The sequence below is a fragment of the Cutibacterium nasicola genome (genome assembly GCF_052654715.2).
In genome coordinates, this window is record NZ_CP199745.2 from 2467879 (window position 1) to 2524869 (window position 56991).

Annotated in this window: 48 protein-coding genes, 3 tRNA genes and 3 pseudogenes (1 of these 54 only partly in view); 29 read left to right on the top strand and 25 right to left on the bottom strand. The window is 63.6% G+C overall.

The window, feature by feature from the left end; all coding sequences use genetic code 11:
- Positions 1-212 precede the first annotated feature (212 nt).
- Entirely contained in the window at positions 213-2471 is a 2259-nt protein-coding gene (locus ACUCCZ_RS11500) for a heavy metal translocating P-type ATPase (RefSeq protein ID WP_435917552.1), read from the top strand.
- 290 nt (positions 2472-2761) lie between these two features.
- Positions 2762-3955 (top strand): septal ring lytic transglycosylase RlpA family protein, encoded by a 1194-nt coding sequence (locus ACUCCZ_RS11505; protein WP_435917551.1) that lies wholly within the window; start codon positions 2762-2764, stop codon positions 3953-3955.
- A 95-nt stretch (positions 3956-4050) separates the two neighbouring features.
- Here the strand turns inward: ACUCCZ_RS11505 and ACUCCZ_RS11510 are convergent, their stop codons facing one another.
- Genes ACUCCZ_RS11510 through ACUCCZ_RS11520 form a run of 3 tightly spaced genes read right to left on the bottom strand, consistent with a single transcriptional unit; the run spans position 4051 to position 6180 of the window.
- On the bottom strand, positions 4051-4533 hold the full coding sequence (locus ACUCCZ_RS11510) for a GyrI-like domain-containing protein (protein WP_435917703.1): 483 nt from the start codon (positions 4531-4533) through the stop codon (positions 4051-4053).
- Complete coding sequence (locus ACUCCZ_RS11515) at positions 4533-5369, bottom strand: lysophospholipid acyltransferase family protein (protein WP_435917550.1); 837 nt, start codon at positions 5367-5369, stop codon at positions 4533-4535. Before ACUCCZ_RS11515 ends, ACUCCZ_RS11510 begins: the two co-directional genes overlap by 1 nt.
- Position 5370: 1 nt before the next feature.
- Positions 5371-6180, bottom strand: coding sequence for an SDR family NAD(P)-dependent oxidoreductase (locus ACUCCZ_RS11520; RefSeq protein ID WP_435917548.1), 810 nt, complete (start codon positions 6178-6180; stop codon positions 5371-5373).
- A gap of 121 nt (positions 6181-6301) precedes the next feature.
- On the opposite strand from ACUCCZ_RS11520, the gene ACUCCZ_RS11525 reads away from it, so the two are divergent.
- The 3 genes from ACUCCZ_RS11525 (at position 6302) to ACUCCZ_RS11535 (ending at position 9884) form a co-directional block, all read left to right on the top strand.
- Positions 6302-7099 carry a deoxyribonuclease IV gene (locus tag ACUCCZ_RS11525; RefSeq protein ID WP_435917546.1) on the top strand — a complete coding sequence of 266 codons (798 nt, stop codon included), beginning with the start codon at positions 6302-6304 and terminating at the stop codon, positions 7097-7099.
- Between the two features lie 72 nt (positions 7100-7171).
- Positions 7172-9106, top strand: coding sequence for an AMP-dependent synthetase/ligase (locus ACUCCZ_RS11530; protein ID WP_435917545.1), 1935 nt, complete (start codon positions 7172-7174; stop codon positions 9104-9106).
- Positions 9107-9500: 394 nt separating this feature from the next.
- Positions 9501-9884, top strand: a complete 384-nt coding sequence (locus ACUCCZ_RS11535; RefSeq protein ID WP_435917544.1) for a rhodanese-like domain-containing protein — start codon at positions 9501-9503, stop codon at positions 9882-9884.
- Positions 9885-10020: 136 nt separating this feature from the next.
- Here ACUCCZ_RS11535 and ACUCCZ_RS11540 read toward each other — a convergent pair whose 3' ends face one another.
- A complete protein-coding gene (locus ACUCCZ_RS11540; protein ID WP_435917702.1) occupies positions 10021-10221 on the bottom strand; it encodes a hypothetical protein in 201 nt (66 codons plus the stop codon).
- Between the two features lie 3066 nt (positions 10222-13287).
- A pseudogene (locus ACUCCZ_RS11545) lies at positions 13288-15456 on the bottom strand (S8 family serine peptidase); the annotation flags it as partial.
- Between the two features lie 395 nt (positions 15457-15851).
- On the opposite strand from ACUCCZ_RS11545, the gene rpsF reads away from it, so the two are divergent.
- The 7 genes and pseudogenes from rpsF to ACUCCZ_RS11580 all read left to right on the top strand — a co-directional run bounded on the left by rpsF (position 15852) and on the right by ACUCCZ_RS11580 (position 20236).
- Complete coding sequence (gene rpsF, locus ACUCCZ_RS11550; RefSeq protein WP_435917543.1) at positions 15852-16142, top strand: 30S ribosomal protein S6; 291 nt, start codon at positions 15852-15854, stop codon at positions 16140-16142.
- A 115-nt stretch (positions 16143-16257) separates the two neighbouring features.
- Complete coding sequence (locus tag ACUCCZ_RS11555; RefSeq protein WP_435917542.1) at positions 16258-16812, top strand: single-stranded DNA-binding protein; 555 nt, start codon at positions 16258-16260, stop codon at positions 16810-16812.
- A gap of 145 nt (positions 16813-16957) precedes the next feature.
- A complete protein-coding gene (rpsR, locus tag ACUCCZ_RS11560; RefSeq protein ID WP_004809778.1) occupies positions 16958-17197 on the top strand; it encodes a 30S ribosomal protein S18 in 240 nt (79 codons plus the stop codon).
- A 14-nt stretch (positions 17198-17211) separates the two neighbouring features.
- The gene (gene rplI / locus ACUCCZ_RS11565; protein ID WP_435917541.1) at positions 17212-17661 is read left to right on the top strand and encodes a 50S ribosomal protein L9; all 450 of its coding nucleotides are present in this window, start codon (positions 17212-17214) and stop codon (positions 17659-17661) included.
- A gap of 441 nt (positions 17662-18102) precedes the next feature.
- Positions 18103-18828: a hypothetical protein gene (locus tag ACUCCZ_RS11570; RefSeq protein ID WP_435917540.1), complete on the top strand. Its 726-nt coding sequence runs from the start codon at positions 18103-18105 to the stop codon at positions 18826-18828.
- 119 nt (positions 18829-18947) lie between these two features.
- Positions 18948-19042, top strand: a pseudogene (locus ACUCCZ_RS11575) (ferritin); the annotation flags it as partial.
- A gap of 339 nt (positions 19043-19381) precedes the next feature.
- Positions 19382-20236 carry an undecaprenyl-diphosphate phosphatase gene (locus ACUCCZ_RS11580; RefSeq protein WP_435917539.1) on the top strand — a complete coding sequence of 285 codons (855 nt, stop codon included), beginning with the start codon at positions 19382-19384 and terminating at the stop codon, positions 20234-20236.
- 88 nt (positions 20237-20324) lie between these two features.
- On the opposite strand, the gene ACUCCZ_RS11585 is transcribed toward ACUCCZ_RS11580, so the two are convergent.
- The 6 genes and pseudogenes from ACUCCZ_RS11585 to ACUCCZ_RS11610 all read right to left on the bottom strand — a co-directional run bounded on the left by ACUCCZ_RS11585 (position 20325) and on the right by ACUCCZ_RS11610 (position 25065).
- Positions 20325-20741 carry a siderophore-interacting protein gene (locus ACUCCZ_RS11585; RefSeq protein WP_435917701.1) on the bottom strand — a complete coding sequence of 139 codons (417 nt, stop codon included), beginning with the start codon at positions 20739-20741 and terminating at the stop codon, positions 20325-20327.
- Positions 20742-20807: 66 nt separating this feature from the next.
- Positions 20808-21017, bottom strand: a pseudogene (locus ACUCCZ_RS11590) (siderophore-interacting protein); the annotation flags it as partial.
- Between the two features lie 401 nt (positions 21018-21418).
- Positions 21419-22369, bottom strand: coding sequence for a metal ABC transporter permease (locus tag ACUCCZ_RS11595; RefSeq protein WP_435917538.1), 951 nt, complete (start codon positions 22367-22369; stop codon positions 21419-21421).
- Position 22370: 1 nt separating this feature from the next.
- On the bottom strand, positions 22371-23312 hold the full coding sequence (locus ACUCCZ_RS11600; RefSeq protein WP_435917537.1) for a metal ABC transporter permease: 942 nt from the start codon (positions 23310-23312) through the stop codon (positions 22371-22373).
- Positions 23309-24058: a metal ABC transporter ATP-binding protein gene (locus tag ACUCCZ_RS11605; protein ID WP_435917536.1), complete on the bottom strand. Its 750-nt coding sequence runs from the start codon at positions 24056-24058 to the stop codon at positions 23309-23311. Before ACUCCZ_RS11605 ends, ACUCCZ_RS11600 begins: the two co-directional genes overlap by 4 nt.
- 56 nt (positions 24059-24114) lie before the next feature.
- Positions 24115-25065: a metal ABC transporter substrate-binding protein gene (locus ACUCCZ_RS11610; protein WP_435917535.1), complete on the bottom strand. Its 951-nt coding sequence runs from the start codon at positions 25063-25065 to the stop codon at positions 24115-24117.
- A gap of 192 nt (positions 25066-25257) precedes the next feature.
- On the opposite strand from ACUCCZ_RS11610, the gene aat reads away from it, so the two are divergent.
- The 4 genes from aat to ACUCCZ_RS11630 are packed head-to-tail and all read left to right on the top strand — an operon-like array spanning position 25258 to position 29605.
- Entirely contained in the window at positions 25258-25989 is a 732-nt protein-coding gene (aat, locus tag ACUCCZ_RS11615) for a leucyl/phenylalanyl-tRNA--protein transferase (RefSeq protein ID WP_435917534.1), read from the top strand.
- Between the two features lie 44 nt (positions 25990-26033).
- Positions 26034-26963 (top strand): prephenate dehydratase, encoded by a 930-nt coding sequence (gene pheA / locus ACUCCZ_RS11620; RefSeq protein WP_435917533.1) that lies wholly within the window; start codon positions 26034-26036, stop codon positions 26961-26963.
- 45 nt (positions 26964-27008) lie between these two features.
- Positions 27009-28283: a serine--tRNA ligase gene (gene serS, locus ACUCCZ_RS11625; protein ID WP_435917532.1), complete on the top strand. Its 1275-nt coding sequence runs from the start codon at positions 27009-27011 to the stop codon at positions 28281-28283.
- Complete coding sequence (locus tag ACUCCZ_RS11630) at positions 28280-29605, top strand: DUF4921 family protein (protein WP_435917531.1); 1326 nt, start codon at positions 28280-28282, stop codon at positions 29603-29605. The genes serS and ACUCCZ_RS11630 overlap by 4 nt, the downstream gene beginning before the upstream one ends.
- A gap of 45 nt (positions 29606-29650) precedes the next feature.
- Here the strand turns inward: ACUCCZ_RS11630 and ACUCCZ_RS11635 are convergent, their stop codons facing one another.
- Both ACUCCZ_RS11635 and ACUCCZ_RS11640 read right to left on the bottom strand, forming a co-directional pair.
- Positions 29651-30406: an HAD family hydrolase gene (locus ACUCCZ_RS11635; protein ID WP_435917700.1), complete on the bottom strand. Its 756-nt coding sequence runs from the start codon at positions 30404-30406 to the stop codon at positions 29651-29653.
- 72 nt (positions 30407-30478) lie between these two features.
- Positions 30479-31045, bottom strand: a complete 567-nt coding sequence (locus tag ACUCCZ_RS11640; protein WP_435917530.1) for a WhiB family transcriptional regulator — start codon at positions 31043-31045, stop codon at positions 30479-30481.
- A 358-nt stretch (positions 31046-31403) separates the two neighbouring features.
- On the opposite strand from ACUCCZ_RS11640, the gene ACUCCZ_RS11645 reads away from it, so the two are divergent.
- Positions 31404-33551, top strand: a complete 2148-nt coding sequence (locus ACUCCZ_RS11645) for a cation:proton antiporter (RefSeq protein WP_435917529.1) — start codon at positions 31404-31406, stop codon at positions 33549-33551.
- Positions 33552-33834: 283 nt separating this feature from the next.
- Here the strand turns inward: ACUCCZ_RS11645 and ACUCCZ_RS11650 are convergent, their stop codons facing one another.
- The 4 genes from ACUCCZ_RS11650 to ACUCCZ_RS11665 all read right to left on the bottom strand — a co-directional run bounded on the left by ACUCCZ_RS11650 (position 33835) and on the right by ACUCCZ_RS11665 (position 38561).
- Positions 33835-35049: an MFS transporter gene (locus ACUCCZ_RS11650; RefSeq protein WP_435917528.1), complete on the bottom strand. Its 1215-nt coding sequence runs from the start codon at positions 35047-35049 to the stop codon at positions 33835-33837.
- Positions 35050-35147: 98 nt separating this feature from the next.
- A complete protein-coding gene (locus ACUCCZ_RS11655; RefSeq protein WP_435917527.1) occupies positions 35148-35639 on the bottom strand; it encodes a DUF4282 domain-containing protein in 492 nt (163 codons plus the stop codon).
- A gap of 130 nt (positions 35640-35769) precedes the next feature.
- Complete coding sequence (argG, locus tag ACUCCZ_RS11660) at positions 35770-37197, bottom strand: argininosuccinate synthase (protein ID WP_435917526.1); 1428 nt, start codon at positions 37195-37197, stop codon at positions 35770-35772.
- A gap of 362 nt (positions 37198-37559) precedes the next feature.
- Positions 37560-38561: an NAD(P)H-quinone oxidoreductase gene (locus ACUCCZ_RS11665; protein WP_435917525.1), complete on the bottom strand. Its 1002-nt coding sequence runs from the start codon at positions 38559-38561 to the stop codon at positions 37560-37562.
- 141 nt (positions 38562-38702) lie between these two features.
- Here ACUCCZ_RS11665 and ACUCCZ_RS11670 point away from each other — a divergent pair, with 141 nt between their 5' ends.
- The 4 genes from ACUCCZ_RS11670 to ACUCCZ_RS11685 all read left to right on the top strand — a co-directional run bounded on the left by ACUCCZ_RS11670 (position 38703) and on the right by ACUCCZ_RS11685 (position 41166).
- Positions 38703-39356 (top strand): hypothetical protein, encoded by a 654-nt coding sequence (locus tag ACUCCZ_RS11670; protein WP_435917524.1) that lies wholly within the window; start codon positions 38703-38705, stop codon positions 39354-39356.
- A 398-nt stretch (positions 39357-39754) separates the two neighbouring features.
- Positions 39755-40222: a hypothetical protein gene (locus ACUCCZ_RS11675; RefSeq protein ID WP_435917699.1), complete on the top strand. Its 468-nt coding sequence runs from the start codon at positions 39755-39757 to the stop codon at positions 40220-40222.
- 297 nt (positions 40223-40519) lie between these two features.
- Positions 40520-40605, top strand: a tRNA-Ser gene (locus tag ACUCCZ_RS11680).
- Between the two features lie 69 nt (positions 40606-40674).
- The gene (locus ACUCCZ_RS11685) at positions 40675-41166 is read left to right on the top strand and encodes a hypothetical protein (protein ID WP_435917698.1); all 492 of its coding nucleotides are present in this window, start codon (positions 40675-40677) and stop codon (positions 41164-41166) included.
- 254 nt (positions 41167-41420) lie between these two features.
- On the opposite strand, the gene ACUCCZ_RS11690 is transcribed toward ACUCCZ_RS11685, so the two are convergent.
- Both ACUCCZ_RS11690 and ACUCCZ_RS11695 read right to left on the bottom strand, forming a co-directional pair.
- Complete coding sequence (locus ACUCCZ_RS11690) at positions 41421-41639, bottom strand: hypothetical protein (RefSeq protein ID WP_435917697.1); 219 nt, start codon at positions 41637-41639, stop codon at positions 41421-41423.
- Between the two features lie 64 nt (positions 41640-41703).
- Positions 41704-43413 carry a sodium:solute symporter family protein gene (locus tag ACUCCZ_RS11695; RefSeq protein ID WP_435917523.1) on the bottom strand — a complete coding sequence of 570 codons (1710 nt, stop codon included), beginning with the start codon at positions 43411-43413 and terminating at the stop codon, positions 41704-41706.
- 226 nt (positions 43414-43639) lie between these two features.
- Between ACUCCZ_RS11695 and galK the strand changes: the two genes are divergently transcribed.
- Together galK and ACUCCZ_RS11705 are read left to right on the top strand one after the other, a co-directional pair.
- Complete coding sequence (galK, locus tag ACUCCZ_RS11700) at positions 43640-44875, top strand: galactokinase (RefSeq protein WP_435917522.1); 1236 nt, start codon at positions 43640-43642, stop codon at positions 44873-44875.
- Between the two features lie 136 nt (positions 44876-45011).
- Positions 45012-45989, top strand: coding sequence for a LacI family DNA-binding transcriptional regulator (locus tag ACUCCZ_RS11705; protein ID WP_435917696.1), 978 nt, complete (start codon positions 45012-45014; stop codon positions 45987-45989).
- 71 nt (positions 45990-46060) lie between these two features.
- Here the strand turns inward: ACUCCZ_RS11705 and ACUCCZ_RS11710 are convergent, their stop codons facing one another.
- On the bottom strand, positions 46061-47908 hold the full coding sequence (locus tag ACUCCZ_RS11710) for an LCP family protein (protein ID WP_435917521.1): 1848 nt from the start codon (positions 47906-47908) through the stop codon (positions 46061-46063).
- A 223-nt stretch (positions 47909-48131) separates the two neighbouring features.
- Between ACUCCZ_RS11710 and ACUCCZ_RS11715 the strand changes: the two genes are divergently transcribed.
- Positions 48132-48221 (top strand) — tRNA-Ser (locus tag ACUCCZ_RS11715).
- 201 nt (positions 48222-48422) lie between these two features.
- Positions 48423-48495, top strand: a tRNA-Arg gene (locus tag ACUCCZ_RS11720).
- A gap of 126 nt (positions 48496-48621) precedes the next feature.
- Here the strand turns inward: ACUCCZ_RS11720 and ACUCCZ_RS11725 are convergent.
- Positions 48622-48831, bottom strand: a complete 210-nt coding sequence (locus ACUCCZ_RS11725; protein WP_435917520.1) for a PLDc N-terminal domain-containing protein — start codon at positions 48829-48831, stop codon at positions 48622-48624.
- A 56-nt stretch (positions 48832-48887) separates the two neighbouring features.
- Between ACUCCZ_RS11725 and ACUCCZ_RS11730 the strand changes: the two genes are divergently transcribed.
- The gene (locus ACUCCZ_RS11730; RefSeq protein WP_435917518.1) at positions 48888-49610 is read left to right on the top strand and encodes a glycerophosphodiester phosphodiesterase family protein; all 723 of its coding nucleotides are present in this window, start codon (positions 48888-48890) and stop codon (positions 49608-49610) included.
- Between the two features lie 16 nt (positions 49611-49626).
- Here ACUCCZ_RS11730 and ACUCCZ_RS11735 read toward each other — a convergent pair whose 3' ends face one another.
- Positions 49627-51507, bottom strand: a complete 1881-nt coding sequence (locus ACUCCZ_RS11735; protein WP_435917695.1) for a potassium transporter Kup — start codon at positions 51505-51507, stop codon at positions 49627-49629.
- Between the two features lie 219 nt (positions 51508-51726).
- The gene (locus ACUCCZ_RS11740) at positions 51727-53622 is read right to left on the bottom strand and encodes an alpha-amylase family glycosyl hydrolase (RefSeq protein WP_435917517.1); all 1896 of its coding nucleotides are present in this window, start codon (positions 53620-53622) and stop codon (positions 51727-51729) included.
- 98 nt (positions 53623-53720) lie between these two features.
- Between ACUCCZ_RS11740 and ACUCCZ_RS11745 the strand changes: the two genes are divergently transcribed.
- Positions 53721-54242, top strand: coding sequence for a YbaK/EbsC family protein (locus tag ACUCCZ_RS11745; protein WP_435917516.1), 522 nt, complete (start codon positions 53721-53723; stop codon positions 54240-54242).
- Between the two features lie 82 nt (positions 54243-54324).
- On the opposite strand, the gene ACUCCZ_RS11750 is transcribed toward ACUCCZ_RS11745, so the two are convergent.
- Positions 54325-55068: an HTD2 family dehydratase gene (locus ACUCCZ_RS11750; RefSeq protein WP_435917515.1), complete on the bottom strand. Its 744-nt coding sequence runs from the start codon at positions 55066-55068 to the stop codon at positions 54325-54327.
- Complete coding sequence (gene upp / locus ACUCCZ_RS11755; RefSeq protein WP_435917694.1) at positions 55065-55691, bottom strand: uracil phosphoribosyltransferase; 627 nt, start codon at positions 55689-55691, stop codon at positions 55065-55067. The genes ACUCCZ_RS11750 and upp overlap by 4 nt, the downstream gene beginning before the upstream one ends.
- Positions 55692-56019: 328 nt before the next feature.
- Between upp and ACUCCZ_RS11760 the strand changes: the two genes are divergently transcribed.
- Complete coding sequence (locus ACUCCZ_RS11760; protein WP_435917514.1) at positions 56020-56658, top strand: tRNA adenosine deaminase-associated protein; 639 nt, start codon at positions 56020-56022, stop codon at positions 56656-56658.
- A gap of 36 nt (positions 56659-56694) precedes the next feature.
- On the top strand, positions 56695-56991 hold the 5' portion of the coding sequence (locus ACUCCZ_RS11765) for a nucleoside deaminase (RefSeq protein WP_435917693.1). It continues 153 nt past the right edge of the window; the window shows 297 of its 450 coding nt (coding positions 1-297); it begins with the start codon at positions 56695-56697; its stop codon lies off the right edge, out of view.

Here is a 56991-nt window from a genome sequence, read left to right on the forward strand (position 1 = left end):
GCCACCGACGCGTCGTCCCGCTGAGGACAGCATCCACTCGACCTCGGGCCTCGGGGCCTGACCGCACATCGCCGTCAGGCCCCGACCCCCGAAGTCGACCTCTCCTCCTACCCCAACACACAGCCCGTCAGCCTCCCAGCCACTCGAGCGGTCGGATGATGCCGCCTGCCCCGACGCCCGGGATTCCGACGGGTGGTCCACGAAGGAAGAACATGTCCACCCTCACCCACTCGGGCACCAAGCCTGAACCGGACGAGGAGACGGAGCCCACCTCCGTCGACCTCGACATCACCGGGATGAGTTGCGCCTCCTGCGCCGCCCGGATCACGAAGAAGCTCAACAGGGTTGACGGAGTCCAGGCCACCGTCAACTACGCCACCAGCAAGGCTCACGTCCTCACGACCGGGCCGGTCAGCGTCCAAGACCTCATCAAAGTGGTCGAGAAGGCTGGTTATGGCGCCGCTCTGCCTGAACCCGTCGCACCTTCCGATGACCCTGCGGCGAAAATTCGCAACAGACTGACCGTTGCCGTCATCCTCGCGGTGCCAGTGATGGTGCTGTCGATGATTCCTGCATTGCAGTTCGACGGCTGGCAGTGGGTCACACTCGCGCTGGCCCTCCCGGTCGTGTTCTGGTGTGGGGCCGGCTTCCACCGAGCCGCATGGACGAATCTGCGACACGGCGCCACCACGATGGACACCCTCATCAGTCTGGGGTCGTTGGCCTCTCTGGGGTGGTCGGTATGGGCGCTTGTGTGGGGCAATGCCGGCGAGATCGGCATGCGGCACCACATGACCTGGGCACTACAACGCCCCGATCCCTCATCGGCCATCTACTTGGAGGCGTCGGTTGGTGTCATCACCTTCATCCTCGTGGGTCGTTGGATCGAGGCTCGGAATCGTGCCGAGGCCGGGTCTGCGCTGCAGGCGCTGTTGCGGATGGGCGCGAGATCGGTACGAGTTGTCAGAAATGGCAAGGAGGTCACCGTCCCGATCGAGGCCCTCAAGGTGGGGGATCACTTCGTGGTGCGACCGGGGGAGAAGGTCGCCACTGACGGCTGGGTGGTAGAGGGAAGCTCTGCCATCGACGCATCCCTGGTCACTGGTGAATCCCTGCCGGTGGAAGTGACGCCGGGGGACGACGTCGTCGGTGCCACCGTCAATACGTCCGGGCATCTTGTCGTGGAGGCCACAGCGGTTGGCTCGGACACTGAGTTGTCCCGCATCGCTTCCTTGGTCGAGGCCGCCCAAACCAGCCGTTCCGAGACCCAGGACCTCGCCGACAAGGTCTCCTCGATCTTCGTGCCGACGGTTCTCGCCATCTCCGTGCTGACGATGATCGTGTGGGGTCTGCTGGACCAGGGAGTCACTGCTGCCTTCACTGCAGGTGTCGCAGTGCTCATCATCGCCTGCCCCTGTGCGCTGGGTCTGGCGACCCCGATGGCCCTGCTTGCCGGTACTGGGCGCGGAGCTCGGCTGGGCATCGTCATCAAGGGAGCCCGGTCCTTGGAGAGGGCTCGCGGTATTGACGTTGTCGCGATGGACAAGACCGGAACCCTGACCACCGGGCAGATGGCCGTTGCCCGCGTGTGGGACGAGTCCGGACGTGTGATGAACATTTTCGACAACCCGACCGCCCTCGTCGTCGCGGCAGCGTTGGAGGCTGGGTCGGAGCACCCGATTTCGCGGGCCGTGGTCGAGGCATGCCCTGGAATTGCCCCCGCAGAGGACTTCCAGGCCCTGCCGGGCATGGGCGTGAGCGGAGTCGTTGACGGGCTGCCTGCGAAGGCCGGTCGGGTGTCGCTTTTCGACACCATTCCCGATGCGTTGGCGAAAAATGTCGAGCGAGCCCAGGCCGAGGGTCGCACGGTGCTCGTTGTTGGTCGAGGTGACGACATTCTCGGTGCCATCGCAGTGAGTGATGAGATCAAGCCGGAGGCCGTCATCGCCGTCAAGCGTCTCCTGGACGCCGGTGTGCGCCCGGTGCTGGTGACTGGTGACAATTTCGGTGCTGCCGCGCGTGTGGCGTCAGAACTGGGCATCGACGAGGTCATCAGCGAGGTCATGCCCGAGGACAAGGTCGACGTCGTCAAGAGGCTGCAGGCGGCCGACACCCGCGTCGCGATGATGGGTGATGGCGTCAATGACGCTGCTGCCCTTCAGGTGGCAGATCTGGGCGTCGCCATGGGGACAGGTACCGACGTCGCCATCGCGGCCAGCGACATCATCTGCACCCGGGGAGACCCGCGGCTCGCCGTCGATGCCCTGCACCTGGCACACGCCACGGATCGCACCATTCGGCAGAATCTGTTCTGGGCCTTCGCCTACAACGTGGTGGCCATCCCGGTGGCCGCGGTTGGTCTGTTGAGCCCGGTCATCGCGTCGGCAGCCATGGCCTTCAGCTCGATCTTCGTGGTGATGAACTCGATGAGACTGGTGCGTTGGGAGTCTCGAGTGAGCGATTCACGGTGAGAAGCTGAGATGGATCCACGAAGTTCGCTCTCAGCGATACAGAGCCCATAAGCCGCTATACGACGCGGTTTCTCGTGGTTCTGCGCCGGCTTCCCATCCTGCGCGGACTCCGAATGACACGCTCCAGAAGCGAGCGAATCTTAAGTTTCTCAGCAAATCTTTGGATTCTCCGGGTGAACTGTTCTAGTGTAAGGGCCGTGCATCCCACCGGAGGCACGTTGGCGCACGCCAGATGTGGCTGCCGCCGATCCCCGTACCGGGCCCTGAGCCCCCGATACTGAAGTGGTCGAATGTCGAAAGTTGTAGCCTCCGCGATTGCTGGAGCCCTCAGCCTTACCTCGGCTGGCGGTCTCACGATGGTCCAGGTGCTTGATCGAGACACCGTGACCTTCTCCGTGGACGGAGTCTCCCAGCAGGCCAAGGTCAAACCAGGCACGGTCAAGCAGGCCCTCGCCCAGCGTGGGATCACTGTTGGTCCCCATGACGACGTCCAGCCTTCGCTGGACTCCGAGATCCACGACGGTCAGGTCATCACCGTCAACTACGGACGTCGCGTCGTCGTCACCATTGACGGCAAGAAAGTGGTTCGATGGACCACTGCCAAGAACGTCTCCGAGGTGCTGGATCAGCTGAACCAGTCTGATCCGGACAACCTCGTCTCGGTCTCGCGTTCCCTGGACATCTCCAGGGCCGGTCTGTCGTTCTCCATGCAGACTGCCAAGGACGTCACGGTTACCGCTGGCGGTAAGACCCAGAAGGTGACCGCAGTCGGAACCGTTGCCGACGCCCTCAAAGCCGCCAAGGTTTCCTACGACTCCAATGACGTCAGCAAGCCGGGTCTCGCCACCCCGCTGGCTGACGGCATGAAGATCAACCTGACCAAGGTTGATCAGAAGTCCCAGAAGCGTCGCGTGGCAGTCCCCTTCCCCACCAAGAAGGTCGAGGACTCCTTGATGACCAAGGGCGAGACCAAGATCACCACCAAGGGCGTCAAGGGCACCAACGAGGAGATGTGGACCGTCGTCTACAAGGACGGCAAGAAGGTTTCCGAGAAGAAGGTTTCCGCCAAGGTCGTCAAGGCCCCGGTGACCCAAGTTGTCAAGGTCGGTACCAAGAAGGCTGCATCCACTCCCTCCCGTTCGAATGGCGGATCCGCGGCGTCCCGTTCGAATGGCGGGTCCACGTCGAACCCGGTGACCAGCGGTAGTACCTGCGTGGCCTCCACCTACGGCGAGGGCGATGGCACCGCCGGTGGCCCTACCGCATCCGGTGAGACCTTCAACCCGTCGGCTCTGACCGCCGCTTCGCGGACCCTCTCGTTGGGATCCACGATTCGTGTCACCAACGTCAGCAACGGTCGTACCGTGACCGTGCGTATCAATGACCGCGGTCCCTATGTCGGTGGTCGTTGCCTCGACCTGTCGACCGCTGCGATGAATGCCATCGCTCCCGGACAGGGCCTGGTGACCGTCCGCTACAGCTGATTCAAGGCTTTACAAGAAGGGCCCCGTCATGTGACGGGGCCCTTCTTGTTGGTTGTGGGCTCGGGCGACGGATGCCCGCATTCGGGCGAGCAGCCTCAGACGATGGGGAAGCAGACGTCGCAGACCGGCTCTTCCATACCGGTGGTGTCCCAATTGGCCCAGTAGACCTCGCGAGGGGCGTCAGTGCGCACCATTCCGGCTTCTTCCAACCAGTCACCGAAGTCGTCGTAGATCTCGTCGATGTCGGGGTACTCGAGCTCGGCCTTGGTGACCGTCACCCAGGCCTCCCGATGGGCGTCAACGGTGCGTACACTGACGTCTCCGGGCAGCACGGAGTCGTCAATGGAGCCCTGAATTGGCTGGCACACCTCGACGGTGCCGTCATGCTCGGCGGTGAGACCGTCGTGGTAGATGACGAAGGGGGAGGCCTTGTCGAGGGCGGGGTCGCCGGGGGCGAGGCGTTCCAGTGCCTTGAAGGCCTCGTCCATGAACGGATCGAGCTCGTCGATGGACACCACCCGGGTCATCGAGATGACCCGGGTGGCCTCAACCTCCCTGATCTTGACTGGACGATCCATCATTGACCTCCATTCGACTGAGATGGCTCGGCCATCGACTCCTTGGTCTGGGACGTCGGGTGACCGCTGTCGGAAGCCTGGCTCAAGGCGCGGTGGCGTCCGTACTCGTCAAGGGTTGGCATGCCGTAGGCGCGGGCCGTCTGGTCGTGGAGCTCAATGACCTGACGACGAATCCGCTCGGAGAACTCGTGGGCGATCTCCCCGGGGACAGGGTCCATCGGGTGTCCAATTGCGACGTGGATCGGGGGGCGCCCCTTGGGGAGGCCCGCCTGTTCGGAGGGCATAGCGGCCCAGGCGCCGACCAGGGCAATCGGGATGACGGGGACTCCGCGCGAGATCGCCAACGCAGCAGCGCCCGGTTTGAAGGGCCCCATCGCTCCGGTGCGCGACCTCGTCCCCTCCGGGAAGATCAGCAGTGGGACGCCGTCAGTCAGCAGGGATCCGGCCATGCCTCGATGAGAGCGCGGGTTGCGAGCCCCGCGCTTGGTCTTCCCCCTGCCTCGATCAACCGGGAAGGCATTGAAGAAGAGCACCGGCGCGAAGGCCTTCCACCATGCGGTGAAGAAGTAGTCGGCTGCGGCTCCGGTTGCCAGGTACTTCGAGAGCCGCCTCGGCAGCGCTCCGAAGACCAGCGGGGCGTCGAGGTGGGAGGAGTGATTGGCGACGGCCACGTAGGGGCCGTCGAGTCCGTCGAGGTTGTCCGCACCGTGCACGGACACCTTCACCAGTTTCCACACCAGTGGCCGTAGTAGGAGCATGTTCGCTGTCTGCCGCGCCACAGCGGAAAGATCATTGGTGTACCGGCCTCGGTCCTTGGTGGGCTTGACGCTGGCCATCTCAGGCCTCGTCTCCCGACGTGTGTTGTGGGTGATCGTCCTTGTCCCGCGACGAGGACAGGGTTCGTGACAGGAATCTCATGGCGGAGCGTGGAGTGTGGGTGGCCACTGCGATGAAGAACTTCCAAAGTGGGGTGGGGATGGATACCACCTTGCCATGATCGAGGTCGTTGAGTGCCTCGCGCACCAGGACCTCGGCGTCAATCCAGAAGAAGTCCGGCAGATGGTTGGCAGTGACGTTGGCGCGGGAGTGGAACTCGGTGTGAACCCATCCGGGGCACAGGGCCATTGCCTTGACGCCGGTGCCGGCAAGTTCATTGGCGAGACCCTCGGTGAAGGTGAGCACCCACGCCTTGACAGCCGAGTAATTGCCGGTGTTGATCCAAGCGCTCGAGGAGGAGACGTTGAGGATGGCTCCGTGACCGCGGGACTTCATGGCTCGCCCGGCCGCGGCTGAGAGCACCAGAACTGTCCGCATCATGACCTCGAAGGCGCGGTCCTGCAGTTCGAGGGCGCCGGGATCGAGGATCTTGGTGTGTACCGCGAAGCCGGCGTTGTTGACGAGCAGATCGATGGGGTGGAAGGGGTCCTCGAGGCGTGCGGCGATCCGATCCACGTCCTCGCGCTGCGACAGGTCCGCCTCGATCGTCTCGACGGACACCCCGTACCGGGCTTCGATGTGCGCCTTGATGGCGGCCATCCGCTCGGTGTCGCGGGCGACGATGACGATGTCGTCTCCACGGGCAGCCAGTTGGGTGACGAACTCGCGGCCAATACCTGACGTTCCACCCGTGACCATGCTCGTTGCCATGCCCTCCAATCTACGGCACTCGCGGGATAGGCACCATCTTCACATGGACTTTCGGCGGCGTTCTGCCGAGGCGAAAGCACCGATCGCAGAACGGTCGGTTCCTCGTGGCACAGTGTTTGGCATGACGAAGTGGATCATTGGCGGCCATGTCGACATCGCAGACGCCGTGGCACAGGCGGCGGCACGTGGAGCCGACATCGCCCAGATCAGCCTGGGTGACCCGCAGTCCTGGAAGAAGCCGGTCTGCGACTTCCCGGGTGGCGCCCAGGCTCTCAAGGAGGCGGCTGAGGATGCCGGGTTGAAACTCGTCGTACACTCAACCTTCGTCATCAACGTTGCATCCCTCAACAACCGCATCCGTATTCCCAGTCGTAAGCTGGTCCAGCAGACCCTCGACGCCGCCGCCGAGGTCGGGGCGATCGGGGTTGTCGTCCACGGTGGCCACGTACGTGCCGGGGAGTCGATCGAGAAGGGCCAGGACAACTGGCGCAAGGCCGTCGACGGCTTCGAGTTCCCAGTGCCGCTCTTCGTCGAGAACACAGCCGGTGGAGACAACGCGATGGCCCGCTACCTGGAGAGACTGCAAGGCACCTGGGAGGCGATCGGTGCCGCGTCAGGTCATGAGAATGTCGGATTCTGCCTGGACACCTGTCACGCTTTCGCGGCTGGTCTCGACATGACGACGCTGGTTGATGACGTCCGTGGAGTCACAGGTCGAATCGATCTCGTGCATGCCAATGATTCGCAAGGACCGGCTGGTTCCGGACGGGATCGCCACGCCAACCTGGGTGAGGGGGAGTGCGAAGCCGACACCCTTGTCGACGTCATCCGTGCTGCGGATGCTCCGGTCGTCGTCGAGACGCCGGGGGATGCCGGGGGCCAGGCACGCGACATCGACTGGCTGCGTGAGCGCTTGTGACAGCTTCCTGCGTCGGACGATCGGGAACACTACGATGGAGTGTCAGGTTTGTACCGGCAAGGGGGAACGTTCATGACACCGAGCACACATCAGTCCTACAAGGCTGAACTCGCCCCAGCCGGGGAACTTCTCGGCCAGCCGGTACCGGGCGAGGACCTCGTCGAGAATCACCTTGCCCACATGTTCCGTGACACGGTCACGAACCATGGCTTTCGTCCGGCAACTCGTGTTCGTCAGGATGGCGAGTGGATCATTCGCACCTACGCGGAGACGGGTCGGCGCGTCACTGGTTTGGCGCGAGCATTCGTCACTCCGGGGGTACTGACCGAGGACGGTCTGCAGCGAGGGGACCGCATCTCGCTGTTCGCAGGCAACTGCCCGGAGTGGATTGAAGCTGATCTCGCGGGCATGACGATCGGCGTCGTCCCGGTGCCGATCTACCCGACGTCGACTCCCGACCAGATCGTCCACATCGTCACTGATGCTGGGGTTCGGGCCATCGTCACCGCTGGCCCCAAGGAACTTGACCGCATCCTCGAGGCACGGGACCAGATGCCCTGTTTGGAGACGGTCGTACTGATCGACCCGGCTGATCGCGTTGGTGATCATGACGGTCTGACGGTGCTTTCCCTGGAACAGGTCCGCGAGGCCGGGGTCTCCGAGAAGATGCAGCCCGTCGTCGAGGAGCGCATGGGGCAATCGTGCGCCGACGACGTCGCCGCTCTCATTTACACCTCGGGGACCACCGGGGAGCCCAAGGGAGTCATGATCAGCCATCGTGCGGCTCTGGCTGAGTTGCAGGCCCTTGACGCCTTCTTCGATTTCTCCCCGGCCGATCACTCGCTGAGCTTCCTGCCGCTGTCGCACGCCCTGGAGTGGGGGTGGTCGATGGTGGTCATCCGACACGGATGCCTCAACACCTTCGTGCCCAACCCCAAGACGATCTCGCAGATGCTGGCAGAGGTTCGTCCGACCCTCTTCGTCTCGGTGCCGAAGCTCTATGAGCAGGTGATGAAGGTCGCTCGTGAGAAGGTTGCTGATTCACCCGCCAAGCTCAGGATCTTCGAATGGTCGCTCGAGGTCGGGCGCGAGTGGTGGCAGGCCGAGCAGGAGGGACGGCGTCCCAGCATCTGGCTGGAGGCGCGGCACAAGATGGCTGATCGTCTCGTCCTGAAGGCCATCCGTGATGCCGTTGGAGGGCCCAAGACCGTGCTGGCGGCCGGTGGTGCGCCACTGCGCAAGGAGGTCGAGGAGTTCTTTGCCGCGTGCGGTCTGCTGGTGTGCCAGGGCTATGGGCTGACGGAGGCGTCCCCGTTGGTGAGCTTCAACTCGCCAGGCGGATGCAAGTTCGGCACTGCTGGCAAGCCGCTGGTGGGCAGCCGGATGTCGGCGACTGAGGAAGGGGAGATCCTCTACCGTGGCCCGAACATCATGAAGGGGTACTGGAAGGCCCCGGAGGCGACGGCTGCGGCGATCGAGGACGGTTGGCTGCACACCGGCGACATCGGGTACATCGACGGTGACGGCTTCCTCGTCATCACTGATCGACTCAAGGACATCATCGTCACCCTCAACGGTAAGAACATCTCCCCGCAGCCGATCGAGAACTCCCTCATGAAGGATCCTCTCTTCGAGCATGCGGTGTTGCTGGGCGATAACCGTCCGTGTCTGACCCTGCTCGTCAAGCCGTCCCTGCCTCAGGTGGAGGAATTGGCCGAGAGGCTGCACATTGCCTCAATGACAGGCCCGGAGATGCTTCGCTCCGAAGAGCTCGCGGAAGAGATCCGCCGCCGGGTGACCGAGATTACCGAGAAGCTGCCTCATCAAGAGCAGATTCGTGATCTGCGGGTGCTGTGGGACGAGTTCACGACAGACAATGGTCTGCTCACCCCGACCCTGAAGGTCCGTCGTGGCGAGGTTGAGAAGAGATTCACCGAGACCGTTGAGGACATGTACGCGCGGATTGCGGCCCGGCGGAGGGCCGGGAGGAAAGACTCGAAGCGCTGACCTGGGGAGGTCATGCGCTGGCACATCGGCTTCCGCGGGCCAGTGCAGGGTCATGGGTAGATCTACCAGGGACCTGCCGTTTGCTGTTTTGCGCCTCTGGATCCGACGCTGTGTCGATTCTTGTCAGCACGGGGGCGGTCACATCATTCTGGTGCCCCCGGACAGCCGGGTGAGCGCACCCCCACATCAAGGAGAACGTATTGGCCGGTATCAGAGCGTGAACGGTCGACGGCGTGGCGCCCGGCATCGACGATTTTTGTCAGCCCGCCGGGGGTAGGGACACCTCTGTTCCTCGGGCGGTCTCACGCCGGGAGTTTTCGACATCGGGTGAGTCGCCACCCAGTACGAGACGGTGTGAATCACCGTGCGGTCGCTTTCCCTAGACTGTGCAGACATGGGACTGCGCGACCTGCTGATGAATCATGGAATGGCCGAGGGGGGTCTTGAGCTCTCCGACGTCCTCAACATCCTCTCCAAGGGGGGAGTCCTCGTCGATGTCAGGACTCCCCGCGAATATGAGGCTGGCCACGCTCCCGGAGCGAGGTTTGCCAATCCCAAGGAGTTGATCGCCGACCCGTTCACCGCGGTCTATGGCGATGACCCGTTGGCCGAACCCGACCCGCATTTCATTCTGGTGTGTGACACCGGTTTGCGATCCGGTCATCTGGTGGACCGGGTACGGGAGAAGGGTTACACCTGTGACTTCCTCGCATCCGGCCTGCGCGCATGGCGGGCAGGCGGGGAAATTCTCATTCCTGGGCCACCGCGCGGCTGCTGACACGTCGCGCCGCGGCTCATCGCCGTCAGGGTCCCGACTCGACAGCCCACGGCAGACCTCGTCCCAGCCCCTGTCAGAACTTCCAAACGAACATCGCCCCCTCACCGCAGGTGAGGGGGCGATGCGGTGCCAGGCGTCAGTGACGCGACTTGCGGATGGCGTCGATTGCCATGATGGCCAGCGCTCCCAGTCCGGTGAGACCGGCCAGGCCAGTCAGACCAGTGGCGGGATCACCGCCGGTGGAGGGAAGCTGGTAACGGCGGTGCGGGGCCTTGGAGCCGTTGGATCCGCCATGACCCGGCGTGGTGCCGTGTCCTGGCTTCGTCTTGCCCGGGATGGTCGGCGGGGCGTCACCCGGGTCGGCCTTCTTCGCGACGAAGTCGAGAGTGATCTTCGACGGGGCTTGGAGGACGACCTTGCCGTCAACGACCTGACCCTTCGCGGTGCCGATGACCTTGCCATCGTCGAGAACGAGAATCTTGCGATCGGTCGGCACATTCAGGACGAGGGTCCCGACGACGGTCGGCCCGTCGTTCTTCACGGTGACGATGACGTCCCCATTGGCGTCGGCGTGGCAGGTGATTGAGATCGAGTCACCCTTGGCGAAGCGACCCGTCATCGTCCCGCACTCACCGGCCAGGGTCCGCTCCGGACGCTGCATGGTAATCTTCACGGTCTTGGTGACGGCGTGACCAGCCGAGTCGACCGCGGTGAGGACGACCGGGACGGCCTGGTCCATGACGAGCCCACTCAGATTGGCGTTGACAACGATGTTCTCGTCGACATCGTCAACCACCTTGTAGGCGGCGCGGATCTGGGCGAGGACGTTCTCGTCAGGGTTGACGACCAAGGCAGCCGGCCCTTCGATACGAGGAGCAGCGTCTACCGTGAACGGCACGGCGACGTCGGTACGACGATCAGCACGGTCGGTAGCGGTGACGGCCAGCTGGTGTGCGCCAGCAGCCAGGTCCTTGGTCGGCAGCTTGACCGTCAGCTGGGTGTAGCCCTCACCGGTCTTGGCCGACTCAGCGGCATTCTTGACGGCCTCCGTGTCGACAGCCTCCTGAGCAGCAGCGGCCTTGGCTGCGACCTTCTCAGCCTGAGCGGCCGAGTTGGTGGTTGCAGTGGTGGCACCGGTGTCATCCGGCTCACCTTCGAAGGTGACGTCGGCACTCTCGGCGGGTACCACCTTCGTGGCCTTGAAGGCGACCTGCTTGCCGTCCAGGGTCACCTTCATGTTGCGAAGGTGAGCGTCAGAGGCCTTGACGGTGATCGTCGTCGGCTCGGACACCACCTCACCAGCCTTGACGCCGGCAACCTCGACATCAGGGGCCTCGGTGTCGCTGATCACAGGGATGATCTGCTCCAGGCCATTGCCCATGAGGTCGTAGAGACCCAGCAGGATGCGGTCGCCATCAGAGGCGGTGACATCCTCGGAGAATCCGCGCTTGTTGATGTTGGCGCCCGGATCCCAGATGCTGGTGACGTTGCTGACGATGTTGCCGTTGATGGCCAGGTTGTAACCGAAGGCGTTGTCCCATACCTTGCCGGCGAAGGTGACGTCCTGCGACGGCTCGGTGATGTAGATGGCGCCGTCCTCGGCGATACGCGGACGATCAAGCTGGATACCGGGGATCCGGCTGTCGTAGAACACTCGCCATGCACTCTCGAGGGTCGTGGCTCCCTCAGTGGTGTCGGTGACCGTGTAGCCGATCTTGGTCAGACCCTGGTTGATCGGCACCTTGACGGAGAAGTGCAGCTTGGAATCGAGCTGGACTTCCTTGCCCTCGATGGTGAAGGACTTCGGTGCACGGTTGAAGGCGCCCGAGATCGTGTAGGTACGAGGGTCCGTCTTGGTGTCGACGTTCGGGTCCTTGCCGTCAAGGAAGATGTCCTGCTGGCCGAACGGGGAGTTCGGATCTGCCATGGCCGGGTTGTCGAAGGTGATGCGCAAGGCGTTGTCCTCGGTGACAGGGCGGTCGAGGGGCAGGGCGACGGTAGTGACGTTTCCCCCGTCATTGGCCGCCACTACGACCTGGGTGGCCGACTTGCCCGGGGTGACGGTCGCCTTGAAGGTGCCGTCGGCATTCGCCTGGACCTTTTTGTCATCGATCATGACTGTCAGCGGGCGACGCTGATCGCCAACCTTGGCCTGGTCGTCGGAGACCCTACCGGAGACGTCGACAGTGCCGTCGTCGTTGATGGTGACGAGGCTCTGCGAGTTGCGGGCGGCATCAGCGGTGAGCTGTGGGCCCTTGAGGTCGACGTCGATCCATGTCGTCGAACGGTCGAGGATCTTGCCGGCGGCGTCGTAGGCGAGGATTTCATAGCTGTTGTGGCCCTCGGCCCATTCAACCATCGCGCTGAAGTGGTGGTCGGCGTTGATCGTGGCGTCAACCCCGTTGACGGTCACCTTGGCAACCTCGCCGGAGACGATGCCACGGATTGGCAGGGTCTTGTCCTTGCGCAGGAAGGGCTGGTTCTCGACCTGGGACATGCTCGAGGAGTCGGGGGTGTCGGCGTTGACGACGGCTCCCCCGAGCAGGGAGTCGGGGGTGGCCAGCACCGTCTTGTCGAGCATCACGACGGAGGTCGTGGTGTTGAGGGCACGGTCAGCGGCAGTGATCTGCACGTGCTTGGCCGCAGTCGGGTTCGACACGGTGAAGACGGTCGCGCCGGGTACCGACTTGGTGTCAGCGGTCAGCGTCTTGCCCGAGCCATCGCGAGCGGTGACCGTGCCGGCACCGGAACCGGCGTCGGTGACCTTGGCGATGACCGAGGCGGTGCCGTCGGCGTTGTTACGCACCGAGGTGGCCAGCTTCGGGGCACTGACGTCGAGGATGAAGGGCATCTCGACGGTCTGCCAACTGAAGTCCGGCGACAGACGAGCCTGCACCCTGAAGGTGTACTTGCCCTCGGGAGCCGTGACGAAGGTGGCCTTCTTGGCGTCCCACACCTTGCCGTCCCAGCCGCGGTCGGGGTCACTCTCGGCGGCGTTGGTCTCGGCGCCGACGAGGTCGTTCAGCAGCATGTGCTGCAGGTCGCGGTTGGAACCAAGCTCGCGGACGGTCTTGCCGTTGGCGTCGACGACGGAGAACTTGAGCTCCTGTGCCGAACGCAGCAGCAGCGTCTGGGCGAAGATGGTGTCGAGCATCCCGTCACCGTTGGGGGAGAAGAAGTTGGCTCCCACACCGCGCTCGATGGTCATCGAGTCGAAGGCCTTGCTGGCGAGCACGGTCTTGTGCGGGTTCTCCTTGCCGAAGACCTGGGACATCAGCGACGGCGCCTTGGAGTAGACGGGGGTGTCGATGATGTTCTCGGCGTTCCAGTCACCGACGAAGCCCATGTAGGGCAGGGTCAGGTCAGGCTGGGACGGATCGGTGGACGAGAACTTGAACCAGCCCCCGATCCAGTGGGAGTCGCTGGTCTTCGGGGTGATGGTCCAGGAGACATTGGCGGTGCCGTGGGCCGGAATCGTCACGGTGTGAGTCCCGGCGGCGGCCTTCTCCGCGGTTGAGCACGAGGTCAGCGGGTTGTCGCCACTGTGGTCCTCGTTGATGACGCAGGTCTGGCTGGTGGTGAAGGTCTGCGGCTTGTCACCGAGGTTGGTGAGGACGACGTTGACCTCACGAGCCGAGGTGATCTCCTTGAGGGCGGCGTTGGGCCGGCCGTTGACGGTCGCCAGCACGCGAGTCCTGGTGGCGCGGTCAACCTGGGCGAGTCCGGCACCGATCTGGCGGGGAGCCAGTGGCACCCCGTTGGGGTACTTGAGGATCTCGGCGGTGTTCGACATCGCGGTGCGCAGGGTGGAATCCGCCGCGACGCGGGACAGGCTGGGATTGGTCTTCCTCAGTGACTGCAGCATGAGGGCCGACAGTCCGGCGACGTTCGGGGTGGCCATCGAGGTGCCCGACATGAGGCCGTACTTGTTGTCGTTGAGGGTCGAGTAGACGGACCCACCGATACCGGCGATCTCAGGCTTGAAGTTGAGGTCCGGGGTGGCTCCCCATGAGGTGAAGCTCGAGGCGAGCAGCGGGTCGGGGTTGTCGACCAGCCTGTTGGACCTGGTGAGCTGGATCGACACCTCCTTGCCGGACTTCATGACGGCGACGAGCTTCTGGCCGTCGTCGTGACCCATGCCGGAGACCGGAACCGTGGAACCGTCGATGCCGGCCATGCCGGGGATGTCGTTCCCGCCGCCGGCATTGTTGAAGATGATGACACCGGTTGCACCCTTGTCAACGGCGTTCTTCACCTTGTCGGCGAAGGAGATCTCACCGCGCTCGATGAGGGCCCAGTTGCCCTTGACCTCGGCCGCGACCTGCTTGGGCTTGCCGATGCCGGCGGCCACCAGCTTGTGGACCTCGACGTCTCCTGGGCCGGCCTGCTGCTGGTAACCGACCTCGGCCGATCCGCCGTCCCAGCTGGCCTTCGCAGCGGTGACGACCTTGTGGGCGTTGTTGATTGACGCTACGGACCAGGCGGCTGGGGCGGTGGCGGGGCTACCGAGGGCGCCGTTGTCGAGGAGTTCGAGGGCGTCGACCTCGTCGCCCTGGGCGGAGGTCGACAGGCCGTCGTTGCCCGCGGCGACGATGACCTGGACTCCAGCGTGCTGGGCGTTGGCGATGGCGAGGGCCTCACCCTGATCGGCGGAGTCCACGCCGTTGGCAGAGCCGAGGGACATGTTGATGACGTCAGCGCCGTGACGTACCGATTCCTCGATGGCGGCGACGATGTCGTCGGTGTAGGCCGATCGGGACTTGGCGGGATCGTTGGAGAACACCTTCATGGCGAGGAGCTGGGCTTCGGGGGCGGCGCCGTTGACGCGTCCATTGGTGACGGCGTCGGCGTCAGACCCACCGTTGGCAGCCACGATGCCGGCAACATGCATGCCGTGCTGGGACGCAGTGGTGTCCTTGACGTTGCTGTTGCGGTCGGCGAAGTTGTAGCCATAGGGCACCTTGTCGGTGAATCCGTCAGCAGCCTCGAGCTTGGCATCGGTTTTGCCCCCGGCGTCGAGACGCATGTCCTGGTGCTTGATGTCGATACCGGTGTCGACGATGGAGACGACGGTTCCTCGTCCGTCGAGTCCGGTCGTGCGAGCTGCAGTGGCTCCGGTCGCCAGGTTGGCGTCGTCATCGACCGCCTCGTAGGCGCGCACCGGTTTGACGGAAATGACGCCCGGCTGGGTCTCCAGGATGGGGATGTCAGAGGTCTCGACCCAGGCCGAGAACCCCTTGACGAGCATACCGAATCGGCGGTCAACCTTGATCGGGACCTTGGACTGGATGGCACTGATGGTGCGGCTCAGTTCGGCGAGATTGGTTTTCTCGACACCGCGTCCGGAAGGCTGCCCCTTCAGGAGCACCATGACCTTGACCTTCTCGGACTGCGTCTGAGTCGCGGGAGTGAGAGAGGGGATCGGTGGTGTTGGACTCGGGGTGGCCATCGCGACCGGAGTGGCTGCCAGCGTCAGCGCAACAATGCCTGCGAGCAGCCCTCCTCCTCGAGATGTACGCATATGTGTGACCGTCTTTCCTCGACACTGCGGCCGGACCTCCCGGGCTCGCATGCATGGCAGACAGATTGTCCACGGATCCGGCGCAGTAGACACTGTGACCACATGTCGGACCCTCGAGCGTAGCCCCAGCCTTTAGGGAGAATCCTGTCGGACCGCCCCCGGTGAGCGTGAGACCGCGACGGAGAAATTGATTAAATCGTTACCTATGGCTCAGGAAAGCCTAAGTGTCTATCTGATGCATGGATCGTGGGCTCTGAGTGCCGTAGGGGTGAGACGGTCAGGGCTGATCTTGTGGATTCGGAGAACGACGACCCAGCGGGTAAGCTGTTCAACTGGCTGCCCGTCATGGCAGCTGACCGGTCGGGCAGACCCCGGTCGGTGGCATTCGCCCTCCTGCCACGGGATGTACTCGTGGCCGCTGAGACCAGAGGAGGTGGAGTCAGCGTATGCGTAAGTACGAGGTCATGATCATCATAGATCCGACCGTCGAGGAGCGTCAGGTCGATTCCCTCATGGAGAAGTACCTGAAGATCATCACTGACGAGAAGGGCACCGTTGACAACGTCGACGTATGGGGCAAGCGCCGCCTGGCCTACGACATCCAGAAGAAGTCTGAAGGCATCTACGTCGTGATCAACGCGACCTGTGAGCCTGCGACCATTCAGGAGATGGATCGCCTTCTCGCCATTGACGAGAAGATCCTGCGCACCAAGGTCATGCGTCCCGAGATCCACTGAGGATCGAGGACCCGCGCTGTTCGCCTCTGTTCTTCGGGGAGATTCCGAAGACTGTCCTAGGTGGGCGGCACACTGGAACCATTGATTCGCAAAACCCCGAACCGCGGAGAGTGACATGGCTGGCGAAACCCCCATCACGGTGATTGGCAACTTGACTGCCGATCCTGAGCTGCGCTTCACCCCTAGTGGGGTGCCTGTCGCGAATTTCACGGTGGCATCAACCCCGCGAACCTTCGACCGACAGACCAACGAGTGGCGCGACGGCGAGGCAATGTTCCTCAACTGCTCCGTGTGGCGTCAGTTCGCCGAGAATGTCGCTGAGTCCCTCTCCAAGGGCATGCGTGTCATCGTCAACGGCAACCTCAAGGCTCGCTCCTACGAGGATCGCGACGGCAACCGCCGTACCTCCTACGAGATCGATGTCAACGAGGTGGGTCCGTCACTGAGGTTCGCCTCGGCCAAGGTGGCCCGCAACCAGTCCTCCGGCGGAGGCAATTGGGGCGGCAATGCTGGCGGTGGCCAGGGTGGCTGGTCCGGCGGCAATGGTGGCCAGGGTGGTAACTGGGGTGGAAGCTCCGGTAATCAGGGGTCCTACAACAATGGTGATGCCAACCGCGGCGGCGGAGTCGATCCTTGGGCCTCGGCCCAGACCGATGAGCCCCCGTTCTGATCGGTAGATCTTTGATCGGGAGGTCAGATTCTCCGACCGCCATCGTCATCGATACAAGAAACATCAGGTTCGGTGCCCCGTATGGGGCCACGGACAAGGCACATTCCGGCGAAAGCCGGGCTTTCACACGAAGGAGAGCACCACAATGGCCGGTCCACAGCGCAAGTCTGTGAACAAGAAGAAGGTCGTCCCCGTCAAGACTGTGCACATCGGCGCGGTCGACTACAAGGACACTGCCCTGTTGCGCAAGTTCATCTCCGAGCGAGGCAAGATCCGCGCTCGTCGCGTCACCGGGCTGTCGGTCCAGGATCAGCGCAAGGTCGCCATCGCGATCAAGAACGCTCGCGAGCTCGCACTGCTCCCGTACGCCTCGACGGCTCGCTGAGAAGGGAGAAAGACATGAAGCTCATTCTCACGGCTCCGGTGGCCAAGCTCGGTGCCCCCGGTGACATCGTGGAGGTCAAGGACGGTTACGGCCGTAACTACCTGCTGCCGCAGAACTACGCCATCAAGTGGACGCGCGGTGCTGAGGCCCAGATCAAGGACATCACCCGCGCCCGCGAGGCCAAGGAGATCAAGTCCAAGGAGGAGGCCGAGCAGGTCCGTTCGCAGCTGGAGCACCTGGTCGTCCAGGTGACCGTCCAGGCTGGCGAGAGCGGTCGTCTGTTCGGTGCCGTCACCCCTGGCGACATCGCCCTGGCCGTCAAGAAGGCTGGTGGCCCCGCCCTCGACAAGCGGACCATCGAGATCAGCAAGCCGATCAAGACCATCGGCAAGCACACCGTCGGCGTCAAGCTGCATGACGCCATCAAGGGTCACGTCACGGTGGAGACTGTCCCTGCCGCGTGATCTGACGCACACGCAGGCATGAGGGAGGGCACCCATGTGGGTGCCCTCCCTTTGTTGCGTCACCACCGGCGAAAGTTATGACGAAGCCTGACTCCATTGTGCAGCCGCACGGGGTCACCGCACGGCGACTGAGAAATCAGCGGGTTGTAACGCTCAACCACCAGGGTACGTATCGTGCCGAAATTACGGTTCAGGCCGGTGCGGATGTTCTCCAGGCGCTCCTCGGGGAGGGGATTCGTCTGCAGTACGGCGCATCCCGAGCACGACTGCGAGTCCACTGATGCCGAAGGCGATGCGCCAGCCCCAGGTGCCGATCTGATCGTGGGCCAACGTGGCGGTCCCGATGAGTAGGACGGCTTTGGCGACGTGGGTGGAACCATGCTGCACATGAGTGGAAAAGTGTGGCACTGTTCACAGAGTTGTCACACGATGGGGCGAGGCGTGGCAGAAGACGGCGACTGGCAGGCCGGTGTGGTGTTCACCCACACGTTGTCGCTCGTCCTTGATGACAAGGCGCAAGAGGTTCTTCGTGGTGTTCGGAACCGGCTCATGGCAGCAGGGATTCGGGTGCTGCACGAGCCTGCCCATGTCACGGTGGCGGCGGTGTCGACCATGGATGGCGTTGATCGTGATCTCGTCGACGTCGGGTGGCCGGAACGAGTGATGCTGACGACCTCGTGTCGATTGCCGAATTCTGACGGTGTGGTGGCGCTGTGCCCTCACGATCCAGCGCGCTCCGACGTCATCCGTTCTCAGGCCGGGTGCTCCGGCACCAGCTCCCCTGCCCACCCTCGCTCGGGTCTCGCGGTCTGCGATCCCATCACCCCCGTCCCCATGATGATTTCTGACACCTCGCCGGGGGAGAGTGTCGAATCGTGCTCCTTCCCCTCCGAGGTCGACGGTTTTCGCACCTCCGGGATTCCGGAGGTGCTTCGCAGACCCCACGAGGCTCTGCATCATCGGCTGGCTGGGGCCGGAGTCACCACCTTCAATTACTACGGGCCGCGGTGGTGGAATCCTCACGTCACGATGGGATACCAGGTTCCGCCTGCCTTCCAGGGGCGTGCGGTCGAGATCCTGGCCGACGTCGTGCCTCTCGAGGTCGGGGTGACGGGGGTTTTCGTCTGGTGTGTCGAGGACGGTCGAACGTACTCCCTGTGGCCCTGAGCGCGAAAACCGTCATCATGGGTGGGGGGAGATCACAGCAGCGATGGCTCTCCATCCTGGGGCGACATTTTTCGTCACCCTGGGGCTGTCTGGTGCCCTCACGGGCTCGAGACACGAACATGTCGGATGACATCGTCAAGGCGTTCAACGATCAGATCTCCTCGGACTCACCGCTGACATGACTTACCGTCAGCGGTCATTGAGGCCATCGGCGATGGCGGCCCAGACCTGTCTCGTCAGGACGCCGAGCTCGGCTCTCGCATGGAGTCCATTGAGAACGCTGAATGACGTTGCACGACGCGGGGCTCGCCCTGACGATGCACCTTGCCCAGCCTGTTGTGGCTTATGGTCGTAACTGTGAGAGAGCTGTGTGCATGACGACCGTGGTCGTCGCTGGGAGGTCTCAACCCCGACCACGGCCATTGATGTCAGGCGACAGGGCATTTGCGTAGCAAAACTGTCGGTCTCTGCGTCTATGGTGTTAGCCCGGATGCATTGACGTGGATCAGCGTCTGCCGCATCCGCACGGCCCCCAATCGAGAGGTTTCCATCCGTGAACTGGCTGCACGCCGTCATCCTCGGCATTGTCGAGGGCATTACCGAGTTCCTGCCTGTCTCCAGTACGGGCCATCTCCGCATCGTCGAGAAGCTGCTGGGGTATGACATCCAGGGTGCCGGGATCACTGCCTTCACCGCGATCATCCAGGTCGGTGCGATTATCGCCGCCATCATTTACTTCTGGTCTGACATCGTGCGCATCGTCGTCGCGTGGTGCAAGGGCCTGGCCCACAAGGAGGATCGCGACGATCCGGATTACACCCTCGGGTGGGGCATCATCCTGGGTTCGATTCCGGTGGGCATCGTCGGCCTGTTGTTCAAGGACGCCATCGAGAACACCCTGAGTTCCCTGTGGGTGGTCGCCATTGCCCTCATCGTCTGGAGTGGCGTGATGTGGCTGGGGGACCGTCAGTCGGGCCTCGACCGCGGCATGAAGGAAGTCGGCATCTTTGACGCCATCTTCATCGGCTGCTTCCAGGCACTGGCTCCGCTGTTCCCGGGTATTTCTCGTTCGGGCGCGACGATCTCTGCCGGTCTGTTCCGTAAGTTCGATCGCGCGACCGCGACCCGTCTCTCCTTCTTCATGGGTATCCCGGTGCTCGTGGCTGCGGGCATCTACGAGACCATTTCGGCCACCAGTGACATCTCCACCGCCAGCGGCGGCGCCAACGCGATTGGTTGGGGGCCGACGATTCTGGCGACGGTGGTCTCCCTCATCGTGGCCTACGTCTCGATCGCGTGGCTGCTGAAGTTCGTCTCCTCGAACAAGTTCACCGGGTTCATCTGGTATCGCATCGTCGTGGGCCTCATCATGATCGGCCTCATCCTGACGAACGTGGTCACCGCCTGATCCTCATCTGACGCATCGAGGGCCGACCTGCCTCAAGCGGGGTCGGCCCTCGACATCGTGTGCGTAGATCACCCAGATTGGACCTCCCTCAGTCTCCCGACTCAGCCGCCATTGAGCGGTTGAAATCCTGTTTCATGGCGCGCCATCCGTCGGCGTCGCGCCCGGCGAACCAGTAGGCCGACAGCTGCACCCTCTCTTTCGGTAGTCCGCGCTCGAGGCGCAGGTGACGGTGCATGGGGCGGACCATCGCTGCCTCTCCGTGAACGAAGGCGTGGACGTCGGCAGGCAGGTCGAGGTCCCCCACAGTGGCGACAATCCCCGCGAGATCCCGGGGAACCGTCACGATTGTGATGCGGTCGTCGCCGGGGAGGGGGTAATGGTGATGCCCGTCAACGAGGACGACCGTGGCGCGGGCCGATTCCGGCAGGGCAGCGAGGGCGTTCGCTACTGCTGGCAGAGCGACCGCGTCGGCGACGGCGAGCAGGTGGGTGAGGTCCGAAGGCATCCGCCAGTGGCCTCCCGGGCCCCGTACTGCAACCTTGTCCCCGGGCTTGACGATTCTCGACCACTGGGATCCGGGGCCATCATGGGCGTCCGCCTCGGTCTCGGGCCCGAACTGCAGGACGTCGATGCCCCACGATCCGTCATCGGACCAGCGGCGACGGGTGTATGTACGCAGCTGGGGATGGGAGGTGTCCTCGCTGACAGGTGCGCGGAGGTCGGCCCCATTGGACGGCAGGACGATCTTGACGTGATCGTCGACCGAGGTGATGGGTGGCATGTCACACGGTTCGAAGTCGATCGAGATGACGTTGGGGATGTCGTGGCGGACCTCACGGACCCGCGCCAGATGCCGGGCTTTGACCATGTGGCCAGGCTACATCAATTAAGAAACAATAGTGTTTCCAAATGTGTGTGGGTCCGGGTTTGTGGCGTGCGAGACAGGCATCTGGAGGCGGGAACCCCACTTCTCCAGGAGTTGTCCACAGGGTTATCCACCAACTGGGGACAACTCACACAGATGTAATTCGGTCAGTGTGGTTCGTAATCTGCTCTGCCTCCAGATGCGAAAAATGTCAGCCGAGGTGGGGGAGGCAACACGGGAGTGCCTTCCCCCGACCTCAGCTGACAAGAATCGCCGGACACCGCATCCAGGCAACCGACGATGACCGTCAGCTGCCGTCAGGACAGCGCAGCGTCGGTGATGGTCTTGGTGGACACTGTCGGACCGCCGTGGGGAACAACCTCGGTCTGGGGTGGTTCCTTGGCGAGGGAACGCTGTCGAATGCGCGTTGCGATGTTCGTACCGGCCAGCACAGCCAGGAACACCACACCGGAGACTGCCGACATCATGGACGAGGTTGCCAGGTCCCAGGTCTTTGCCAGCTCGAACCCGACAATGGCCGAAACCACCGCCACGACGACGGTCCACCCCACCATCCGGCGTAGGGTCTTCGCCATCAGGAGGGCAGTGGCCGGCGGAGCGATCATGAGTGCGACGACGAGGATGGATCCGACCGCCTCGAAACACACCACCACCGTCAGGGCGATGAGGCACATGAGGATTCCGTTGGACAGCCGGACCGGCAGGCCCATGGTGCGAGCCAGCTGCGGGTCAAAGGTCGCCACCGCAAGCACCCTTCGCATCGCGAAGAGGACGATCGCGGTGATGACACACACCACGATCTCCTTCCACATCGTGATGGGGCCGATGTCGATCGTCCCGAACACGATGTGGTTCACCGACAATGCCTGCAGGTTGATGTTACCGGCGAGAATCGTCGATTCATCGATGTGAACCTCAGTCAGCACCGTCGACAACAGGATGACACCGATGGAGAACAGCACCGGGAAGATCAACCCCTGGTTTGCGTCGCCGGTGACCAGTCCGGTTCGGGCCAGCCACTCGGCCCCGATGACGACGACCAACCCCATGAGCGTGGCGATGACAACCAGCAGTGGCGAGTTCAACGAGCCCGACAGCAGCGCCCCGATGGCGATACCCGGCAGCACCGCGTGGGACATCGCGTCGACGAGCATCGACTGGTGGCGCAGCACAAGGAAGATCCCGGGCACTGAGCAGGTGACAGCCGTGACGATGGCCAGGAGCAGGATGGAAGTGATGAGTGGCATGTCAGTTCTCCTCTGCCTGTGCTGCCAGTGCGCGACGCCGTGACACCCAGATCTGGGTCAATGACCGGTGCGGGGAGAAGAGCATGGAGAAGGCGAACACGACGAACAACACGACGACGATGACCGGCCCGGTCGGCACCCGGCCCATGCACACGGCCAGGTAGGAACCGGCGGCTCCGCACAGCGCTCCCAAGATCGCGGCGAGGATGATCATGGTGTGCATGTGGCGTACCCACAGCCGGGCGGCGGCAGCCGGCATGATGGCCAAGGCGATCATGAGTACCAGTCCCACGGTCTTGACCCCGATGACGATGGCCGTCGTCGTTACCAGGAACAGAATCGTCGACACGGTACGCCCGGAGTATCCGGACATCGTTGCGAAGACCGGGTCGAAGATGAAAAGTGTCAGCCCACGCCAGGTGAGGGTCGCCACCCCGACCGCGATGAGCCCGAAGACGAGGATGACGATGTTGTCCTCGGTCGTCAGAGTGGCGGCGTTACCGAAGAGGTAGGTGTTGATTCCCTGACGGTTGGGCAGGGTGGACTGGGCGATGATGCGCAGCCCGACCATGCCACCGCCGTAAAAGAGTGCCAGGCAAATGGCCATCGCTGCGTCGATACTCACCCGCGAGTGGGCGCTGATGACGTTGGCCAGCAGGGCCGCGAGCGCCGACGAGATGACGGCACCGATCGTCAAGGTGACCATGGAGCGACCGTTGACGTTGAACACCGCGGCCGCCACGATGAAGGCCCCGACGACCCCTGCGATGGCGGAGTGCCCGATGACGTCGGCCAACAGGGACTGTTTCCGCTGGTACAGCAGACACCCCAGCCCGCCGGAGAACAGTCCGATGAGGACCGTGCCGATGAGCATCGTCCGGTAGGTGTAGCTGCCGAAGAACTCCGAGGCGGGGACGATCTCGGCAAGAACGAGGTCGCTCATCGTGCCCCCGTGAAGATGTCGTCGCTGATGCCGTAGGCAGTGTGGACGGTCTCGGTGGTGAAAGCCTCGGCAAGGGGCCCGAAGGAGACGACCTTCCCCTCTGCCAGCAGGCACGCCCAGGTACAGATGCTGGCCACACTGGCGAGGTTGTGATGGACGATGACGAGGGTTTTGCCCTCCGAGACGAGTATGTCAAGAACGGACATCAGGGTGCGCTCGCTGGCCGCGTCGACGCCGGCGAAGGGCTCGTCCATGAAGAAGAAGTCGGGGCGCTGGGCCAGGATCCGCGCCATGAAGGTCCGCTGTTTCTGTCCACCGGAGAGTTCAGTGATATGCCGGTCGGCGTACTTCGCAATGCCGACGGTCTCCAGCGACTCCCGGACGATCTGCTTCTCCGCAGCTCCGGGGCGCTTGAACCACCCAAGTCTGCCAAAGGTTCCCTGAGCCACGACATCTCCGACAGTCGCCGGGTAGTCCCAGTCGACGTCAGCGGCTTGTGGCATGTACCCGATGCGGTGACGTATCTGGTTGAGGGGTTTGCCGAAAATCTGGACTGACCCGGTGAGGGTGGGGATGAGCCCGAGAGTGGCTTTCATGAGGGTGGACTTGCCAGCCCCATTGGGGCCAAGGAGGGCCAGGGCCTCACCCGTGGGCAAGCTGAGGCTGGCGTGGGACACGGCGATGGTGTCCTGGTACGCGACGGTGAGGTCGTCAACCTCGAGGGCTGCTGGTTCGGGGGAGGACATGGGCTTCTCCTTGCAGACAGGTGCCGCCCACGTGGTCATGGGCGGCACTGTTCCGCTCACTTGAGGGCGTTGGTGATGGTTTCCGCGTTGTACTGGAAGACGCCCAGGTAGGTGTCGACCGGGGCGGCCTCGCCGAGCGAGTCGGCGTACAGCGGCTTGTCGGACACGGTCACGGATCCACCCTTGGCGGCGACGGCCTCCTTGAGGTGCTTGATGGCTTCAGGGTTCTTGAGGTTGTCCTGGAAGATGGTCTTGATCTTCTTGTCGGCAATGAGCTTGGCGAGGTCGTCCAGCTGAGCCGCGCTCATCTCGGACTCCGAAGAGACGAAGTCGGTGGCGTGGATCTCGATGCCGTAGGTCTTGCCGAGATAGTTGAAGGCGTCGTGACCGGTGATGAGGATGCGATGACCCTTGGGGATCTGGTTGAAGAGTTCGCCCGCCTTCTTCTTCTCCTCATCGATCTTCTTGTTGTAGGCCTCGCCGTTCTTCTCGTAGGTGTCGGCGTTGGCCTTGTCGATCTCACCCAGCTTCTTGGCGGTGGCGGTCACGACGTGCTTCCAGTTGTCGGGGGAGTTCCACACGTGAGGATCGTGGCCCTCGACCTTGCCGTCCTCCTCCCAGGGGAGCAGATCGGACTCGGGGATGGATTCAGCGGCGGGGACCTGCTTGGCCTTGAGCTTGTCGAAGTGGTCCATCATGTGGTGTTCCATGTCATGGCCGGTCCATACCACGACGTCGGCCTTCTCGATGGCCTCGATGTCACCGGTGGACAGTTCTTGGGTGTGGGGGTCGCCGCCGGGCTTGACGAGCACCTTGACCTTGGCGTCAGGGGCGATGTTGTGGACGGCGTCTCCGAGGTATCCGGTGGAGGCAACGACGTTGAGAACCTTCTTGCCGGAATCACCGGATTCAGGATTGGACTTCTCGGTGGAACAGCCGCCGATGCCGGCAGTCATGGTCAATGCTGCGACGACGGCAGCCGCTGATCGAAGGATGGAGGACTTCATGAGCCTGGCTCCTAGGTGGTGTGAGGTGTGTGCCCGTGCGGTCACATGAGCAATCGAGACCATAGCAAAGGTGAGCCTTACCTAATGTGAGGGGGTGGGGATTTCGCACCTCCCCGCTCCAGATACCTCTCGCACTCGATGTCGCTGTGAGGGTGGACAATGGACCGGCAGTGTCAACAGGAGGCCAGGTCAGTGACGGTTCCAGAACTTTTCGGAGACCCGGATCAATGGCCTGACGAGGATCTCATCGCGATCACGGGAGCTCTCAGCCCTCACCTGGTGTTGGCGGCGCTCCACGAGGGCGTCTTTCCCATGCCCATCACTGATGACGAGGTACCCCCGGAGTTCCAGGGCGCGACGGCGTGGTGGTCTCCCATGCGCCGAGGTATCCTGCTGCCCGGTCATCTCAAGGTCGCTCGCAGCCTGCGCAAGTCGACCAAGCACCAGACAACCACCGTCGACCGCGCCTTTGATGAGGTCATCGCACGATGCGCTGACCCGAATCGCCCCTACGCCTGGATTGATGACCACGTCATCGAGGCGTATGGCTACCTCCATGAGCGAGGCTGGGCTCATTCGGTGGAAACCTGGGACGACACGGGTCGTCTCGTGGGCGGGCTCTACGGCGTCAGTGTGAGCGGATTGTTCAGCGGGGAATCGATGTTCCATGACCCTCAACATGGGCGCGACGCCTCCAAGACGGCGTTGCTGAGGCTGGTGTGTGAACTCGGGTCGGGATTGTTGGACGTGCAGTGGAGCACCCCACACCTGGCACGTCTCGGCGTCACTGAGGTCGACCGGGCGGAATACCTCAATCTCCTCGATGACGCCCTGGATCGTCCGGCTCCGCACTGGACGAGCCCCGATGATCCGGCGTGGAACGGCGTCCAGCTCCTTGATCGGCTGCGCGAAATGCCCGTCTGATGGAGTCGGGGTCACTGTGGTGATCTCGCGGATAGTCTGACCGCGTGTACGGATACTTCGGCCCCGCAGGCACTTTCACCCATCAGGCCCTCAAGACCCTCGGCCATGTCGATGCACGCCCCTATGCGACGGTTGGCGCCGCATTGCAAGGAGTCGTCGACGGTGACGTCGAGGCATCGTTGGTCCCCATCGAAAATTCCGTCGAGGGCGGGGTGAGCGCGACCCTGGACACCCTCGCCACTCTGGGCGGTGTGCACATTGTTCGTGAGGTCGTCATCCCGGTGCAATTCAATCTTTACGTTCGACCCGGGACGACGCTGTCATCGATCCGCCACGTCCTGACCCACCCCCATGCCGCGAACCAGTGCCGGGACTGGCTTGCTGCCAACCTCCCGAAGCACGTTGACGTCACCCAGGGCGGGTCGACTGCCGCCGCAGCGAAGGAGGTGTCGGACCCACAGTCCCGTTATGATGCTGCAGTCTGCGCCGAAGTTGCGGGAACGATGTATGGATTGACAGCTGTGGCACAGGCAATTGCGGACAATCCGAATGCTGTCACGAGATTCATCTTGGTCGCGAGAAGTGGCCAGATGAGTGCTCGCACAGGGGACGACCGCACGACTGTTGTCGTCGTTCCCCCAAGCGATCACCCGGGTGCCTTGTTGGAAATCCTGCAGCAGTTCTCCTTCCGCAAAATCAATCTGTCGAGAATTGAATCGAGGCCGACCAAGGACCGTCTCGGTGAGTACTGCTTCTCCATTGACGCCATCGGTCACGTCGCGGACGAAAGGATGGCTGCTGCGCTCAAGGGGTTGTACCGGATCAGCCGTCAGGTGATCTTCCTCGGATCCTATCCAAACGGTTCCACAAGGGGGCTTGCGTCTCCGGAGGGTCCTGATGTCATCCGCGGCTTCAGCGACGAGGACTACGTGGCTGCGGAGAAGTGGTTCCAAGGGGTCATCGGGAAATCGTGACGTACGCATCGTCCTCGCAGGCTCCCGACCGGTAGGATCGGCCACATGATCGATCCCAAGCTCCTGCGAACGGATCCGGATTCCGTTCGCCGCTCCCAGATCGCCCGCGATGAGGATCCCTCGGTCGTCGACGAGATCATCGCTGCTGATGAGGCTCGTCGTGAGGCCATTGCCGCCCACGAGAACCTGCGCGCTGAACAGAAGGGGCTGGGCAAGCGCATCGCCAAGGCGTCCGGCGACGAGAAGGCCGAGTTGCTGGCTCGCACCAAGTCGATTGCCAGTGAGGTCTCCGATCTCAAGAAGGCCGCTGACGAGGCTGACGCCCAGTTCGTCGAGCTCGCCAAGACCCTTGGCAACATCGTCATCGATGGCGTTCCCGCTGGTGGCGAGGATGAGGGAGTCATCAAGGAGACCGTCGGCACCCCACGTGACTTCGCCGCGGAGGGCTTCGTACCCAAGGATCATCTCGAGATCGGCGAGGCCCTTGGCGCGATCGACATGGAGCGCGGTACCAAGATTTCCGGCTCCCGCTTCTACGTCCTCACCGGCGTCGGCGCCCAGCTGGAGTTCGCCTTGCTGAACCTGGCGATGTCGAAGGCAGCGCAGTGGGGATTCACCCCGATGATCCCGCCGGCTCTCGTCAAGCCCTCGGCAATGGAGGGAACCGGATTCCTCGGCCAGGCCGCTGACGACGTCTACTACCTGCCCAAGGACGACCAGTACTTGGTGGGCACCTCCGAGGTTGCCCTGGCTGCGTTCCACTCCGACGAGATCCTCGCCGACGCCGAGCTGCCGAAGCGCTACGTCGCTTTCTCCCCGTGCTACCGACGCGAGGCCGGCTCCTATGGCAAGGACACCCGCGGTATCTTCCGCGTCCACTGGTTCGACAAGGTCGAGATGTTCGTCTACTGCCTGCCCGAGGAGGCCGAGGGCTGGCACGAGAAGCTGCTGAGCTTCGAGAAGGACTTCATCTCGGCGCTGGAGATCCCGTTCCAGGTGCTCGACGTCGCCTCCGGTGATCTGGGCCTTTCGGCCGCTCGCAAGTACGACTGCTACGGCTGGCTGCCGACCCAGAGTCGTTACCGCGAGATCACCTCGACCTCGAACTGCACGACCTTCCAGGCACGTCGTCTCTCCATCCGTCACCGCGGACCTGACGGGGTCGAACCGCTGGCCACCCTCAATGGCACCCTGTGCGCGATGACCCGCATCATCATCATGCTGCTGGAGAATCACCAGCAGGCTGACGGTTCGGTGCGTGTGCCCGAGGCGCTGCGTCCCCACCTCGGTGGTCGCGAGTTCATCGAGCCGTCGATGTGAGTGACGAGCCGTACTACTGGGAACTGCCCGACGGCACCATCAAGCAGGTCAACCCGTTCACGGGTACGAAGGTGTGGACGATTCCTGGCCGCGGCGCCCGTCCGCTGGGTGAACCAGCCGCGCAGACTCGGGAGCTGACCGAGCGCGATCGTCGCGCGACCTGCGCCTTCTGCCCGGACAACCTGCTGGCGACCCCTCCGGAGAAGACCCGGTTGGTGAAGCGTGACGGCGGGCGGGTGCGGGGCCACGACCTCGTGCGTCGCGTCCCGGCGGACCAGCTCGACGCCACCATCGCGGAGTTCCGACGGATACCCAACTTGTTCGAGATCTTGTCGTGGCAGTACTGGCAGATCAACTGGGGGATGGACCTCCCGCGTGCCTCGCGCGACTGGCAGGAGGAATACCTGTCAAACCCGGCGGGGGAGGCCCATGTCCGGTCGGTTCTCAACGCCAAGTTCAAGGCGGTTGGGGCGGACAAGCGCGGTGAGGACCTCGACCCGAAGGAGTTGCGGGAGGCCTCTGCGGCCTTTTTCGCCGGTGGGCACGACGTCATCGTCGCCAGACGGCACTACACCGACGACGCGACGACGACGGCCGATGTTGCCGGATCGGCAAGCCTGACCGTTGACGAGCACCGGGCGTTCATGGCCCTGACCGTCGACTCGATGATCCAGCTGCACCGACACAACAAGCACGTCCGCTATGTGGTGGCCTTCCAGAACTGGCTCAAGCCGGCCGGGGCGTCGTTCGATCATCTGCACAAGCAGCTGGTGGCCATTGACGAGGTGGGAGCCGACAACGAGTCGGTGCTGTCCAAGGCCGTCCTCGACCCGGGCATTTTCAATCGCTGGGGGCCTGATTTCGCGGTCGAGCACGGTCTGGTGCTGGCCCGCAACGAGGGCGCTGTCATGATGGTTGGTTTTGGCCACAGATACCCTTCGGTCGAGGTGTGGTCGACGGGCCGCGCTGACCAGCCGTGGCGTGTCGACGACGACGGGATTGACGCCATGTCGGACCTGTTGCACGCCGCCCACGTCGCCGTCAGCGATGATGTGCCGGCCAATGAGGAGTGGCATTACCGTCCGATGAGGACCGGAGTGCCGGTGCCGTGGCGGATCATCCTCAAGTTGCGCATCTCGACCTTGGCCGGGTTCGAGGGCGGGACGAAGATCTACGTCAACACCATCTCCCCGACGACTCTGACCGCGATGCTGCTGCCGAAGCTCTTCGAGGCCCGGGCGGCAGGGCGTATCGCCCCGATGGACCTCGGGGCGGAGTGTCGCATTGAACCGGGTGTGTTGCGGGCAGGGCAGGTCGACTGAGGCCGGTTCCCGGCTATCGGGGGCAGCCAGGCGGAGTGACCGGTCTCAGAACCAGCGTCCCAGCTCGACTGCGGTGCCGCCGTCGGCAAAGCAGGGGGCGACGTCGTCAGCAATGGCCTTGACGGAGTCGGGGGCGTCGCCGACGGCCACTCCACGTCCAGCCCACTGCAACATCTCGACATCGTTGTTGCCGTCGCCGATGGCCAGCACGTCCTTGGGATCGATGCCCTTGATACGGCACAGGGTGTCAAGGGCAGAGGCCTTCGTCACGCCCTCCGGAGTGATGTCGAGCCAGGCCGACCAGCCGATGACGTAGGAGACGCTGTGCAGGTCGAGGCTGTGGGCCAGGTCGCGGAAGGAGTCGGCATAACCGTTCGGGTCGCGGATGATGACGCGCGGGGCCGGACGGGAGCGCAACTCGTCAATGGTCTCGATGTGGAGTTCGCCCTGCAGCTCCCCGGCGGGGAAGAGCTGGTTGAGGCGGTAACCGACGCCGACATCCTCAACCGCGATGAGCGCTTGCGGGTAGACGTCCATGACGTGATCGATGATGGGTCGCGGATCAAAGGTGACTTGGGACTCGACCTTGACGGGGGACATCGTCGCGGTGACGGCTCCGTTGGACACCACCACATGCCCTCCCTGCAGGCCGAGAGCCTCATGGACGGGGATGGCTCCGAAGAGCCCTCGCCCGGTCGCCAGGACGACAGGGACGTCGATCTTGGCGACCGCCATACGGATTGAGTCCGGGAGTTCGCCCTCAAAATCGACGAGGGTCCCGTCGATGTCGAGGGCCACCATACGAGGATTGAATGTCATGTCAGCCAGACTGCCACCGTGTGATGGTCATGCGGTGAACAGGACGTGACTTTCTCAGGCAGCCAGCCGTGCGCGGCTCGGGTGCGGGCGTCCGGTCACCGACTCGTACGCAGCGGCCAGGCTGGTCGTCTTGACTTTCGCAGGAGCCTTGCGGCGCGGGACCGACGAGGTGTCGCGAGCCCGACGCAGGTGACGCTTCACGGTGGACAGCGAGCAGCCGAGACGGTCTGCGATGAAGCTCAGCGGTTGGTTGGGGTGAGTCCGACGGAGCCTGACGACCTCCTGGGTGGACACCTGGTGCCCGCGACCGATGGCTCCGGCCAAGGACTCGAAGTCGTCGGGACGAACCCGGACCCCCAGGCAGGAGCGAATACGGGAGCGCTGACGCGGGGTTGTGCCAGCAGCGAATCCAGCGACGTCGTGGTCGAGGATGGCGTTCTCAAGGCACTGTTCGAAGAGAGGGCAGGCGGAGCAGGCAGCTCGAGCGCGGGCCTGCAGAGCGCGCTCCAGACGCTGTTCGTCGGGTGTGGCGGCAGTGCTGTCACCCTCGAGCAGGGGGTGCTGGAAGACCGCTCTGAGGCTGGCGCAGGACGGGAGGGTGCAATCGTTCGTCCGATTCACGATGACTCCTTTCCAATGGGCCGAGGCGGCGTGTTTCAACGTCAACTGGCTGTGATGGTACAAGTGCTTTTCAGAGAATGACTTGACATTGACAGTGACCAAATCGGACGTCCAAAAAGCCTGGTCAGGCGGATGTTCACGTACTCATTTCAGGGTTTTGGCTGCTGGGGCAGATCACAGAGGTGATTTTCGGAACAGTCAGATCTGTACTTTTGGACAGCCCGTCATCAGTCCATTCGACTTTCGTATACGCCGCTGCGGCGTGTCAGGGCCCACCGGCACCCGGTCCCCGTGCTTCCTCGCGTGGGAAAACCGGCACTGCGCCGGTTAGAGTGCCCCGGTGGATGCAGCAACATATATGGCACTCGTACTCGCGCTTGCGGTCGGTGCCCAGTGGCTCGGATGGCGTTTACGCCTACCCGCGCTGCTGTTCCTCCTGGTGATCGGTTTCGTACTCGGACAGTGGGTTACTCCCGATGAGATCTTCGGAAGGCAGCTCCTGTTTGACGGTGTCAACCTCTCAGTGGCAATCATCCTCTTCGAAGGGTCACTTGGGCTCAAGCTTCGCGAAGTTCGTGACCTGGGACGGCCGATTTTTCGGTTGTGCACCGTCACCGTGGGGATTGCGTGGGCTCTCATCACCCTGGCTGCGATGGCTTTGGGGTTCGACGGTCGTGTTTCCCTGCTGTTGGGCGCGATCCTCATCGTCACCGGCCCGACGGTCATCAACCCGATCCTGCGTCAGTTGAGGCCCACCCGACGGGTGAGCGCCCTGCTGAGGTGGGAGGGCATCGTCGTCGATCCGCTGGGCGCGATCCTCGCCCTGTTGGTCTACCAGGCCATCAGCAGCATCGATGGGTCCTCGATCGGACAAAGCGTGCTGGACCTGGGGCTCACTCTGGTGGTTGGGCTATTGTTCGCGGCGCCGATCGGGTGGGTCGTCACGGCCATGATGAGGCGTCATCTCATCCCGGACTTCCTGCAGGGCGTGATCTTTGTCGGGGTCGCGGTCGGTACCTGCGTCGGGGCGAACTTCCTACGTGAGGAGTCCGGGCTGGTCGCCGTGACGATGCTGGGCATCTACCTGGCAAACCAGCGCAACCTCGAGCTCGAGCCCGTCATCGAGTTCAAGGAGCACCTGCAGGTGCTGCTCGTCGGGGTGTTGTTCATCATGCTGGCCGGACGAGTGACGCCCTCCCAGATCGTCGACATCCTGCCGATAGGCCTGATCTTCGTCGCCCTGCTCGTACTGGTGATCCGGCCCGCGTCGGTGATGCTGGGACTGATGAGGACCGAGACGACTCGCCAGGAGCGCATCCTGATGGCTTTCATGGCCCCACGAGGAATCGTGGCGGCATCGGTGACGTCAATCTTCGCCATGGAGTTCAGCGAGTCCGCCAGCAACGTCCGGAAGGAGGCCACGGAGCTTGCCAGCTCCGATCCTCAGCGGGCCAAGCAGCTGGTCTCCATCGCCGACCAGATCGCGGGGATGGCGAGCCAGGTCGACCGACTCGTGCCGCTGGTGTTCCTCGTCATCGTCTGCACGGTGGCCATCTACGGCCTGGGCATCGGCAGGCTCGCCGAGAGGCTGGGGCTGGCGTCGGCAAGTCCGCGCGGCGTGATGTTCGCGGGGTCACCGGCCTGGAGCATCGACACGGCGAGGACCTTGCGTGACCTGGACGTTCCCACCCTCATCGTCACCCGGCGTGCTTACGACCTCTACGCGGCCCGGAAAGCAGGACTCAGGTGCGAGGCGGCGGACTTCCTGTCCGAGTACGCGACTGAGGACATGGACCTCGCGGGTATCGCGTCGATGGTGGCGTGTACTCCTGACGACGACACGAACTCCATCGCATCGGTGCATTATCGGCGTGCGTTGGGGCGGGCGAATGTGTTCCAGCTCGAGCGCCTGGATGAGGGCGACGCCGAGGACGCGACCACCGGTGCCGCGCAGATTCTCAAGGCGAGGACGGCCTTCGACCCGCCGACAACCCACTCGGCGATGGACAAGATGTGGCGCAGCGGCAAGAGGGTGCGTCGGGTCGAGCTGGATGAGAATCGGACTTGGGAACAGTTCCGCCAAGCCTTGCCCGAGGCAGTCGTGATGTTTGTCGTCAAGCCGTCGGCGGTGAGTGTCGCGAACATCGACATGAGTGACCCGAAGGACGGCGACACCATCATTTACCTGGGCGATGAGTGGAAGGATGCTCCGGAACCTGCACCTGTCGAGGATGAGGAACCGAAGCGTCAGACGATGTCGGTTCCGTCCTCGGAGGAGGCAGTCCGGGACCGCATCGACGCCGATCGCAAGGCGGCAGCGGAGAAAGCGGCTTCTGCAGGATCTGACGGGTTCGGTCCATCTGGTGCGACCCCGGGCCACGCGGAAAGGGCTGGGCTCGGGCCAACTGTCGATGTGCGTGATGAGGAACCCGTACGGCCCCATGCCGAAGAGTTGAGTCCGGGAAGACCGTCGCCCATGTCGGCGGACTCGCCGAGCGAGTGGTGAGGGAGAAGGGCCTGAGGGGGTTGTGTCGCTCTTGGGCCCTTCTCCGTGGTGGGACCTGTCGTCCCCCTGCCCGCTCCACCGACTCCGTTTAGCCCCTCTTCCTTTCCCCTTCTCCCTCTTCCCGCCCTTCCGTTCCCCGCCCCGTGGTCATTCCGGTCGCTTGTGGGGCTGGCGCCCTCTGTTGTGGCAGCGGGGTAGCCCGCTTGCAGGATCACCACGATGGTTCGGGGTGACAGTGATCGGGAAACAGGGGGGTGGGCCTGTCGGACAGGCGGATCAGCGATTACGCGGTCTGGCGTCTCGTCACCACCTTGGCCGTCGTCCACACGAGGGCTCCGATGATGGCGCTGGTGATGCCAGCGACGAGGAATCCCCATTGCCACCCGTGAGAGTCCATGATGGCGCCAATCAACGGAGCTGCCATGGCCGTACCACCGTTGAGACACGATCCCTGCCATCCGATGATGGTTCCTCGAGAATCCGCCGGCACCAGGTCGGTCAAGGCATCGACGGAAGAGGTGATCGTCGGGGCGCAGAACACGCCACCCACGAACAGCAGGATGGCGGTCGACCCAGGGCCGCTGGACATCGAGGGCAGCGCGGTCGTCGCACCAAGGAAGAAGAGGAGAAGCGCCGTGGACGCCCCTCGGGGCAGGGCGCCATACATGACGCCACCGATCGCTGACCCGAAACCAGAGGCTGCGAGCACCCATCCGATCGTCTCGGGACGGCCCATTGACCTCATCGCTGCGACGGTCGTCAGCTCCATCCCGCCCAGGCAGAAGCCGGCTGCGATGACGGCGAACAGGATGGACGCCGACCGGGGGGACAGCCACGCCATTGTCCGGTCGTGAGGGGCCTGAACGACCGGTGCCGCCGACGCTGGGGTCCGTGCGGCGGGCGGCACCGGATCGACCTTGGTCGGCTCCGTGGTCGCTGGGTTGAGGATCATGAGCCCCGCAGCGCCGATGGCAGCGATGAACCCACACGCGGTAATGGTGATCCGGGTTCCGATGGTCGTCGCTGCAATGATGGCGACCGTCGGACCGATCATGTAGCAAATCTCCACGGTCACCGAGTCCAGCGACAGCGCGGCGCGGCGTCGGGATGTTGGTACGGCGGCCATCAGGACCTGGCGTGGGATGGTGAAGATCGGGTAGTTCCACAGGCCACCGATGGCACAGAGCGCGAGGAGTGGGAAATATCCCATCCAAGGCGACAATCCCCAAGCGATCGTCGTAATGACCAGGGAAGGGAGCATCGTTCGCCGCAGTCCTTTGCGGTCAACCATGCTGCCGCGCCACGGCCCGGAAATCATCGTTGCGATGGTGACAACGGTCGTCACGGCTCCGGCCCGTACGTAGTCCAGGTGCAGTGAGCTGACAACGTGGACACTCATGACGATTCCGAGGCTGAAAATCGAAATCCGGATGAGAGCCGACAAGAGGAGGGTCGTCCACACCTCCCGGACGGCGATGACATCCCGGTAACCGTGCATTTGAGCACTCTACAACGACCTTGCTGACTCGTGCGTCCACGATCTTGGCATGGCAAGGGCCGCACACCAGCAGTGATGTGCGGCCCGTCGGGAATGGGTCAGCGGTTCAACGTCCGGCGGAGAGCGGAGGTGTTCTCGCTGGTCTTGATGAGCGCAAGGACGAACTCGATCTGCATCCTCACGCCAATGATGAACAAGAATGCCGGGATCCATCCCAGGAGAATCGCGAACACGACGAGTACGCCGCTGCCACCGGAGCTGTCGTTAGCGGCTTCCCCGATGGCACTGCCGACGCCGCCAGCTGTGATGATCGCGCCGATCCACATCGCAACGCCGCAGATGATCGTCAGGATGTAGACGATCTTCGCGATCTTGGGCGTCACGTAGTAGTTGAAGGACATGTCGAACAGGGATCCGAAGAATCCCTTCTGGTCATTGTCAGACGGCGATGGGCTGGAGCCAGCGGGCCCATAGGGGTAAGACGGCTGATTGTTCTGTGGGTAGGGCTGTGAGGGGTAATTCGACGACTGATATGGGGAATTTCCGGTGGAGCTATTCCAGTCATTGGGCGGCGTCGTGTTGTTGCTCATGGCGATAGTGTGCCAGCTGAGGGGGGACTCTGTGCAAGAGCCCACATTCTGAATACTGGGTAACGGCTGGCGTAACTCATCCGGGCCGTCCGAGGTGACCCCGGACGGCCCGAACTCAGGAGGCCAATGATCAGTCGACACCGAATTCCATTGCGGCGGCGTCGAGAGCCTTCTGGCTGTCGTCATCGTCGTCATATCCATTGGACGCGATGGCCGCCGCGCCGCCGGACTCCAGCTGTCCGACGAGGTCGGCATGGCTGGTGAGTTGGCCCTGGTCGGAATAGAGCTCCAGCTTCTCGCGGGTGTCGGCGATGTCGAGGTTGCGCATGGTGAGCTGACCGATACGGTCGGTCGGTCCGAATGCGGCGCCCTCGACGCGCTCCATCGACAGCTTCTCGGAATGGTACGAGAAGTTCGGGCCCGTGGTGTCGAGGATGGAATAATCCCAGCCGCGACGCAGCTTGAGAGTGACCGAACCCGTGACGGCGCTGGCAACCCAGTGAGTCAGCGACTCACGGATCATGAGGGACTGCGGGTCGAGCCAGCGCCCCTCATAAAGCAGCCGCCCGAGACGACGTCCCTCGTTGTGATAAGTCGCGAGGGTGTCCTCGTTGTGAATGGCGTTGACGAGCCGCTCGTAGGCGATGTGGAGCAGGGCCATTCCTGGGGCTTCGTAGATGCCGCGGGACTTCGCCTCGATGATGCGGTTCTCGATCTGGTCACTCATGCCGAGTCCGTGGCGGCCACCGATGGCGTTGGCCTCCAGGACGAGGGCGACCTTGTTGTCGTACTCCTTGCCGTTGATGGCGACGGGCATACCCTGCTCGAAGGAGATCGTCACCTCCTCGGTGTCGATCTTGACGTCGGGGTCCCAGAACTTGACGCCCATGATGGGCTCGACGGACTCGATCGAGACGTGCAGGGACTCAAGCGTCTTGGCCTCGTGGGTGGCACCCCAGATGTTGGCGTCGGTGGAGTAGGCCTTCTCCTTGGAGTCGCGGTAGGGCAGGTCGTGGGCGGTGAGCCAGGCGCTCATCTCGTCGCGACCGCCGAGCTCGGCGACGAAGTTCTCGTCGAGCCAGGGTTTGTAGATGCGCAGCTGCGGATTGGCGAGCAGGCCGTAGCGGTAGAACCGCTCGATGTCGTTGCCCTTGTAGGTGGAACCGTCGCCCCAGATGGAGACGTCGTCAGTGTGCATGGCACGAACCAGCAGGGTTCCGGTGACGGCGCGCCCGATGGGGGTGGTGTTGAAGTAGGGTCGCCCGGCGGAGCGGACGTTGAAGGCGCCGCATGCGATGGCGCTCAGGCCCTCCTCGACGAGGGCTGCCTTGCAGTCGACGAGTCGGGAGATCTCTGCGCCGTAGTCGAGGGCGCGGCCCGGCACTGACGCGATGTCGGGCTCGTCGTACTGACCGATGTCAGCGGTGTAGGTGCACGGGATCGCGCCGTTCTCGCGCATCCACGCGACGGCTACCGAGGTGTCGAGACCTCCGGAGAATGCGATGCCGACGCGCTGGCCGACGGGAAGCTGAGTGATGACCTTGGACACGCCGTTCACTCTAGCGCATATATATGCATATACTCAAATGGATATGCGATCCAGTGGCAGTGGTGGAATTCGGGTGCTGATTGCGGGTGGTGCCACCTCAGCTGGCAGAGACCGTGGGTATGGCCCTGATAGCCATACGGGAGTGGGAGGGGGTTCCATCGGGTGGGGCAAGCGAAAGGTGCTGTAAGGGACTGCAGAAGGATTGGTCAGGAACCGGATCACCACTGTGGGGTCATGTAATGAGGGGTGGTCTGAGTCGAGGCTGGATGGTCGGCAGGCTGGTTGAGCGGGTCGTGGGAACTACATGGCCGTGCACACACAACGACCTGCCGCAGCCGAGGCTGTGACAGGTCGTTCTCCGTTGGGGAGGGTCAGAGGGTCAGCGCGACCTTCCCGAGCACTTCGCCGGATTCCAGGCGAGCGTGGGCCTTGCCGGCCTCGGGCATGGGGAAGGACTCAACGGGAGCGGGCTTGATGCTTCCGTTGCTGTAGAGCGGCCAGGCAATCTCACGGACCCGCCGGCAGATCTTGGCCTTCTCCTCCAGGGGACGTGGGCGCAGGCTGGTAGCGGTGACGAGGGCGCGCTTGATAAGGAGCTTGCCGATGTTGAGCTCTCCCTTGACGCCGCCCTGCATCCCAATGATGTCGAGACGGCCGCCGGTCGCCAGGGCGTCGACATTGAGGCCAAGATACTTGGCACCCATGACGTCGAGGATGACGTCGACGCCGCGACCATCGGTGGCTTCCTTGACGCCGGCTACCCAGTCCTCGTGGTAGTCGAGGGCGACGTCGGCGCCGAGGTTGCGGCAGAACTCCTGCTTCTCGGTGGTGCCACAGGTGGTGATGACCGTGCAACCGAGGGACTTGGCGTACTGGATGGCGAACTGTCCGATGCCGCCGGCGCCACCGTGGACGAGGAAGGTCTCGTCCTCGGACAGGCTGACGTGGTCCATGTTGGAGATGACGGTGGCCGCGACCTCGATGAGGGTTGATGCGGTGACCGGGTCGATGCCTGCAGGGATGGGGAGAAGCTGGCCGGCCGGGACGATGACGTACTCGGCATATCCGCCGCCGGCGAGCAGGGCGACGACCTCGTCGCCTTCGGACCAGCCGTCGACATCGGTGCCGAGGGAGGAGACAGTCCCGGTGACCTCGAGGCCCATGGTCTCGGAAACGCCCTTCGGCGGCGGGTAGAGGCCTTGACGCTGCAGGAGGTCGCCGCGATTGATGCCTGCTGCCTTCACCTTGACGAGGACCTCGCCGGGACCGGGTTCGGGTGTCGGAACTTCGGTCCATTCGATGCACTCGGGACCTGGACGATGGCGGCCCTTGGAGTCTGTCTTGTCAGTTGGGCGGACGGTGATCGCATGCATACGTCAAGCGTGCCACAGGGCGAGGTGGATGCCGGGTTCGGTCACATGACCCGGTGATCTTGTCCACAGGTTTTCGAGGTTGTCCACAGATTTTGGTTCCGAGGGTTCTCAACGGTTGACCAGTCCTTCAGGATTGTCGCCATGGTGATGAATGGTGAGCACGGCGGACGCTGCCGACGGCGTGTGGCGACGACAGCGGCCCTTGTCGTGGCAGTTGTGGGGACAGCTGCCTGTGGTAGAGCCGGGGGCGCTTCTGGCTCGATGGGCGGAGTGACACCGGCACCGAGTGTGGTGACGACGAGCTCGCCCGCGACTTCGAGTTCAGATGGGCCGAGGTTCGTGAAAGCGACGGCGACGCCGGTTCCGGGGACGAAGGAGGATGCGCTGTTCTTGGAGGCGAAGAAGGTTTATGAGACGTACTTGGATGAGATCTACAAGCTCGAGGTTGAGGGCGCGGGCGATTCCTTGTCGCCTGAGCTCAAGGCGATCCTGAGTGAGGATGGCGCAGACGCCACGTTCGAGGCGTATATGGAGGCGAAGAAGCGAGGGCATCGAGCCTTGCCGCTCGATCGTCCGTTCCGTGATGTCAAGGTTTCGCGAGTCGCAGACGAAAATGATTTTGATATCACAATTCTGGGGTGTGCTGATTTCTCCGATTGGAGATTTAAGGATTCGAAGGATGACAAGGTGATATCGGGTCGTATTCGAAGAGATAAGCTTTCAATGGACGATGAAGGGCATGGTCTAGTTGTGGCTGAGGCTGAGTCGGGCGAGGTCGATTCATGTCACGCGTAAAAAGCGTCTTTGCGATTTTGATCCTCTCGATTCTGTGTACTGGAACTCTTGCGTTTGCGGACGGTTCTGGTGGAGTCAGCGAGGATTCAAACCGGGGATCAATCAGCGTTAAGTACAAAGGCGGGGTCTCTCGTCGAAAGCACGGGACCCCAGGCCACAGGGACTCCGATCGCAAACGTCGTCACCCTCATGTCGACGAGCACCGTGGCCATACGTCACCAGGATCGCCTGAACCACGCAAGCGGTGGGTGAGTGACGCTTACATCGATTCAGCCATATTGTCCGCCAACCGGATACCGTATTTGCCAGGGCTCAATGTGCGTGACGGCAAGCCGAAGCCCGGTCGTCGGGCCCCACATCCGGTACCAAGGAGACTCGCTGGCCCTACGCCTGACGAGATCAATGCTTGGTCCATCGACATCGCGACGAGCATTCGATTGGCGAAACCCGTCATTGACGTTGAGCCGCGTCCCTCGGCCAACAAGTGGAACATCACGGCTGTGGGGCAGCCATTGTGGTTCCACAACCCAGGGGCTGAGCATCACACCGCGAGTGATTCCGGGCATGGAATCGTCGTCTCACTCGACGCGCAACGGGTGGAGACCGTGTACGAGACCGGTGAGAAGACCATCCGCTGCACCCACTCGACCCCGCGTCCCGCAAACGCCGATCCGCGAGCCCAGTCTCCACATTGCGGCCACATCTACCAGCACCCGGGCAATTACACCCTTCGCATGACTGAGGTCTGGAGAGTCGGGTGGCGATCGGGTGACCAGTCAGGCGAGATCGTCACGACGCGGTCGTCCTCCAAGCCGCTCAAGGTCAACGAGCTCATCGGAGTGCTGACAAAACCGGGAACGCAATGAGAGCAGGCCTGAAGGATTCGCGATTCAGACACCCGCGCCAGTGTCCCGATGGCTGGATGTCGCTGAAGGCGGGCCTACCTGGGGGCAAGTGTTCTGTGTGCAGGGGAGGAGAGGAAGGGGCACCTCTCAGGACAGACATTACGGAAGGGGGGTGCGGCGAAGATGCTGCGAGCAACCCCAGAGAACCAAGGCTCATGTCAACGACCATGCGCGGGCCCCATGTCTCGCCCTTGTGCGAGACGGTGAGTAACACCGCCGAATCATGGCTAAGATGTGACTACCGGGTTGAGCTCGGTTGGCGAGATCGCATAGTGGACGAGTGCAGCCGCCTTGAAAGCGGCCGAGGGCAACCTCCGTGGGTTCGAATCCCACTCTCGCCGCCATGAGGGTCCGCCCCTCACGCCTGACAGCCGGGGCCGAGTCCTCACAGATTAACCTTGCAGTGACGGGAGATTGGGATGGCCAAGAAGGACCTCACGGATCTTCCACCTGACGCGACCCGGCACGTCATGTCGCCGGAGCCTCCGATCCGCGGATTCATCATCGCCGGCATCATTTCGATCATTGGTGCCGTCCTCATGATCGTCAGCATCGCCAACAACTGGCATGAAGCCGTGACCATCCTCTTCATTGCCGTCCTCGCATGTGGCATTGCCCTGGCCGTCACTGCTGCCTGGTCGATGGTTCACATGAAGCTGTACGTCGATCTTGACGACGAGGGCTACCACATCCATGGTGCTGGACAGGATCGCCGCGGCACCTGGGACAAGGTCACCAAGGCAGCCCTCACGCAGTCGCGTTCCCGTCTCACGCTCTACCACGGCCACGTCGGACGCACTCACATCGTTCGTCCCGGTGTCGGGAACCCGCAGGACATGGATGACCTGGCCGTCGACGTCGCACACCGTCTCGACAACTCGCGCAGACATCGTCAAAGCCTCTGACCCCCCCATCGCGACCCAAGAAGGTCGTGGCATTCCAGAAGTAGTTCGGTATGCCGTGGCCTTCCGCATGTCCAACTCGTATGTGAGGACGGATCGGGCGCGCGGTGCATGTCGTGGACCACGATGGGGCCGGTGGCGTGTGGGAAAGCGACGGTACCGGTCAAATGATGACGTGGCCGGGCCGCGTCATCCACGGCCCGGCCACACCGCAGCACGGAGTCCAACAAGCCGGCACAGGTAGGTGCCAGCTGGTGTCAGCTCTCCTCAGACGTGCCAGCATCTGTCTTTCTGGAACCCTCCGGCACCTTGATGGGGCGAACCTTCACCCACATCAGGAACGCCGCCCCGGTGATGAGCAGGCAGATCCCGGCCCACACGTCGGCTCGAGCGTCTGTCCCCTTGACCAAACCAGTGATCGTCAGAATGACTCCGTAGAGCGCAAGCAAGTCACCGATGACGGTACGAACATCCATCGCGCGGGTGACCTTGCGACGATTGCGACGGGCCGCGGGCGTTTCGTTCGACATGACAACCTCCTCAGAAAATGATGTTGAGAACAGCGGTGATGGCAAGCACGGTTATGCCGAGCGGAACCGTGCGCCGATACCACGGCAGGCTTTTCTCTCGCGGATCGACAAGGCTCTCCTTCGGCGTCTCCGAATACACCAGACCGACGAGCTCCGCGGCCGGCTTCGGCGTCGTGAACAGCGAAATCACAACACTGACGATCATGTCGGCGAGGAATCCGACCGTGGCAGCAAGGAACGCAGTTCCCTGACCAGGCAGGGTGAACACGCCGGTCAGGCTCATGACCCACACCGTCACGGCGCTGAGAGTACCGACGACGAGCCCCGACCAACCGGCGTGAGGCGTCGACTTCTTCCAGAACATGCCGAGGATGAACGTCGCGAACAGCGGAGCGTTGAAGAACCCGAAGAGGGTTTGCAGGTAGTCCATGATGTTGGAGAAACCGGACGCCAGGAACGCAGTCCCAATCGCAATGACCGTCGCGACGACCGTGGCGATCCGGCCAACCTTGACGTAGTAGACGTCAGACTTGTCCTTGATGACGTAATGCTGCCAGATGTCCACACTGAAAACAGTGTTGAACGCCGAGATGTTCGCGGCCATACCGGCCATGAACGCCGCCAGCAGGCCCGTGATCGCGACACCTGTCAAGCCGGTCGGCAACAGGTTGCGAATGAGGAACAACACCGAGTCGTTGTACTGGACGAGGTTGCCCGACGCACCACCGGCGACCTGCTCGCCCGCCTTCATCCGAGCGATCTCCGGCACGAGAACCGCCGCCAACATCCCGGGCAGAACAGTGAGGAACGGCACCAGCATCTTCGGGAAAGCACCGATGATCGGCGTCTTGCGCGCCGACGACAGCGAGTCAGAGGCCATGGCGCGCTGAACCTCGACGAAGTTCGTCGTCCAGTAGCCGAAGGACAGCACGAATCCGAGTCCCAGGGTGATGCCGATGACCGACATCACTGGGTTGTCGAATCCCGACAGCGCCTGGCCGGGCCAGGAGTGCAGCTGCTGGGCAGCCGGAGTCACGGCGTCGGGATGGGCCTGCGCTGCAGCGGTGATCTTGTCCTTGAGCCCATTCCATCCGCCGACGCGGTGCAGACCGATGACGACCAGCGGTAGCAGGGAGGCGACGATGACGAAGAACTGCAGCACCTCGTTGTAAATGGCTGCCGACAAGCCACCAAGGCTGATGTAGGCAAGCACGATCACCGCAGCAACGATGAGGGCCACCCACAGCGGCCATCCCAGCAGAGCGTGGACGATGGTGCCCAGCAGGTAGAGGTTGATGCCTGCGATGAGCAACTGGGCGAGCGCGAACGAGATCGCGTTGACCAAGTGGGCGGCAGGCCCGAATCGTTTGAGCATGAACTCCGGCACCGAGCGCACCCCGGAGCCGTAGTAGAAGGGCATCATGACGATGCCGAGGAAGACCATCGCCGGGATGGCTCCGATCCAGAAGTAGTGCACGGTCGGGATGCCGATCTGGGCTCCATTCGCCGACATACCCATGATCTCAACGGCACCAAGGTTGGCTGACACGAATGCCAACCCCGTTACCCACCCGGGCAGGCTGCGCCCGGACAGGAAGAAGTCAAGGGAGTCGGACACCTGGTGCCTGGCGGCCAGCCCGATCCCGAGAACGAACACGAAATAGATGAGCAGGATCAGGTAGTCAACGAATCCCGCGTTGATGAGCGTCTCCAACGGCATTGTGTGGGGTGGTCCTTTCTGTTGTGCCGAGGGCGGTGACGGCGTTGTCGACATCGGCCTCTGGGGGAACCATAGACTCCCGGCGTGGCAGGGACGCCTCCGACCCGCCATTGATGAGTACGTTAACATTTTGGGTGAGCGAAGTACCCGCCGATCCGTGGCCATCGTCGTCGGCGGCGTACAGTCTTCCTCACGAACAAGGGTTTGACGGGCAAAGGAGCCACTCATGTCGCAGACAACTGACGCCCTCGCGGCGGATCCCGAGACCATCGCGATCGGCACGGCCTGGTCGACTGAGCAAGGCGCAGACCGCGCCCGCGGCCTCTTCGCTGAGCACATCGGCGACACCCCCGACGGCGTCTGGGCCGCCCCCGGTCGCATCAACGTCATCGGCGAGCACACCGACTACAACAATGGCTTCTGCCTGCCCATCGCCCTGCCTCATCGCACCTACGTCGCCGCCCGACGCCGAGACGACGACAAGGTTGTTCTCGTCTCCCAGCTTGCCGACTCCATCCTCTCCTGGAAGGGAGACCTTGACCAGATCACTCCCGGGTCCGTCAATGGCTGGCAGGCCTACACCGCTGGCGTCGCATGGGCCTTGCGCGAGGCAGGCCACGAGGTCGGTGGCTTCGAGGCTGCCCTTGTCACCTGCGTCCCGTTGGGGGCAGGGCTGTCCTCGTCGGCAGCTGTCGAGTGTGGCGTCGGGCTGGCCCTTGCGGATCTCTATGACCTCGGCCTGTCCGACTCTGACGCCGGCCGCACCGACCTCGTCAATGCCGCCCGCGCCGCGGAGAACGAGGTCGTCGGAGCTCCCACCGGAGGCCTCGACCAGACGGCATCGCTGCGCACCACCGACGGCCACGCCCTCCTCCTCGACTGCGATGACTGGTCGGTTCGCCAGGTCCCCTTCGACCTCGACGCCGCCGGCCTGGAACTCCTGGTCATCGACACCCGCGCCCCCCACCGCCTCGTCGACGGCCAGTACGAGGCACGCCGTCGTGCCTGTGAGAACGCCTCCCGCATCCTCGGCGTCGCCAGCCTGCGCGAGGTCGGCGACCTCGGCGCCGCACTGTCAGCCCTCGACGACGAGGAGATGGCCAGCCGCGTTCGTCACGTCGTCACCGAGAATGACCGCGTCACCCAATTCGTCAAGCTCGTCGACGCCGGACGCATCCGCGAGGTGGGGCCGCTCATGGACGCCTCCCACGACTCCTTGCGCGACGACTACGAGGTCACGTGCCCCGAGCTGGACACCGCCGTTGACGCAGCCCGCGCGGCCGGGGTGCTCGGCGCACGGATGACCGGTGGTGGGTTCGGTGGTTGTGCCATCGCCCTGGTCGACCGCGACGTCCGCAACGAGGCTGCCACGCAGGTCCTCAAGGCTTTCCGCGACGCAGGGTTCATACCACCTGATCTCTATGTCGTCACCCCGGGCCCTGCCGCGCTCCGGTTGCAATGATGTGGGGCATGATTCGCCAGTTGCACGCCTGTCCGACGGTAGATGCGGTGGCGAGCCGGATGCCCGCAGATGGCTCGCTGTCGTGAAGGACGTTGTGATGACCGAGCAACGGCGCCGGGGATCGTCCCGACCCTCGATGAACGATGTCGCCGCAGCTGCCGGGGTGTCCCAGCAGACCGTGTCGCGCGTCGTCAATCACTCTGATGCGGTCCGACCGCAGACCGTCGAGAAGGTCCTCAAGGCCATGGCCGGGGTGGGGTACTCGCCCAATTCTGCCGCTCGCAGCCTCCGCTCGGGACGCACGAGCGCGATTGGCGTCCTTGCCACGGATCTTTCCCGCACCGGCGAGCTGCGCACGGTGCAGGCCATCGTCGACGCCACTCGGCGTAGCGACTTCGCCGTCGTCCTGGACCGCCTCGAGTCCACCGACGACCCCCTCGGAGCCTACGGGCACGCCATGAAGCGGATGTCCGGTCGGGTCGACGGTTTCATCATCGAGGGTCTTGAGCTCGATCGACCTGACGAGCTCGAGGTACCGCCGGAGACCCCGGTCGTCATGGCTGGCTCGCCGTGCAGTCGATTCCCGACGGTCGGGTGTGACCAGGCCGCTGGAGTGCGCGCTGCTGTCGACTATCTCCTGGCCCTGGGGCACCGAACCGTCCATCACGTCAGCGGACCGAGCTACTCCCATCAGGCTGCGGTGCGCCGTCAGGCCTGGCAGGAGTGCCTGGAAGCCAACGCCTGTGTGATTCCCGACGTCATCACCGGGGACTGGACGGCGTCGTCAGGGCGTGAGGCTGCCCGCTACCTCAAGGCTGCTGGAGCGACCTCGGTGGTGGCCAGCAATGACGAGATGGCGGCGGGAATCATCATCGGTCTGCTGGACATGGGAGTCAGGGTGCCTGACGAAATGTCCGTGGTGGGATTCGACGACGTCCTGGGCAATGTGGTGTGGCCGACCATGACGACGGTGCGTCAGGACTTTGCCGCGATCGGTCAGCGTCTCGCCGAGGAACTCATGTCTCGGTTGCAGGGGCCTCGTTGCGATTCCACCTCCGAGATGGTGCCGGCTCCGCTGATCGTCCGGGGGAGTACCGCGGCCCCGCAGCACTGACCGGCGGGTCTCGCCCGCTCGCTGTCAGACGCGGGCGAGACCCGTTGTGAGCTGTACCAAAGCGCTTTTCGTCAGGGCTGACGAGGGTTGTACGTGCAGGCGTCAGTCACCGACTGGGAGACGTCCTGGTTGGTCGGCGAGGGGCTCGGGGTGGCGCTGTGCGCGGATTTCTTCGACCCGTTCGGGGTCGGTTTCGGCGTGGCGCGCTTGCTGGGCCTTGCGGCCGAGGCACCCGTCACTGGTTTGTTCTTGTTCTTGGACTTCGAGACGCCATTGATGGCGGCCTTCACCTGCTTGCGGACGAGGTCGTAGTCCGGATGGGCCGAGACGAACCCGTGCTTGCCGTTGGTGAAGACGACGCGGTTGATGTTGGCGTCACGCATGTTGATGGCCAGGTCGACGAAGGCTGGCAGCATACCCTGCGGGATGTCGGAGACCACCATCTGGCCTGAGGCGTCAGCAATCGACTCGAAGCGCATCAGGACGGTCTGGGGGCTGGCCTGGTCGAGAACAGCCTTCATGAGGCACGACTGACGTCCCATACGGTCGTAGTCGGTGCTTTCCGAGCGTGACCGGGCGTACCACATGGCGTGGTAGCCGTCGAGGTGCTGATCGGAGCCGATCTCGAGGTAGCCGTCGGGCTTCTTGCCCTCGGTGTTGCCGGCGATGGGCAGACGTTCGTTGACGTTGACCGTCACGCCGCCGAGGGCGTCAATGAGTTTCTGAAGGCCGTCGATGTCGAGCATGACGAAGTAGTCGATCTTGAGGCCGAGGGCCTCGCCGGTGGCCAGTTTGAGGGCGTCAGCGCCCGGGTAGTCAGTCTCGCCCATGTGATCGGCGTAGTGGGCCGACACCGTCGACCAGATCTCGTTGGCCATGTAGTCGGGGTTGTGGCCGTCACCGTCCTCACCGACGAAGCCATTGGGGAAGTCCGTGTGCAGCGGCGAATCAGTTGGGAAGGGCATTTTCGCGGTGTTGCGCGGGATCTGGAAGATCGAGGTGTCACCGTTGGAGGTGTTGATCGACGCCACCATGATCGTGTCGGTGTTCATGGAGTTCTCGGCGCGATAGTTGCGCGCCTGGGTGTCGTCAGCGCCGACGAGCAGAACGTTGACCCGTGGCTTGGAGGCCCAGATGGCCTTGACGTCCTGGTTGTAGTCGATGGAGGGACGGGTGCCGGAGCGCTTGTCCGTGAAGATCCGCCCGAGCATGTTCGCCTCGTCGTAGGCATAACGCCCGGCGACGGCCAATGGGGTCGCGATGGTCATGCACAGCGCGGTGACGAGGACAGCCGACAACCATCGTTGTCCTCGGGTGATGCCGCGTGGGCGAAGGTCCAGGTGGGAGAAGGTCAGCAGGGCGACCAGGGCGACGGCCAGAATCGGGAGTCCCCAGGTCAGTGCGGTGAGCAGTTTCGGCCGTACGACGACGGATGCTGCGACGGTTGGATTCGCCAGGACGAAGAAGACGGCGATGGTCAGCGTGATGAGGAGCAGACCGATGACTGTCAGGCCGGCGACCCGGAGACGCGGAGTGCGACTGCGAGACAGGGTCAGCCCCGGAATGATCGCTCCCAGGGCGGTCCATCCCAGACAGGTGCGGAAAGCGTGGTTACGTCTGGCCTCCTCGTTCCACCGTGACGGGGTGCGTCGCCCCCGGTTTGCCGGCGATGACGACGCTGCGCGACGGGCGGGGGTGGGACGAGACTGCGGCTTGCTGGGGGGCTGTGGGGTGTTGATGGGAGGTTCGGTGGCCGAGCGACGCGGGCGCGGGAAGGAACGGGATTGCGGCGCCGCGGCCTCGAGGTCCGCTCGTTTCAGGACGTGGGTGTCCTCGTAAGCCTCCGGATCGTTCATCCAGTCCGGGTTGGCGGCGTGACGTGGAGACGGCGGGTTGGCGCCGTGCGACTCGTCAGCCATGCTCATCCCTTTCCGCGCATGTCGATGGGGCGGACCCCATGGTAACCGTTGGCACCAATGGGACGTGAGACCGGCTGGCGAGGTGGTTGCGAATTGTCAACGCGCGCAGGGAGAACCGCGGTTGGATGCGCTTGTCGGGGCGTTGTCATATGGATGCGGATGGGACGAAGGAGGGTTGGAATTGGAGGGAAGGGGGTTGAGACGGTAGGCTGACACGGCACTTGGAGGTGTCGCCTAGTCAGGTCTATGGCGCCCGCCTGCTAAGCGGGTTTGGGAGGTAATCCCATCGCGGGTTCAAATCCCGCCACCTCCGCGGATGCCCGGTGGCTCCCTTGCGGGGGCGCCGGGCGCGTGCATTCCTGGAGCGCAGCCGTCAGGCGTCGTCGAGGTGTTTGACAGCAGGTGCTGATGGCTCTCAAATCCGCTGTTCCAGCGGGTGTGAAGGGGCCGGAGGCCCTCGAGTTTGCATTGCAGGATCGAGCGTTGTAGCGTTTACCAACGCGCGCAGTGCCAAGCGCCCGTGGCTCAACGGATAGAGCATCTGACTACGGATCAGAAGGTTGGGGGTTCGAATCCCTCCGGGCGCGCAAGATGGAGACCCCGCCTTCATGGCGGGGTCTCGTTGTTTTTTGAGGCTGCGACAACGTCGCAGCCTCAACGCCCCACTGGCGCCCGTTGGCACGACGTGTGCACCATGTCCTCTGGTTGGGAACTCAGCTCAACGCTCTCTTTTTCCCCGCGATGAACCACACGATCGGTCCGACGACCGGGAAACAGAAGCACACCACGGTCCAGATCAGCTTCCCGGAACCCGTCAGCATCCCTGAACCCAGGATCGACAACAGGGCAAGTATGAACAGCGCGATCGGCACAACAATGGCCAGGGCGTACAGAATGATGAGCACGATACCGGTCGTAACCATGCCATTCAGCGTACCGGCTCCGTCGCCCAGGTCGATGTCGGTGGCATCATGACCACATGACGACCGTGTGGGCCCATCGCGGCTCGAGCCTGCAGTTTCCGGAAAACACCCTCCCCGCCTTCCAGAACGCCATCGACCTCGGCGCCGACGGCATCGAACTCGACGTTCAACTCACCAGTGACGGCCACGTCGTCGTCTGTCATGACGAAACCGTCGATCGCACCACCGACGGACACGGCGCCATCGTCTCCATGACCCTTGACCAGGTCCGTTCCCTCAACGCTGCTCACACCGACCACCCGCGCGTCCAGATTCCTCTCCTCGACGAGGTCCTGGATCTGCTGGCCCCGACCACACTCGGCCTCAACATCGAGCTCAAGAACAGCGTCGAGCGCTACCCGGGCCTCATCGAGGCTGTCGCCCGTGCCATCGACGCCCACGACATGGCCGACCGCATCGTCATCTCGTCGTTCAATCACCGCTGCATGGCCGAGGTCGCCGAATGCACCCACAACTCGGTTGAACGCGCCATTCTCTATGCCGACGACATCGTCGATCCCTGGGACTACGCCCGTCACCTTGACGTCCAATCCGTCCACCCGGGAGCCCACCTCCTGGCCGATCGCGACGACGTCCCCAAGTTCCACGACGCAGGCCTCGCCGTGCGTACCTGGACCCTCGACGCACCCGACCACCTGCGTGCCGCCCAAACCCTTGACGTCGACGCCGTCATCACCAATGACCCGGCAACCGCCCAGCGGGTCCTGGCGGAGAACTGACCCCAGCACCAGATCGTCACAGATCGACGACCTCGCCCATGACCACTGCACGGGTGCGCGGAATGCGGAATACTCGCGTTCGGTCAGCCTGGTTGCGTGCAAGACCCACGTAGAGCATCTTGCGCCAGGCGGCCATCCTCGCCCCCTGCTTCGGCTCGGAACACTTCACGTCGACCAACGACAGGTAATAGATCGCGTCGTCGAGGTGTTCCTTGATCACCGGGCACTTGTCCGCTGCCAGGGCCAGTGCCTTCGGGACGTCCTGGGAGTCGGCGAATCCGACGTGACAGGCGATGTGGATGATGCCGTCGGTCGGTCTGCCGAGATCGACCTTCTCGATGCGGTTGACGTGACGCACGTGTGGGACGTTCTCCACCACCATCGAGATGATGACGTTGTGCTCGTGGAGCACGTGGTTGAACCTGAGGTTGTTGAGCATGGCCAACGGGGTCGTCGCCCGGCCCGGATGCGGGTAGACAGCTAGTCCGGGCACGCGGGTCGGCGCGGTCTCGTGGAACCAGTTGAGGAAGTCGTCCAGTCGGCCTTCATCGTTCTGCCTCTGCGTGGCGATGTAGGCGCTACCACGTCGCCACGTCGTCATGATCGCGATGACGACGGTCGCGAACACCAGCGGAATCCAGCCGCCCGACGCGATCTTCAGCAGGTTTGCGGCGAAGATTGACAGCTCGACGCCACCGACGACGACACCGAAGGCGACGAGGGCCCACATTGGCCAGTGCCACGCGCGATGAGCCAGCACCAGGAACAAGCTCGTCGTCAGCAGGAAGGTACCGGTGACGGCCAGGCCGTAGGCGGTGGCCAGCGTCGTCGAGGTCTGAAAGATGAGGATCAGCGCCAGCACACCGACGAAGAGGATCGAGTTGATCTCCGGGATGTAGATCTGGCCACCCTCGGACTTCGAGGTGTGACGCACGCTCAGGCGCGGCAACAGTCCCAGACGGGCCGCCTCCGAGCTCATGGAGAAGGCTCCTGAGATGACGGCCTGGGAGGCGATGACGGTGGCCATCGTGGCGATGACGACGAGCGGGATCGTCGCCCAGTTGGGAGCCAGCCGGAAGAAGGGATTGTCGATCCAGTCGGGGTGCTCGAGGATCATAGCTGCTTGTCCCAGGTAGTTGATGAGCAGGCAGGGGAGCACGACGGCGAACCAGGCCAGCCGGATCGACGGGGCGCCGACGTGACCCATGTCGGCGTAGAGGGCCTCGGCGCCGGTGATTGTCAGGACGACTGCGCCCATCGCGATGAAGGCCATCCCGGGACGCTCGACGGTGAAGAGGATCGCCCAGTGCGGGGACAGGGCCGTGATGATGAAGGGCTTGCTGATGATCCACGGGATTCCCAAGGCCGCCAGGGTGAGGAACCAGACACCCATCACCGGCCCGAAGGCCTTGCCAATGACCGCCGTCCCTCGTCTCTGCACGATGAACAGGATCGTCAGGATGACCACAGAGGCTGGCAGGACGATCTTCTCGGCGTCCGGATTGGCGACGGTGATGCCCTCCATCGAGCTCATCACCGAGATTGCCGGGGTGATGAGGGAATCGCCGTAGAACAGGCCGGCGCCGATAATGCCGAGCAGCAATGCCGTCATGCCGGTGCTCTTGTGACCGGCCAAGAGGCGACGCACCAAGGCCATCAGGGCGAGGATGCCGCCCTCGCCGTCGTTGTCGGCGCGCATCACGACGATGACGTACTTGACGCACACCACCAGCAGGATCGACCAGAAGATCATCGAGATTATCCCCATGACGTCACCGTGGGTAGGGCGAACGGCATGATTCTCCATGGAGAACACCGTTTGCAGGGAGTAGAGCACTGAAGTGCCGATGTCACCGAAGACGATTCCCAACGCAGCCAAGGCCAGTTCTGGCTTCATGGCTCGGATCGGTTCAGGATCACTGATCGGCTGGGTGGCCTTTGCCACTGCCTGCCGTCCATGTCTGCGACTCACTCCAAAAAGTATGGACCTCGTGGTCCCAACTACAAATCGAACAGAGAAGGAAGCTCGGACGCAAGAAGGGCAGGGAGAATCGTCGTGACGTCCCTCCGCCCCGGCGACGCTGTTGTCGTCGCACGTATCGGTGTGATGACGGCCTTAATCGCGCGACAGGATGATCGCGCTGTACGGTGGCAGGACAAGGGTCGCCGAGGCCGGGTGGCCGTCGTAATCGTCCTCGACGGCGTCGAACGACTCAGGTACGTCCACCCCACCGAACGCATCCGAGTACACCTTCGCGTCCGAGTTGAGCCTGGTCCCCCAGCGACCGGCGGCTGGCATCCCGATGGTGTATTCGCCCCAGGTCTTGGAATCCAGGTTGACCGCCACCACGACGTCGTCGCCGGCCCCGCCGTCAGCCCAGCGGTGGAAGGCGTAGACGTGGGTGTCCGGGTTGAGGTGCAGGGTGTCGACATGCTGGCCGGTGAGCCCCTTGGTGCGGCCCTCCTTGTTGAGACGCAGTCCGACGAGGTCGCTGTACATGCGGAAAATTCCCGTGAACTCGTCCTGTTGGTCCCAGTGCAGCGGGACGGTGTCGCGGAACCACTCGCCCTCCAGGAACTCCTGGCCCTGGAAGATCATCGGCAAGCCAGGTGAAGTGAGCACCAGGGCTGCCCCCAGGGTGGAGCGCTTCTGGGCGTAGTAACCGGTCGGGTCACCGTCGTCGACCTCCTGGGGCACCCGGGCCGAGCCATTGGCGACCTCGTCGTGGGACTCGGTGTAGATGACGCGGGAGAAGGCGTCACCGTAGGAGAACTCGACGGCATCGCGTACGGCGTCCATGTTGCGGGCCTCGTCGGAGGCGGCGATGACGGCGGCGCGGATCGGGTGGACGAAATGGTTGTCCCACTGGGCATGGAAGGCGGCGCCGTCGTCAGCGGTCGAGACGACCTTGGGCTCACCGTGCAGGTCCTCGGCGATGGTGATGGCGCGTGGGAAACGCTCGCGGATCTCGGTGTTGATCCAGTGGGTGAGGCTCCAGCCGTCGGGGATGTTCATCTCGTCGGCATCGACGCTGCGCATGTACGGGGTCATGTCGTAGCGCAGACCATCGGCGTGGAACTCCTCCAGCCACATCATGGCGTTGTCACGAATGAACTCACGCACCTCGCCGCGACCGTAGTCAGGACGAGTGTCGCCCCACGGCGTCGAGGACTTCCAGTCGTTGTAGAAGTAGATTCCGCCCTTGCCGTTCTCGCTCCAGCCGTCGAACTGCCACAGGTCGAGGTCCGAGGGGCCGAAGTGGTTGTAGACGACGTCGATGATGACGGCAAGCCCGTGCCGGTGGCACACCTTGACCAGGTCACGCAGTTTCTCCGGGCCACCGTAGGCGCTCTCGACGGCGAAGATGTGGGCGGGGTTGTAGCCCCAGGAGTAGTCGCCGGCAAACTCCATGAGTGGCATGAGTTCGATGGCGTTGACGCCCAGGTGGACGAGATGGTCGAGTTTCTCCTCGATGGTGTCCAGGGTGGCAGGTTTGTCGTCGTCGGGATCCTTGTCGAAGAAGGTGCCGACGTGCATCTCGTAGATGACCATCTCATTGAGGGTGGGGGCGGTGAAGTCGTCATCCTCCCAGTCATAGGCATCTGGATCGGTGATGATCGCGTTGCCGATCGAACTCGTCACATGGCGGGCGTAGGGGTCGATGCGGGAGATCACCTGGTCGCCGGTGATGAGGACGAAGCGGTACTCGTCGCCCACCGTGGCACCGGCCGCCTGGCCGTACCAGTAGCCGTTGTCCTCGCTGACGAGCTGGAACTTCGCTGAGCGAACCTTCTCGGCGTCGGCCTCATCTCCCGTGGGCTGGGCTGCCCAGTCGTCGAAGGTTCCGGTGACGGCGACGGCCTCGGCGTGCGGCGCCCACACCCGAAACGCGGCGCCACCGTCAATGAGCGAGACGCCCATACCCTTGGCACGGTCGGCGTAATCGGTGGGAATTGGATCGTTGGCATTCGGGCGAGAACCGCCGTTTGCTGCCGTCGTGTCGTCGGTCATCGTTCTCCTTGTCGTCGAAACAACCACGGTCAACGGTATCCGTCCGTGGTGTGAGAGGTGGTCCCATGGCGTGATCGGCGGTGACTACGGTGGGTCGCATGTACGACTCCGTTGAACACCTGCCCGCTGCTGATCATCCCGAGCTGCTGGCCGTGACGGTCGCCGGTCGGGCCGCCGAGCTGCCGTCGGCAGCCGTATTCAGCATCGATCCTGGGATTGCCGACACCGACGCCTTGTGCGAGGCCTTCGGCGAGGGTCCCGAGACGTGTGGCAACTGCGTCATCGTCAAGGGCAAGCGCGGTGCCGTCGAGAAGTACGTCGCCTGCCTCGCCCTCGCGACGACAAGGGTTGACGTCAACAAGGTGGTGCGTAAGAAGCTCGACGTTCGCAAGGCGTCATTCGCGCCCATGGACGAGGCCGTCAGTATGTCCGGGATGGAGTACGGCGGAATCACCCCGGTGGGTCTGCCCGCTGAATGGCCGATCTGGATCGACCGGCGCGTTGCCGAGGCCAAGGCCGTGTGCATTGGGTCGGGGCTGCGCAGCTCCAAGCTCATCGTCAGTGGGGCTGACCTGGTGTCCCTGCCCGGGGCCGAGGTCGTTGAGGGGCTGGCGAACTGAGGTCGCTCGCCGCGTGGGAGGGTGCTCTGGAGGCTCCTGATCCAGGAACTGTGTGGAGCGCATGGGTGAGTAGCCCGCTGTGTCAGAACTCCTTGAGGGTTGCTGTCGCAGTGACCGTGCCGTCGGGGCGACGCACCTGGGCCTGGCTGTCCGCGACACTGACCGTCAGGCGGGTCGGAGCGGTCACGCAAGCCCGGAACCGGTAGGAGAACTCCTTGCCGATGAAGTCCTCGTACCTGAGGGTCTGGGCCATGAGGAGGGCCTGCAGCGGCCCGTGGACGACCAGTCCGTCGTGGCCGTTGCGGCGGCAGAAGTCGCGGTCCCAGTGGATGCGGTACGGGTTGGCCGTCAGAGCCGAGAAGGTCACGAGCAGGGGCTCGGTGGCCAGGAAGCCGTCACCGTCGGTCTGGCCGGCGCCCTCAGGAGAGGGGTTGGGGGACTGGGCAGGCAGGAAGACGTAGTCCTGATCATCGACCAGGCATTCCTGGCCTTCCTGGGCCCAGGAGGATCTCATCGTCACGAAGTGGAGAGGGCCGCGACGACCCTGTTTGTCGGTGACTGAGGCGACTTCGGTGGTGCGAGTGGTCTCGCGGTTGAGGGTGAGCGGGGTCATGGTGCGCACCCGGCCACCGGCGAACATCCTCGTCATGCCCGGTTCCGGGGTGATCGGGGAGTCGATCGTGTACCCGTCCTCGTTGAGGTTGGCTGGGTCCACCAGGTCGAGGAGGAGTACCCAGTGCCAGCACGGCGGGACGACGTCGCCGGGGTCGGGGGAACCCAGCAGGGTTGCCAGACCACGCAGGTCGTCGGGCCGAAGTCGCGTCATTCGGCCAGCCCGTAGAGACGGTCGCCGGCGTCACCGAGGCCGGGGACGATGTAGCCGTGCTCGTTGAGGTGGTCGTCGACGCCCGCCACGACGAGGTGGCAGGGGACGTCAAGGTCGCTGACGAGCTTGCGGAAGTTCTCGATGCCTTCCGGGGCGGCCAGGATACACAGGCAGGTGATGTGGTCGGCGCCACGGCGCACCAGGAACTCGACGGTGCCGCCCAGGGAACCGCCGGTGGCGAGCATCGGGTCGAGGACGTAACACTGACGACCGGACAGGTCGTTGGGAAGACGCTCGGCGTAGGTCATCGGCTGGAGGGTCTCCTCGTCACGGGCCATGCCGACGAAGCCGACCTCGGCCGACGGGACGAGGCGCATCATACCCTCGAGCATTCCCAGGCCAGCGCGCAGGATCGGGACGACGAGCGGCTTGGGGCGAGCCAGGGCAACGCCCTCGGTGGTGGTGAGCGGGGTGGTGACGGTGGTCGGCTCGATGCGCACTTCGCGGGTGCCCTCGTAAGCCATGAGGGTGACGAGCTCCTCGACAAGTTGGCGGAAGACCGGGCTGGGGGTATCCACCGAGCGCAGCAGGGTCAGCTTGTGGGAGACGAGGGGATGATCCATGACATTGAGTTCCACGGGACCAACCCTCGCACATGAGGGGCAATTGGCGGCACTCGGTCACAGGATTCGGGGTGTGGGGAGTGGGTTCGACAACAGCCACGCCCCGAGACATCAGCGAAATCTGCCACAAAATCGCGATGATAACGTTGCCATGGTCTGATCCGGTCAATTCGTGGCAGATTTCGCCGATAACAGCCGGGACAACCCCCCTCGGCGGCGTTCCGAACCTTCCACCCACTGACAAGTTCATGCTCAAATCGACCCTGCGACTGTTTCCGCGGCCAGATGTCTGCAACGATGGAGGCGTTCGCCCCCCAAGGAGGTCGTCATGTCCCGGTTCAGCGATGACGAGTTCGTCCCCGACGACAACGTCAAGTCCTTCGACGCCGATGACGCCGATGACTACGACGATCTCGATGAGTACGACGAGTTGCCCGAGGACGACTACGACGACGAAGATGACGACGATTACGACGACGACCTCGAGGATGCCGGCGAGGACGAGATCGACTTCGTCGTAGCCCTCTACAACGATGATGGCGAGCGCATCGCAGTCCCCATGGAGCCGATGCTGGCCAACGACCTTGACGAGCTCATCACCCAGTTGCGTCGTCTTCCCGCCGATGCGGGGGCCGTTGGCATGGTTTCCATCGACCACCAGTTCTATGTCATCGTCCGGGTGCGCGGTCGTAACGTGCAGGTCTTCCTGTCCGACGCCACCCAGGCCAACGACTGGCCGATTGCTCGTGACGTCGCCGACTTCCTGGGCGAGGACATCCCCGACCCCGACGATGACCCCGAGACCATGGGCGACGGCGACATGCTTGCCGACGCTGGTCTGGGCGAGTTCGACATGGAGGCCTTCGCCGAGACTGATGAGGACTCCGACGAGATCGTGGCCGACATCGCTGCCCGGGTTCACTTCGGACCGCAGTTTGAGCGGGCCGCCAACACGTCGGTGCGCTGACCCGTGGTCGGCCCGATGCCGGGTTGGCGCGGGGCCATGGCCCGGGCCCTTGACGTGGCGCGCTGCGCGGCACAGTGGGGTGACGTCCCCATCGGCGCGATGATTCTCGGTCCTGATGGCAAGGTCCTCTCCGAGGCCGGTAACGAGCGCGAACTCACCGGTGACCCGACCGCCCATGCTGAGGTGCTCGCCATCCGACGTGCGGCCGAGGCCCGAGGCGGTTGGCGTCTTGACGACTGCACCCTCGTCGTCACCTTGGAACCGTGCACCATGTGCGCCGGAACGATCCTCGCGGCGAGGATCCCGAGGGTGGTCTTCGGGGCCTTCGATCCC

What these genes read in the sequence shown, in the direction of transcription:
- ACUCCZ_RS11500 (WP_435917552.1), top strand. Translation starts at nt 213, where the DNA reads ATGTCCACCCTCACCCACTCGGGCACCAAGCCTGAACCGGACGAGGAG.
- ACUCCZ_RS11505 (WP_435917551.1), top strand. Translation starts at nt 2,762, where the DNA reads ATGTCGAAAGTTGTAGCCTCCGCGATTGCTGGAGCCCTCAGCCTTACC.
- ACUCCZ_RS11510 (WP_435917703.1), bottom strand. Translation starts at nt 4,533, where the DNA reads ATGGATCGTCCAGTCAAGATCAGGGAGGTTGAGGCCACCCGGGTCATC.
- ACUCCZ_RS11515 (WP_435917550.1), bottom strand. Translation starts at nt 5,369, where the DNA reads ATGGCCAGCGTCAAGCCCACCAAGGACCGAGGCCGGTACACCAATGAT.
- ACUCCZ_RS11520 (WP_435917548.1), bottom strand. Translation starts at nt 6,180, where the DNA reads ATGGCAACGAGCATGGTCACGGGTGGAACGTCAGGTATTGGCCGCGAG.
- ACUCCZ_RS11525 (WP_435917546.1), top strand. Translation starts at nt 6,302, where the DNA reads ATGACGAAGTGGATCATTGGCGGCCATGTCGACATCGCAGACGCCGTG.
- ACUCCZ_RS11530 (WP_435917545.1), top strand. Translation starts at nt 7,172, where the DNA reads ATGACACCGAGCACACATCAGTCCTACAAGGCTGAACTCGCCCCAGCC.
- ACUCCZ_RS11535 (WP_435917544.1), top strand. Translation starts at nt 9,501, where the DNA reads ATGGGACTGCGCGACCTGCTGATGAATCATGGAATGGCCGAGGGGGGT.
- rpsF (WP_435917543.1), top strand. Translation starts at nt 15,852, where the DNA reads ATGCGTAAGTACGAGGTCATGATCATCATAGATCCGACCGTCGAGGAG.
- ACUCCZ_RS11555 (WP_435917542.1), top strand. Translation starts at nt 16,258, where the DNA reads ATGGCTGGCGAAACCCCCATCACGGTGATTGGCAACTTGACTGCCGAT.
- rpsR (WP_004809778.1), top strand. Translation starts at nt 16,958, where the DNA reads ATGGCCGGTCCACAGCGCAAGTCTGTGAACAAGAAGAAGGTCGTCCCC.
- rplI (WP_435917541.1), top strand. Translation starts at nt 17,212, where the DNA reads ATGAAGCTCATTCTCACGGCTCCGGTGGCCAAGCTCGGTGCCCCCGGT.
- ACUCCZ_RS11585 (WP_435917701.1), bottom strand. Translation starts at nt 20,741, where the DNA reads ATGCCTTCGGACCTCACCCACCTGCTCGCCGTCGCCGACGCGGTCGCT.
- ACUCCZ_RS11595 (WP_435917538.1), bottom strand. Translation starts at nt 22,369, where the DNA reads ATGCCACTCATCACTTCCATCCTGCTCCTGGCCATCGTCACGGCTGTC.
- ACUCCZ_RS11600 (WP_435917537.1), bottom strand. Translation starts at nt 23,312, where the DNA reads ATGAGCGACCTCGTTCTTGCCGAGATCGTCCCCGCCTCGGAGTTCTTC.
- ACUCCZ_RS11605 (WP_435917536.1), bottom strand. Translation starts at nt 24,058, where the DNA reads ATGTCCTCCCCCGAACCAGCAGCCCTCGAGGTTGACGACCTCACCGTC.
- ACUCCZ_RS11610 (WP_435917535.1), bottom strand. Translation starts at nt 25,065, where the DNA reads ATGAAGTCCTCCATCCTTCGATCAGCGGCTGCCGTCGTCGCAGCATTG.
- serS (WP_435917532.1), top strand. Translation starts at nt 27,009, where the DNA reads ATGATCGATCCCAAGCTCCTGCGAACGGATCCGGATTCCGTTCGCCGC.
- ACUCCZ_RS11635 (WP_435917700.1), bottom strand. Translation starts at nt 30,406, where the DNA reads ATGGTGGCCCTCGACATCGACGGGACCCTCGTCGATTTTGAGGGCGAA.
- ACUCCZ_RS11645 (WP_435917529.1), top strand. Translation starts at nt 31,404, where the DNA reads ATGGCACTCGTACTCGCGCTTGCGGTCGGTGCCCAGTGGCTCGGATGG.
- ACUCCZ_RS11650 (WP_435917528.1), bottom strand. Translation starts at nt 35,049, where the DNA reads ATGCACGGTTACCGGGATGTCATCGCCGTCCGGGAGGTGTGGACGACC.
- ACUCCZ_RS11655 (WP_435917527.1), bottom strand. Translation starts at nt 35,639, where the DNA reads ATGAGCAACAACACGACGCCGCCCAATGACTGGAATAGCTCCACCGGA.
- ACUCCZ_RS11665 (WP_435917525.1), bottom strand. Translation starts at nt 38,561, where the DNA reads ATGCATGCGATCACCGTCCGCCCAACTGACAAGACAGACTCCAAGGGC.
- ACUCCZ_RS11670 (WP_435917524.1), top strand. Translation starts at nt 38,703, where the DNA reads ATGGTGATGAATGGTGAGCACGGCGGACGCTGCCGACGGCGTGTGGCG.
- ACUCCZ_RS11690 (WP_435917697.1), bottom strand. Translation starts at nt 41,639, where the DNA reads ATGGATGTTCGTACCGTCATCGGTGACTTGCTTGCGCTCTACGGAGTC.
- ACUCCZ_RS11695 (WP_435917523.1), bottom strand. Translation starts at nt 43,413, where the DNA reads ATGCCGTTGGAGACGCTCATCAACGCGGGATTCGTTGACTACCTGATC.
- galK (WP_435917522.1), top strand. Translation starts at nt 43,640, where the DNA reads ATGTCGCAGACAACTGACGCCCTCGCGGCGGATCCCGAGACCATCGCG.
- ACUCCZ_RS11705 (WP_435917696.1), top strand. Translation starts at nt 45,012, where the DNA reads ATGAACGATGTCGCCGCAGCTGCCGGGGTGTCCCAGCAGACCGTGTCG.
- ACUCCZ_RS11710 (WP_435917521.1), bottom strand. Translation starts at nt 47,908, where the DNA reads ATGGCTGACGAGTCGCACGGCGCCAACCCGCCGTCTCCACGTCACGCC.
- ACUCCZ_RS11725 (WP_435917520.1), bottom strand. Translation starts at nt 48,831, where the DNA reads ATGGTTACGACCGGTATCGTGCTCATCATTCTGTACGCCCTGGCCATT.
- ACUCCZ_RS11730 (WP_435917518.1), top strand. Translation starts at nt 48,888, where the DNA reads ATGACGACCGTGTGGGCCCATCGCGGCTCGAGCCTGCAGTTTCCGGAA.
- ACUCCZ_RS11735 (WP_435917695.1), bottom strand. Translation starts at nt 51,507, where the DNA reads ATGAAGCCAGAACTGGCCTTGGCTGCGTTGGGAATCGTCTTCGGTGAC.
- ACUCCZ_RS11740 (WP_435917517.1), bottom strand. Translation starts at nt 53,622, where the DNA reads ATGACCGACGACACGACGGCAGCAAACGGCGGTTCTCGCCCGAATGCC.
- ACUCCZ_RS11745 (WP_435917516.1), top strand. Translation starts at nt 53,721, where the DNA reads ATGTACGACTCCGTTGAACACCTGCCCGCTGCTGATCATCCCGAGCTG.
- ACUCCZ_RS11750 (WP_435917515.1), bottom strand. Translation starts at nt 55,068, where the DNA reads ATGACGCGACTTCGGCCCGACGACCTGCGTGGTCTGGCAACCCTGCTG.
- upp (WP_435917694.1), bottom strand. Translation starts at nt 55,691, where the DNA reads ATGGATCATCCCCTCGTCTCCCACAAGCTGACCCTGCTGCGCTCGGTG.
- ACUCCZ_RS11760 (WP_435917514.1), top strand. Translation starts at nt 56,020, where the DNA reads ATGTCCCGGTTCAGCGATGACGAGTTCGTCCCCGACGACAACGTCAAG.